Annotated in this window: 46 protein-coding genes and 1 tRNA gene; 22 read left to right on the plus strand and 25 right to left on the minus strand. The window is 69.0% G+C overall.

The annotated features are described in order from the left end of the window. Window positions 1-50 precede the first annotated feature (50 nt). The 10 genes from LZ017_RS21140 to LZ017_RS21190 all read right to left on the minus strand — a co-directional run bounded on the left by LZ017_RS21140 (window position 51) and on the right by LZ017_RS21190 (window position 10,396). On the minus strand, window positions 51-1,370 hold the full coding sequence (locus LZ017_RS21140) for a TRZ/ATZ family hydrolase (RefSeq protein WP_241398914.1): 1,320 nt from the start codon (window positions 1,368-1,370) through the stop codon (window positions 51-53). 11 nt (window positions 1,371-1,381) lie between these two features. Continuing rightward, window positions 1,382-3,340, minus strand: coding sequence for a PfkB family carbohydrate kinase (locus tag LZ017_RS22315; protein WP_308194096.1), 1,959 nt, complete (start codon window positions 3,338-3,340; stop codon window positions 1,382-1,384). After that, the gene (locus LZ017_RS21155) at window positions 3,337-4,350 is read right to left on the minus strand and encodes a LacI family DNA-binding transcriptional regulator (protein WP_241398915.1); all 1,014 of its coding nucleotides are present in this window, start codon (window positions 4,348-4,350) and stop codon (window positions 3,337-3,339) included. The genes LZ017_RS22315 and LZ017_RS21155 overlap by 4 nt, the downstream gene beginning before the upstream one ends. Window positions 4,351-4,513: 163 nt before the next feature. Then, window positions 4,514-5,824: a citrate synthase gene (gltA, locus tag LZ017_RS21160; RefSeq protein ID WP_241398916.1), complete on the minus strand. Its 1,311-nt coding sequence runs from the start codon at window positions 5,822-5,824 to the stop codon at window positions 4,514-4,516. A gap of 30 nt (window positions 5,825-5,854) precedes the next feature. After that, window positions 5,855-6,133, minus strand: coding sequence for a succinate dehydrogenase assembly factor 2 (locus LZ017_RS21165; RefSeq protein WP_241398917.1), 279 nt, complete (start codon window positions 6,131-6,133; stop codon window positions 5,855-5,857). Window positions 6,134-6,152: 19 nt separating this feature from the next. Then, window positions 6,153-6,860 (minus strand): succinate dehydrogenase iron-sulfur subunit, encoded by a 708-nt coding sequence (locus tag LZ017_RS21170; protein WP_241398918.1) that lies wholly within the window; start codon window positions 6,858-6,860, stop codon window positions 6,153-6,155. Window positions 6,861-6,872: 12 nt separating this feature from the next. After that, the gene (gene sdhA / locus LZ017_RS21175; RefSeq protein WP_241398919.1) at window positions 6,873-8,648 is read right to left on the minus strand and encodes a succinate dehydrogenase flavoprotein subunit; all 1,776 of its coding nucleotides are present in this window, start codon (window positions 8,646-8,648) and stop codon (window positions 6,873-6,875) included. A 1-nt stretch (window position 8,649) separates the two neighbouring features. After that, window positions 8,650-9,012 carry a succinate dehydrogenase, hydrophobic membrane anchor protein gene (gene sdhD / locus LZ017_RS21180; protein ID WP_241398920.1) on the minus strand — a complete coding sequence of 121 codons (363 nt, stop codon included), beginning with the start codon at window positions 9,010-9,012 and terminating at the stop codon, window positions 8,650-8,652. 39 nt (window positions 9,013-9,051) lie between these two features. After that, window positions 9,052-9,495 carry a succinate dehydrogenase, cytochrome b556 subunit gene (sdhC, locus tag LZ017_RS21185; RefSeq protein WP_241398921.1) on the minus strand — a complete coding sequence of 148 codons (444 nt, stop codon included), beginning with the start codon at window positions 9,493-9,495 and terminating at the stop codon, window positions 9,052-9,054. Between the two features lie 97 nt (window positions 9,496-9,592). Then, window positions 9,593-10,396: a GntR family transcriptional regulator gene (locus tag LZ017_RS21190; protein WP_241398922.1), complete on the minus strand. Its 804-nt coding sequence runs from the start codon at window positions 10,394-10,396 to the stop codon at window positions 9,593-9,595. Between the two features lie 263 nt (window positions 10,397-10,659). Here LZ017_RS21190 and LZ017_RS21195 point away from each other — a divergent pair, with 263 nt between their 5' ends. The 6 genes from LZ017_RS21195 (at window position 10,660) to acnB (ending at window position 16,914) form a co-directional block, all read left to right on the plus strand. Next, window positions 10,660-11,646 carry a malate dehydrogenase gene (locus LZ017_RS21195; RefSeq protein WP_241398923.1) on the plus strand — a complete coding sequence of 329 codons (987 nt, stop codon included), beginning with the start codon at window positions 10,660-10,662 and terminating at the stop codon, window positions 11,644-11,646. Window positions 11,647-11,746: 100 nt separating this feature from the next. Beyond that, window positions 11,747-12,745, plus strand: a complete 999-nt coding sequence (locus LZ017_RS21200; RefSeq protein WP_241398924.1) for a CoA ester lyase — start codon at window positions 11,747-11,749, stop codon at window positions 12,743-12,745. Between the two features lie 79 nt (window positions 12,746-12,824). After that, a complete protein-coding gene (locus LZ017_RS21205; protein ID WP_241398925.1) occupies window positions 12,825-13,382 on the plus strand; it encodes a hypothetical protein in 558 nt (185 codons plus the stop codon). A gap of 243 nt (window positions 13,383-13,625) precedes the next feature. Continuing rightward, window positions 13,626-13,871, plus strand: coding sequence for an AbrB/MazE/SpoVT family DNA-binding domain-containing protein (locus LZ017_RS21210; RefSeq protein ID WP_241398926.1), 246 nt, complete (start codon window positions 13,626-13,628; stop codon window positions 13,869-13,871). 4 nt (window positions 13,872-13,875) lie between these two features. Continuing rightward, complete coding sequence (locus tag LZ017_RS21215) at window positions 13,876-14,286, plus strand: type II toxin-antitoxin system VapC family toxin (RefSeq protein ID WP_241398927.1); 411 nt, start codon at window positions 13,876-13,878, stop codon at window positions 14,284-14,286. A 36-nt stretch (window positions 14,287-14,322) separates the two neighbouring features. Next, the gene (gene acnB, locus LZ017_RS21220; RefSeq protein WP_241398928.1) at window positions 14,323-16,914 is read left to right on the plus strand and encodes a bifunctional aconitate hydratase 2/2-methylisocitrate dehydratase; all 2,592 of its coding nucleotides are present in this window, start codon (window positions 14,323-14,325) and stop codon (window positions 16,912-16,914) included. 72 nt (window positions 16,915-16,986) lie between these two features. On the opposite strand, the gene LZ017_RS21225 is transcribed toward acnB, so the two are convergent. Then, a complete protein-coding gene (locus LZ017_RS21225) occupies window positions 16,987-18,519 on the minus strand; it encodes a capsule assembly Wzi family protein (protein WP_241398958.1) in 1,533 nt (510 codons plus the stop codon). 354 nt (window positions 18,520-18,873) lie between these two features. On the opposite strand from LZ017_RS21225, the gene LZ017_RS21230 reads away from it, so the two are divergent. Further along, window positions 18,874-20,835, plus strand: a complete 1,962-nt coding sequence (locus LZ017_RS21230) for a DUF3592 domain-containing protein (protein ID WP_241398929.1) — start codon at window positions 18,874-18,876, stop codon at window positions 20,833-20,835. A 16-nt stretch (window positions 20,836-20,851) separates the two neighbouring features. Here the strand turns inward: LZ017_RS21230 and yegQ are convergent, their stop codons facing one another. Continuing rightward, entirely contained in the window at window positions 20,852-22,255 is a 1,404-nt protein-coding gene (yegQ, locus tag LZ017_RS21235; protein ID WP_241398930.1) for a tRNA 5-hydroxyuridine modification protein YegQ, read from the minus strand. Between the two features lie 132 nt (window positions 22,256-22,387). On the opposite strand from yegQ, the gene LZ017_RS21240 reads away from it, so the two are divergent. The 5 genes from LZ017_RS21240 (at window position 22,388) to LZ017_RS21260 (ending at window position 26,777) form a co-directional block, all read left to right on the plus strand. Beyond that, complete coding sequence (locus tag LZ017_RS21240; RefSeq protein WP_241398931.1) at window positions 22,388-22,918, plus strand: MarR family transcriptional regulator; 531 nt, start codon at window positions 22,388-22,390, stop codon at window positions 22,916-22,918. 165 nt (window positions 22,919-23,083) lie between these two features. Beyond that, complete coding sequence (locus LZ017_RS21245; RefSeq protein ID WP_241398932.1) at window positions 23,084-23,953, plus strand: NAD-dependent epimerase/dehydratase family protein; 870 nt, start codon at window positions 23,084-23,086, stop codon at window positions 23,951-23,953. Then, window positions 23,938-24,327, plus strand: a complete 390-nt coding sequence (locus tag LZ017_RS21250) for a DoxX-like family protein (protein WP_241398933.1) — start codon at window positions 23,938-23,940, stop codon at window positions 24,325-24,327. Before LZ017_RS21245 ends, LZ017_RS21250 begins: the two co-directional genes overlap by 16 nt. Next, window positions 24,324-24,797 (plus strand): DUF2269 domain-containing protein, encoded by a 474-nt coding sequence (locus LZ017_RS21255; RefSeq protein WP_241398934.1) that lies wholly within the window; start codon window positions 24,324-24,326, stop codon window positions 24,795-24,797. Before LZ017_RS21250 ends, LZ017_RS21255 begins: the two co-directional genes overlap by 4 nt. Before the next feature lie 45 nt (window positions 24,798-24,842). Then, complete coding sequence (locus LZ017_RS21260) at window positions 24,843-26,777, plus strand: bifunctional 2',3'-cyclic-nucleotide 2'-phosphodiesterase/3'-nucleotidase (RefSeq protein WP_241398935.1); 1,935 nt, start codon at window positions 24,843-24,845, stop codon at window positions 26,775-26,777. Here LZ017_RS21260 and LZ017_RS21265 read toward each other — a convergent pair. The 4 genes from LZ017_RS21265 to sbcB form a co-directional block, all read right to left on the minus strand. After that, window positions 26,774-28,867 carry a bifunctional diguanylate cyclase/phosphodiesterase gene (locus LZ017_RS21265; protein WP_241398936.1) on the minus strand — a complete coding sequence of 698 codons (2,094 nt, stop codon included), beginning with the start codon at window positions 28,865-28,867 and terminating at the stop codon, window positions 26,774-26,776. The genes LZ017_RS21260 and LZ017_RS21265 overlap by 4 nt on opposite strands. Window positions 28,868-29,012: 145 nt before the next feature. Continuing rightward, complete coding sequence (locus tag LZ017_RS21270) at window positions 29,013-29,309, minus strand: flagellar basal body rod protein (RefSeq protein WP_241398937.1); 297 nt, start codon at window positions 29,307-29,309, stop codon at window positions 29,013-29,015. A gap of 124 nt (window positions 29,310-29,433) precedes the next feature. After that, window positions 29,434-30,369: a sensor domain-containing diguanylate cyclase gene (locus LZ017_RS21275; RefSeq protein WP_241398938.1), complete on the minus strand. Its 936-nt coding sequence runs from the start codon at window positions 30,367-30,369 to the stop codon at window positions 29,434-29,436. A gap of 166 nt (window positions 30,370-30,535) precedes the next feature. Continuing rightward, window positions 30,536-31,984 carry an exodeoxyribonuclease I gene (gene sbcB, locus LZ017_RS21280; RefSeq protein ID WP_241398939.1) on the minus strand — a complete coding sequence of 483 codons (1,449 nt, stop codon included), beginning with the start codon at window positions 31,982-31,984 and terminating at the stop codon, window positions 30,536-30,538. Between the two features lie 216 nt (window positions 31,985-32,200). Between sbcB and LZ017_RS21285 the strand changes: the two genes are divergently transcribed. Continuing rightward, window positions 32,201-34,582 carry a PBP1A family penicillin-binding protein gene (locus LZ017_RS21285; protein ID WP_241398940.1) on the plus strand — a complete coding sequence of 794 codons (2,382 nt, stop codon included), beginning with the start codon at window positions 32,201-32,203 and terminating at the stop codon, window positions 34,580-34,582. Between the two features lie 73 nt (window positions 34,583-34,655). Here the strand turns inward: LZ017_RS21285 and LZ017_RS21290 are convergent, their stop codons facing one another. Next, window positions 34,656-35,777 (minus strand): beta-ketoacyl-ACP synthase III, encoded by a 1,122-nt coding sequence (locus LZ017_RS21290; protein ID WP_241398941.1) that lies wholly within the window; start codon window positions 35,775-35,777, stop codon window positions 34,656-34,658. A 226-nt stretch (window positions 35,778-36,003) separates the two neighbouring features. On the opposite strand from LZ017_RS21290, the gene LZ017_RS21295 reads away from it, so the two are divergent. Then, window positions 36,004-36,981 carry a GMP reductase gene (locus tag LZ017_RS21295; RefSeq protein ID WP_241398942.1) on the plus strand — a complete coding sequence of 326 codons (978 nt, stop codon included), beginning with the start codon at window positions 36,004-36,006 and terminating at the stop codon, window positions 36,979-36,981. Window positions 36,982-37,017: 36 nt separating this feature from the next. Here the strand turns inward: LZ017_RS21295 and LZ017_RS21300 are convergent, their stop codons facing one another. From LZ017_RS21300 to LZ017_RS21315, 4 genes are read right to left on the minus strand one after another with little or no spacing between them, the layout of a single operon-like run. After that, window positions 37,018-38,121, minus strand: coding sequence for a cell wall metabolism sensor histidine kinase WalK (locus tag LZ017_RS21300; RefSeq protein WP_241398943.1), 1,104 nt, complete (start codon window positions 38,119-38,121; stop codon window positions 37,018-37,020). Next, the gene (locus LZ017_RS21305) at window positions 38,118-38,819 is read right to left on the minus strand and encodes a response regulator transcription factor (protein ID WP_241398944.1); all 702 of its coding nucleotides are present in this window, start codon (window positions 38,817-38,819) and stop codon (window positions 38,118-38,120) included. The genes LZ017_RS21300 and LZ017_RS21305 overlap by 4 nt, the downstream gene beginning before the upstream one ends. Next, entirely contained in the window at window positions 38,797-39,096 is a 300-nt protein-coding gene (locus tag LZ017_RS21310) for a ferredoxin family protein (protein WP_241398945.1), read from the minus strand. Before LZ017_RS21310 ends, LZ017_RS21305 begins: the two co-directional genes overlap by 23 nt. Further along, window positions 39,093-39,557 (minus strand): Spy/CpxP family protein refolding chaperone, encoded by a 465-nt coding sequence (locus LZ017_RS21315; protein ID WP_241398946.1) that lies wholly within the window; start codon window positions 39,555-39,557, stop codon window positions 39,093-39,095. The genes LZ017_RS21310 and LZ017_RS21315 overlap by 4 nt, the downstream gene beginning before the upstream one ends. Window positions 39,558-39,726: 169 nt before the next feature. Between LZ017_RS21315 and LZ017_RS21320 the strand changes: the two genes are divergently transcribed. Next, on the plus strand, window positions 39,727-42,555 hold the full coding sequence (locus tag LZ017_RS21320) for a valine--tRNA ligase (protein WP_241398947.1): 2,829 nt from the start codon (window positions 39,727-39,729) through the stop codon (window positions 42,553-42,555). On the opposite strand, the gene LZ017_RS21325 is transcribed toward LZ017_RS21320, so the two are convergent. After that, the gene (locus LZ017_RS21325) at window positions 42,542-43,513 is read right to left on the minus strand and encodes a D-isomer specific 2-hydroxyacid dehydrogenase family protein (RefSeq protein ID WP_241398948.1); all 972 of its coding nucleotides are present in this window, start codon (window positions 43,511-43,513) and stop codon (window positions 42,542-42,544) included. The two genes, LZ017_RS21320 and LZ017_RS21325, sit on opposite strands and share 14 nt — an antisense overlap. A 122-nt stretch (window positions 43,514-43,635) precedes the next feature. Here LZ017_RS21325 and galU point away from each other — a divergent pair, with 122 nt between their 5' ends. After that, window positions 43,636-44,502, plus strand: a complete 867-nt coding sequence (gene galU / locus LZ017_RS21330; protein ID WP_241398949.1) for a UTP--glucose-1-phosphate uridylyltransferase GalU — start codon at window positions 43,636-43,638, stop codon at window positions 44,500-44,502. 71 nt (window positions 44,503-44,573) lie between these two features. Here the strand turns inward: galU and LZ017_RS21335 are convergent, their stop codons facing one another. Beyond that, window positions 44,574-44,801, minus strand: coding sequence for a sulfurtransferase TusA family protein (locus tag LZ017_RS21335; protein WP_241398950.1), 228 nt, complete (start codon window positions 44,799-44,801; stop codon window positions 44,574-44,576). A 39-nt stretch (window positions 44,802-44,840) separates the two neighbouring features. After that, entirely contained in the window at window positions 44,841-45,755 is a 915-nt protein-coding gene (gene cysM / locus LZ017_RS21340) for a cysteine synthase CysM (RefSeq protein ID WP_241398951.1), read from the minus strand. Between the two features lie 152 nt (window positions 45,756-45,907). Between cysM and LZ017_RS21345 the strand changes: the two genes are divergently transcribed. The 3 genes from LZ017_RS21345 to LZ017_RS21355 all read left to right on the plus strand — a co-directional run bounded on the left by LZ017_RS21345 (window position 45,908) and on the right by LZ017_RS21355 (window position 48,691). Continuing rightward, window positions 45,908-45,992 (plus strand) — tRNA-Leu (locus LZ017_RS21345). A gap of 400 nt (window positions 45,993-46,392) precedes the next feature. Then, entirely contained in the window at window positions 46,393-47,943 is a 1,551-nt protein-coding gene (locus tag LZ017_RS21350) for a methyl-accepting chemotaxis protein (protein WP_277604840.1), read from the plus strand. Between the two features lie 166 nt (window positions 47,944-48,109). Continuing rightward, a complete protein-coding gene (locus LZ017_RS21355) occupies window positions 48,110-48,691 on the plus strand; it encodes a rhomboid family intramembrane serine protease (protein ID WP_241398952.1) in 582 nt (193 codons plus the stop codon). Here the strand turns inward: LZ017_RS21355 and LZ017_RS21360 are convergent. After that, window positions 48,660-49,583 carry an SDR family oxidoreductase gene (locus LZ017_RS21360; protein ID WP_241398953.1) on the minus strand — a complete coding sequence of 308 codons (924 nt, stop codon included), beginning with the start codon at window positions 49,581-49,583 and terminating at the stop codon, window positions 48,660-48,662. The two genes, LZ017_RS21355 and LZ017_RS21360, sit on opposite strands and share 32 nt — an antisense overlap. A 92-nt stretch (window positions 49,584-49,675) precedes the next feature. Here LZ017_RS21360 and LZ017_RS21365 point away from each other — a divergent pair, with 92 nt between their 5' ends. From LZ017_RS21365 to LZ017_RS21375, 3 genes are all read left to right on the plus strand, one after another. Continuing rightward, window positions 49,676-50,719 carry a CDP-6-deoxy-delta-3,4-glucoseen reductase gene (locus LZ017_RS21365; RefSeq protein ID WP_241398954.1) on the plus strand — a complete coding sequence of 348 codons (1,044 nt, stop codon included), beginning with the start codon at window positions 49,676-49,678 and terminating at the stop codon, window positions 50,717-50,719. A gap of 96 nt (window positions 50,720-50,815) precedes the next feature. Next, the gene (locus tag LZ017_RS21370) at window positions 50,816-51,568 is read left to right on the plus strand and encodes a 2OG-Fe dioxygenase family protein (protein ID WP_241398955.1); all 753 of its coding nucleotides are present in this window, start codon (window positions 50,816-50,818) and stop codon (window positions 51,566-51,568) included. Window positions 51,569-51,748: 180 nt separating this feature from the next. Then, window positions 51,749-52,861 carry a Glu/Leu/Phe/Val dehydrogenase dimerization domain-containing protein gene (locus LZ017_RS21375; RefSeq protein WP_241398956.1) on the plus strand — a complete coding sequence of 371 codons (1,113 nt, stop codon included), beginning with the start codon at window positions 51,749-51,751 and terminating at the stop codon, window positions 52,859-52,861. Window positions 52,862-52,992: the final 131 nt, after the last annotated feature.

A 52,992-nucleotide genomic window follows, 5' to 3' on the forward strand; every position in this document is an offset into this window, starting at 1 on the left:
AGGGTGACCATAGATTTCTCATGGGTGGGCCCGGCGGGCCCGGGTCGGACTCAGCGGCCCGCCTTCATCCGCGCGACGATGTCCTCGACGCGGCCCAGCAGCGCCGGCACGTCCAGCGCGCAGAGTTCGCGCTGCTTGAGCCGCTGGCGGCCGCCGACCCAGACATCGGACACATGCTCGCGGCCGGCCACGTAGACCAGCTGCGCGTCGGCGTGGTAGACGGGACGGCATTCCAGCGCATCCAGCGACACGGCCACGACGTCGGCCAGCTTGCCGGCCTCCAGCGTGCCCAGTTCGTCGCCGCGGCCCATGGCCTTGGCGGCGCGCACGGTGGCCATCTCCAGCGCGGTGCGCGCCGAGACGCTCAGCGGGTCGCCGCTGATGCCCTTGGCCAGCAGCGCCGCGGCGCGGATCTCGGCGAACATGTCCTGGCGGTTGTTGGACGCCGCGCCGTCGGTGCCCAGGATGGTGTTCACGCCCCCCGCCTCCAGCGCCTTCACCGGCGCCACGCCCGAGGCCAGCTTGAGGTTGGAGCTGGGGTTGTGCACCAGGTGCACCCCCTGCTTGGCGATGAGCGCGATCTCCTCGTCGTTCAGATGCACCATGTGCACGGCGATCAGGCGCTCGTCCAGCAGGCCCAGCTTGTGCAGGCGCGCCAGCGGCCGCTCGCCGTATTGCTTCAGGCTGCCGGCGATCTCGTCCTGCGTCTCATGGATGTGGCAGTGGACCTGCATCTCGTACTTGTGTGCCAGCTCGCGCAACTTCACGAAGGTCTCGTCCGACACCGTGTAGGGCGCGTGCGGCGCGCTGGTCCAGTCCAGCAGCTTCTCGCCGCGGAACTGCTCGTAGGCGGCCACGCCCTTGGCGATGTAGTCGTCCGGCCCGGAGGCATAGCCAGTGGGGAAGTCAATCACGTTGATGGACACGCCGGCACGGATGCCCGAGTCGACGGCGGCGCGCGCCATCGCGGTCGGGAAGAAGTACATGTCGTTCAGGTAGGTCACGCCGCCGCGCAGCGCCTCGGCCGCGGACAGCAGCGAGCCCTGGTAGACCCAGTCCTCGCTGACCCACTGGCGCTCCAGCGGCCAGATGTGGTTGTTCAGCCAGTCCATCAGCGCGAGGTCGTCGGCCACGCCGCGCAGCAGCGACATCGCCGAATGCGTGTGGGCGTTGATCAGGCCGGGGATCAGCACATGCTGGGGCAGCTCCACCCGCTCGGCCTGCGCGTAACGGGCCAGCGCCTCGTCGCGCGGCAGCACGGCGGCGATGCGCTCGCCCTCCATCACCAGCGCATGCTGCTCCAGCACCGGACAGCCCGGCGTCATCGGGATCAGCCAACGCGGCAGAAGAACGGTCAAGGGTTGCGACATCATGGGGCTCCTTAGAAAACTTGGTCGAACAGGTCCAGCACCTGCGCGGACTGCACGGCGACGCAGACCTGCTGGGCCGGGGCCTCGCTCCAGGGATTGGGCTGGCGCGACTCGGCGCGCCAGTCCTGCACGGTCTGACCGGTGGCGATGCCGTCCAGCACCACGCGCAGCGCGCCGCGGCGGCGCTCGAACAGCTCCGGCCTGAGCAGGCAGACCGCCGCGCTGGCGTCGTGAGCATAGATGCCGCCGATGCCGTCGCGCCCGTGATAGAAGTCCTGATAGTGGCGGCTGGCCTCCCACAGCAGATCGCCGACGCCGTCGCCACGGCCGCGCAGCGCGGCCAGCCGGGCCTCGGTCATCACGACCTCCTGGGTCACGTCCAGCCCGACGACGGTGAGCGGCCAGGCGGCGGTGAACACCGCGTCGGCGGCCTCGGGGTCGCAGGCGATGTTGGCCTCGGCCACCGGGCTCACGTTGCCGCTGTGGCCGCGCAGGCCGAAGGCACCGCCCATCACGACCACCTCGCGTAGCTTGGCGGCGATGGAGGGATCGTGGCGCAGGGCCAGCGCCAGGTTGGTCAGCGGGCCGACCGCGACCAGGCACAGTTCGCCCGCATGGGCATGCGCCAGCTCGCAGATCAGCTCATGCGCGGGCCGCGCGTGCAGCGGCGCGCGCGGCGCCGGCAGGCGCGCCGCCATGCCGCCCAGGCCGTCGTCGCCGTGCACATGAGCGGCCGCGTCGCGGCGGCGCTTGGCCAGCAGCGGCCCCTCGGCGCCGCGCGCCACCGGGGCGTCGTGGCCCATCAACGCCATCAGGCCCTGGGCATTGCGGCTGGTGAGGTCCACCGGCGCGTTGCCGAAGACCGTGGTCACGGCCAGCAGCTCGATCTCGGGATGGCGCGCCAGCAGCGCCAGCGCGAAGGCGTCGTCGATGCCGGGATCGGTGTCGAAGACCACCTTGAGCCGTTGGCGCGCAGCGCCCGGTGCCGGGGCCGGCGAAGGCCTGGCGGACGGCGCGGCGGTCGCGAAATGCGCGGCCAGCTCGGCACGGCGCGGCATGGCCTGCTGCACGCCGGGTCGGCTCACCGCCAGCGCGGCGGCCGCCTGGCCCAGCTGCACGGCGGCCTGGGCCGACAGCCCCTCGGCCAGGCCGACGATCAGCCCGCCCACCAGCGTGTCGCCGGCACCCACGGTGTCGACGGCGCGCACCGCATGCCCGGCCAGCAGCTCGCCCTGCGGCGCGTCGGCCGTGCCCAGCAGCGCGCCCTGCGCGCCCAGCGTCACCAGCACCTGGCGCGGCCCCAGCGCGAGCAGCCGGGGCAGCGCGGCGCGCGCCAGCGCCTGCGGTTCGCCGCCCGAGGGCAGCCCGGCGAGCTGCGCCGCCTCGGTTTCATTGACCACCAGCCAGTCGGTCAGCGCCAGCAGATCGGCCGGCAGGGCCTGCGCCGGCGCCGCGTTCAGCACCGTGGTCGCGCCGGCCTCCCGCGCGATCGAGAAGGCCTGGGCGATCGCCGGCAGCGGCACCTCCAGCTGCGCCGCGACCACCTGGGCCTGGCGCAACGTCGCCGCGCCGGCCCGCACATCGTCGGCCGTCAGCGCGGCGTTGCTGCCGGGCACGACGACGATGGTGTTCTCGCCATCGGACTGGGCCACGGTGATCAGCGCGACGCCGGGCCAGGCCGCGGCGTCCTGCACCAGCGCCCCCAGGTCCACGCCCTCCGCCTTGAGCGCCTCCAGCAGGTCGCGACCCTGCTGGCGCAGGCCCAGCCGCCCGACCAGCGCCACCTGGGCGCCCAGCCGCGCCGCGGCCACGGCCTGGTTGGCGCCCTTGCCGCCGGGCGTGCCGGCGTAGTGGGCACCGAGAAGCGTCTCGCCGGCCGCGGGCAGGCGCGGCGCCTGGGCGACCAGGTCCATGTTGATGCTGCCGACGACCGCGATGCGGGCGCCCGGGGATGGGACTGAAGAATTCATGCGGAAGCGCGCGGCACGGGCGCGGTGGTTTCGCGCAGCACCAAGCGGGGCTGCATGCGCAGGTCCCGCAACGGGGCCTGGGGTTGTTCGATGCGGCTGATCAGGGCCCGGCCGGCCTCGCGGCCCAGTTCCTTGATCGACACGCCCACGGTGGTCAGCGCCGGGTAGACATAGGCGCCCAGCTCGATCGCGTCGAAGCCGACGATGGAGAGCTGCTCCGGCACCGCCAGCTTGAGTTCGGCCGCGGCGCGCAAGGCGCCCATGGCCATCAAGTCGTTGCTGACGAAGAGCGCGCTGAGCTCGGGCCGGCGCTGCAGCAGGCCCTTGGCGGCCTCGTAGCCGCCCGCGCTGCTGAAGTCGCTCTCCACCAGCCAGGCCTCGGGCGCGTTGATGCCCTGCCCGGCCAGCGCGCGGCGCCATCCGGCCACGCGCTCGCGCGCCACCTCGAACTCGCCGGGGCCGCTGACGCAGCCGATGCGGACATGGCCCAGGCTCAGCAGATGTCGAACGGCCTCGTAGGCGCCCGCCTCGTTGTCCACCGCGACACGGTCGGCGCGCGCGCCCGGCACCAGGCGGTCCACCGTCACCGCGGGCACGCTGGCATGGCGGAACAGCCCGGCCAGCGCCTCGGAGTCGCCGGCGGAGCTCAGCAGCAGGCCGTCGATGCGCTTCTCCAGCAGCGTGCGCATGTACTGCTGCTGGTGCTTGGGGTTGTTGTCAGAGTTGCAGAGAAAGACCGAATAGCCGGCCTGGCGGCAGCACTCCTCGACGCCGCAGACCAGCTCGGCGAAGAAGGGGTTCTCCACATTGGGCACCAGCACGCCGACGATGCGCGTTTCGCTCTTGCGCAGCGAGCGCGCGACCGCGCTGGGCAGATAGCCGATCTCGTCCACCGCCGCGAGCACCCGCGCGCGCGCCTCGGCGCTCACCGGGCGGGTGTTGTTCAGCACATGGGAGACGGTGGTGAAGGAAACACCGGCCAGCGCGGCCACATCCTTGATCGTGCTCATCGGGCGTCAGGGCCGGGGCGACCGGCGCGGGCAGGGTGAATCAGCCAAATCAGCAAACGTTTGCTGATCGGCGAGCATAGCGCAAGATCAAGAAAAAACCCCGTGCCAAAGGCACGGGGTCGTGGGGAGGCGCCGGCCCGGCGGAAGCGGGCCTGGCCGTCGATCAGCGCTGACCGATGGGCTTGACGTCGCGCGCGGTGGCGCCGACGAAGAGCTGGCGCGGACGGCCGATCTTGTACTCGGGATCCGAGATCATTTCGTTCAGCTGGGCGATCCAGCCCACCGTGCGGGCGAGCGCGAAGATCGCGGTGAACAGCGGCACCGGGATGCCGATGGCGCGCTGCACGATGCCGGAGTAAAAGTCCACGTTCGGGTAGAGCTTGCGGGCGACGAAGTATTCGTCTTCCAGCGCAATCTTCTCCAGCTCCATGGCCAGCTTGAACAGCGGGTCGTTCTGCAGGCCCAGCTCGCCCAGCACCTCGTGGCAGGTCTCGCGCATCAGCTTGGCGCGCGGGTCGTAGTTCTTGTAGACCCGGTGACCGAAGCCCATCAGCTTGACGTTGGAGTTCTTGTCCTTGACCTGCTTGATGAAGTCGCCGATGCGCGCCACGCCACCCTGCTTCTGGATGTCGTAGAGCATGTTCAGGCAGGCCTCGTTGGCACCGCCGTGCGCCGGGCCCCACAGGCAGGCCACGCCGGCGGCGATGGCGGCGAAGGGGTTGGTGCCCGACGAGCCGCACAGGCGCACCGTGGAGGTGGACGCGTTCTGCTCGTGGTCGGCGTGCAGCGTGAAGATACGGTCCATCGCGCGCACCAGCACGTCGTTGGGCTTGTACTCCTCGCAGGGCGTGGCGAACATCATGCGCATGAAGTTGCCGGCGTACGAGAGGTCGTTCTTCGGGTACACGTAGGGCTGGCCCACGGTGTACTTGTAGGCCATCGCGACCAGCGTGGGCATCTTGGCGATCAGGCGGATCGCCGCGATCTCGCGGTGCTCGGGGTTGTTGATGTCGGTGCTGTCGTGATAGAAGGCCGACATCGCGCCCACCAGGCCGGTCATCACGGCCATCGGGTGCGCGTCGCGGCGGAAGCCGCGCAGGAAGAACTGCATCTGCTCGTTGACCATGGTGTGGTTGGTCACGCGCGAGACGAATTCGGCCTTCTGCGATTCGTTGGGCAGCTCGCCGTTCAGCAGCAGGTAGCAGACTTCCAGGTAGTCGCACTGCACCGCCAGCTGCTCGATGGGATAGCCGCGGTACAGCAGCTCGCCCTTGTCGCCGTCGATGTAGGTAATGGTGGAGTTGCAGGACGCGGTCGACAGGAAGCCCGGGTCATAGGTGAACTTGCCCGTCTGCGCGTACAGCTTGCGGATGTCGATCACATCCGGGCCGATGCTGCCCTTGTACAGGGGCAGGTCCATGCTGGGGCTGCCGTCCGAGAACGACAGGGTGGCTTTCACGTCAGAGGGTGTCATGGGCATTCCTTCAATGACTTCTGGGGATTCTTAGTGGGGCGTCCTGAGCAGGCCCAGGACCTCGAGGACGTCCGGGCGAGCGAGCTCGCCCTCGGGCTCCTTGCGCGCAAGCAGCAGGTCCAGCAGATCGTTGTCCGCCAGGTCCATCAGCTGACGCAGGCCCTCGGCCTGGAAGAAGGTCAGACGGTCTTCGTACTTGCCGAAGAAGCGCTCGATGAAGAGGTCGTTCTCCAGCAGGCCGCGGCGGCAGCGCCACTTCAGCTTGGACAGAGAACGCTCGTCGATGCGTGCATGTACGTCGGCGGTCATGACCTCTCCTTGGCCGGTTTCAGACGGCGCGACGCACCATCAGTTCCTTGATCTTGCCGATCGCCTTCGTGGGGTTCAAGCCCTTGGGGCAGACGTCCACGCAGTTCATGATGGTGTGGCAACGGAACAGACGGTACGGGTCTTCCAGGTTGTCCAGGCGCTCGGAGGTCGCCTGGTCGCGGCTGTCCGCGATGAAGCGGTAGGCCTGCAGCAGACCGGCGGGACCGACGAACTTGTCGGGGTTCCACCAGAAGCTGGGGCAGCTGGTCGAGCAGCTGGCGCACAGGATGCACTCGTACAGGCCGTCCAGTTCCTCGCGCTCCACCGGCGACTGCAGGCGCTCCTTCTCGGGCGGCGGCGTGTCGTTGACCAGGTAGGGCTTGATCGAGTGGTACTGCTTGAAGAACTGCGTCATGTCCACGATCAGGTCGCGCACGACGGGCAGGCCCGGCAGCGGCTTCAAGACCACGGTCTGCGGCAGCGAGCGCATGTTGGTCAGGCAGGCCAGGCCGTTCTTGCCGTTGATGTTCATCGCGTCCGAACCGCAGACGCCTTCGCGGCAGGAGCGGCGGAAGCTCAGCGTGGGATCCACGGCCTTGAGCTTGACCAGCGCGTCCAGCAGCATGCGTTCATTGCCCTCGAGTTCGATCTCGATGGTCTGCATGTAGGGCTTGGCGTCCTTGTCCGGGTCGTAGCGGTAGATCTGGAAGGTACGTTTCTGACTCATGACTGCAATCCTTTAGAAGGTACGCACCTTGGGCGGCACGGACTCGACGGTCAGCGGCTTGAGGTTGACCGGCTTGTACTCCAGGCGGTTGCCTTCCGAGTACCACAGGGTGTGCTTCATCCAGTTCTCGTCGTCGCGGTTCGGGAAGTCGTTGTGCGCGTGGGCGCCACGGCTTTCCGGACGGGCGGCGGCGGAGACCATCGTGGCCTTCGCGGCCTCGATCAGGTTCTCGACCTCCAGCGCCTCGACGCGGGCGGTGTTGAACACCTTGGACTTGTCCTTCAGGCCGATGCTCTTCACGCGCTCGGCCACTTCCAGGATCTTCTGGACGCCCTCTTCCATGCTCGCCTGGGTGCGGAACACGCCGGCGTGCTTCTGCATCGTGGCGCGGATGTCGTTGGCGACGTCCTGGGCGTACTCGCCGCTGGCGTTGCTCTCCAGACGGGCCAGGCGCGCCAGGGTGCGGTCGGCCGCGTCCTTGGGCAGGGGCTTGTGCTCGCGGTTCTTCAGGTTGAACTCGACGATGTGGTTGCCCGCCGCGCGGCCGAAGACCACCAGGTCCAGCAGCGAGTTCGTGCCCAGGCGGTTCGCGCCATGCACGCTGACGCAGGAGCACTCGCCCACCGCGTACAGGCCGTTGACGATTTCGTTGGGCTTGCCATTCGCCGGCACGACCACCTGGCCATGCACATTGGTCGGGATGCCGCCCATCTGGTAATGGATGGTCGGCACGACCGGGATGGGTTCCTTGGTGATGTCGACGTTGGCGAAGTTGTGGCCGATCTCGAACACCGAGGGCAGGCGCTTCATGATGGTCTCGGCGCCCAGGTGGGTCATGTCCAGCAGGACATAGTCCTTGTTGGGACCGCAGCCGCGACCTTCCTTGATCTCCTGGTCCATGGAGCGCGAGACGAAGTCGCGCGGCGCCAGGTCCTTCAGCGTCGGCGCGTAGCGCTCCATGAAGCGCTCGCCATTGGCGTTGCGCAGGATCGCGCCTTCGCCGCGGCAGCCTTCGGTCAGCAGCACGCCCGCGCCGGCCACGCCGGTGGGGTGGAACTGCCAGAACTCCATGTCCTCCAGCGGGATGCCGGCGCGCGCCGCCATGCCCAGGCCGTCACCGGTGTTGATGAAGGCATTGGTCGACGCGGCGTAGATGCGCCCGGCGCCGCCGGTGGCCATCAGCACGGTCTTGGCCTGCAGGATGTGGACCTCGCCGGTCTCCATTTCCAGCGCGGTCACGCCGACCACGTCGCCATCGGCGTCGCGAATCAGGTCCAGCGCCATCCACTCGACGAAGAACTGCGTGTTGGCCTTGACGTTCTGCTGGTACAGCGTGTGCAACAGCGCGTGGCCGGTGCGGTCGGCCGCGGCGCAGGCGCGCTGCACGGGCTTCTCGCCGTAGTTGGCGGTGTGGCCGCCGAAGGGGCGCTGGTAGATCGAGCCGTCCGGATTGCGGTCGAAGGGCATGCCGAAGTGCTCAAGCTCGTACACGACCTTGGGGGCTTCGCGGCACATGAACTCGATCGCGTCCTGGTCGCCGAGCCAGTCGGAGCCCTTGACGGTGTCGAAGAAGTGATAGTGCCAGTTGTCCTCGGACATGTTGCCCAGCGAGGCTCCGATGCCGCCCTGCGCGGCGACGGTGTGCGAGCGCGTCGGGAAGACCTTGGACAGCACGGCCACGTTCAGGCCGGCGCGGGAGAGCTGCAGCGAGGCGCGCATGCCGGAGCCACCGGCCCCGATGATCACGACATCAAACCTGCGCTTGGGGAGCGACGTTCCAACTTGCATTTCAAAGCCTCCAGAGCACTTGGATCGCCCAACCCGTGCAACCCAGCAACCAAACCAGCGTGAACACGTGCAGCGCCAGGCGCAGGCCCACCGGTTTGACGTAATCCATCCAGATATCCCGCACGCCGACCCAGGCGTGATACGCCAGCGACAGCACCAGCGCGAAGGTCAGGAACTTCATCCACTGCTTGGCGAAGATGCCCGCCCACAGCTCATAGCCCAGGGGCTCGGCGGTCAGCAGCACCTGTGCCAGCAGCACGATGGTGAACAGGGCCATCAGCACGGCCGTGGCGCGCTGCGCCATCCAGTCGCGCAGGCCGTAGTGCGCACCGACGACGATGCGCTTGGAACCGAAAGTACTCATTGTTTGTGTGCCTCTTCTTGAGTGCGAGCCGCCGCGGGCTCAGTACAGGCCGAACAGCTTGGCACCCAGGGCCAGCGTCAGCAGCACGCTCAGGGCCAGCGTGGCCACGGCGCTGCTGTGCCCCTGGGCCTTGCTGACGCTGTGGGTGGCGTCCATCCACAGATGGCGCACGCCGGCGATGAAGTGGTGCAGATAGCCCCAGATCAGGCCCAGCGTCACCAGCTTCACGAACCAGCCGGGCACGAAGCCGATGCCGGCCACGAAGGCGGAACGGAAGGCGTCGAACGAGATTTCCGAGCTGACGCTGGTGTCGAACATCCAGATCACGAAGGGCAGCAGCAGGAACATCAGCAGCCCGCTGATGCGGTGCAGGATGGACACGATGCCCGCCGCCGGCAGGCGATAGGTGGGCAAGTCAGAGAAGAAGTTGACGTTGCGGTAGACCGGTCGCGGCCTTGCCGAGTCTTTGGTGATGTCCGTCATGTCCGACCTTGTAATCAGTGTGAAACCCAGGGATTTTATTGCAACGCAACACCACGAAAGGGGGAGTTGCGCGTCAGTGCCGGCATTGCGCGCCGGGTCAATTCAGTTCGTTGCGGTAGAAATGGTGCGATGTGTTGTAGAGGCCGCGGCGCAGCTCCACCGGCTTGTCGCCATAGGTGAAGGAAAGCCGCTCCACGCTCAGCAGCGGCGTGCCCACGGGCAGCTTCAGCAGCGCGGCCGTCTCTTCGTCGGCCGCCACGGCGCGGATCTTTTCCTGCGCGCGGATCATGTGCACGCCGAATTCGGTTTCGAACAGGCCGTAGAACGGGCCGCGGTGCTCGCGCAGCCTCTCGGTCGTCAGCCCCTTGAACAGCGCGCCGGGCAGCCAGATGTCGTCCAGCACCACCGGCGTGCCTTCGCTGTGCAGGAAACGGCGCACCTCCAGCATCGCGTCGCCGGTGCGCATCTGCAGTTCGCGCGCGATCCAGGCCGGCGCGCGCTGACGGCGGCAATCCAGCAGCTGACGCCCCAGGCCGGCATCCTGGCCCGGGTCCGGCGTGAGGCGCAGGAAGCGGTACTGCTGGCGCTGCTCGGCATGCGTGGCCACGAAGGTGCCTTTGCCCTGGCGGCGCACCAGCAGGTTCTCGGCCGCCATCTCGTCGACCGCCTTGCGCACGGTGCCCTGGCTGACGCCAAAGCGCGCAGCCAGTTCCATCTCGCTGGGGATGGCCTCGCCGGCTCGCCATTCGCCCGCTTGCAGCCCCGCGATGATCAAACCCTTGATCTGGCGGTACAGCGGACTGAAGGCCGGAGCGGTTTCCGCCCCCTGCCCGGCCGTCGTCGCCGCGGGCCGGCCGGCTTCGGGCGCGAGCTTGGGAACGGGGACGGACTGCGACGGCATGATGGCCGCGATTGCATCACAGTCGCCGGGGCGTCGTCCATGGAAAGACCCGTTGATCTTGTATAAGACACAAGACTGTCAGATTTGCGCAAACATGCCGGTTTAATTTCGGCGCGATGCCCCTACGCCCGCAGCAGCCGGGGACATCGCGCTGGCGGCTGGCCTACACTTGCCGCACCGGCGCGGCCGTCGCAGACGGCCTTCGCGCGCAATCCGCACACCTTATTGCGCCAGTTTTTGCACCACTCTTTTCGGAGATCCCAATGAGCAAGAAACCCGTTCGCGTCGCCGTCACCGGCGCCGCCGGCCAGATCGGCTACGCGCTGCTGTTCCGCATCGCTTCCGGTGAAATGCTGGGCAAGGACCAGCCCGTGATCCTGCAGCTGCTGGAGATCCCCGACGAGAAGGCCCAGAACGCGCTGAAGGGCGTGATCATGGAACTGGAAGACTGCGCGTTCCCGCTGCTGGCCGGCATCGAGGCGCACAGCGACCCGATGACCGCGTTCAAGGACACCGACTACGCGCTGCTGGTCGGCGCCCGTCCGCGCGGCCCCGGCATGGAGCGTTCGGACCTGCTGGCCGCCAACGCGCAGATCTTCACCGTGCAGGGCAAGGCGCTGAACGCCGTCGCCTCGCGCAACGTCAAGGTGCTGGTGGTCGGCAACCCCGCCAACACCAACGCCTACATCGCGATGAAGTCGGCGCCGGACCTGCCGGCCAAGAACTTCACCGCCATGCTGCGCCTGGACCACAACCGCGCCGCATCGCAGATCGCCGCGAAGACCGGCAAGGCCGTCGCCGACATCGAGAAGCTGGCCGTGTGGGGCAACCACTCGCCGACGATGTACGCCGACTACCGCTTCGCCACCATCGGCGGCGCGTCGGTCAAGTCCATGATCAACGACGAGGCCTGGAACCGCGAAGTCTTCCTGCCCACCGTGGGCAAGCGCGGCGCCGCCATCATTGCTGCCCGCGGACTGTCCTCGGCCGCCTCGGCCGCCAATGCCGCGATCGACCACATGCGCGATTGGGCCCTGGGCACCAACGGCAAGTGGGTCACGATGGGCATCCCGTCCAACGGCGAATACGGCATTCCCAAGGAAGTCATGTTCGGCTACCCGGTGACCTGCGCCAACGGCGAATACAAGATCGTCGAGGGCCTGGAGATCGACGCTTTCTCGCAGGAGTGCATCAACAAGACGCTGAACGAACTGCTGGAAGAGCAGAACGGCGTCAAGCACCTGCTCTAAGTCGGCCGCTTCGGCGACACTCGAGGGGTCGGCTCTGCCGGCCCCTTTTCATTGGCGGCCTGGCACCGCCACGCTTTGCACCGTCGTTCCGCGCACCGCCATGACCACACCTCTGCACCCCAAGCTGGCCCTGTTCGAAGACGGCGAGGCCGCCGCCCCGCTGCCCGTCGTGGACCATTACTGCGGCGTCGAGGCGCGCATGCGCAAGAGCCTGGAACTGCAGGCCGAGATGGGCCCGCTGTTCGACATCACACTGGATTGCGAGGACGGCGCCCCGGTGGGCGGCGAGGCCGAGCACATGCTGCTGGTGCTGAGCCTGCTCAACAGCGAGCTGAACCGCCACGGCCGCGTCGGCGTGCGTGTCCACCCGGTGGGCCACCCGTCCTTCGAAGCCGACGTGGACGCACTGCTGGCCCAAGGCGGCGAGCGCGTCGCCTACCTGATGCTGCCCAAGCCCGAAAGTCTGGCCGACGTCGAACGAGCAACGGCCTTCATCGACCGCTCGCTGCGCCAGCACGGCGTGAAGAAGCCGCTGCCCATCCACGCGCTGATCGAAACCCACGGCGGGCTGCGCGACGTGCAGGCCATCGCCGCCCATCCGCGCATCGAATCGCTGTCGTTCGGGCTGATGGACTTCGTCTCGGCCCACCGGGGCGCGATCCCGCGCTCGGCGCTCACCGCCGAAGGCCAGTTCCACCACCCGCTGGTGGTGCGCGCCAAGCTCGAAATCGCCGCCGCGGCCCACACCCATGGCAAGACGCCTTCGCACTGCGTGGTGACTGAATTCAAGAGCCAGCGCGCCATCCAGGCCGCCGCCGAGCGCGCCGCCCGCGAGTTCGGCTACACGCGCATGTGGAGCATCCACCCGCAGCAGATCCAGCCCATCATCGATGCCTTCGCGCCCAGCGTCGCGGAGATCGACGAGGCGATCGACATCATCCAGGCGGCGCAGGCCGCGCACTGGGCCCCCATTCAGTTCCGCGACGTGCTGCACGACCGCGCCAGCTACCGCTACTTCTGGCAGGTGCTGGAGCGCGCGCACCGCACCGGTCAGGAACTGCCCGAAGAGGTCACGCTGGCCTACTTTGGCGCGGACTGAGGCCGTCATCACCACAAACCCCCATCCGTCCGGCACCGAACCGGAGCACAATCGCGCATCGCGCCAAACCATCCCGCTCATGAGCCCACATTCTTTCCGCCTGATCGGCCCGCTCGCCCTGGGCCTGTTCGTCGCCGGCTCGGCTCTCGCCGCCGCTCCCGCCACGCCGGCCGCCAAGGCTGCCGCGACGCCGCGCAATGCGCTGGTCAAGAAGGTCAAGCCCACGCCGCCGCCGCCGCCGGTGGAGGAAGACCTGCCGCTGAGCGAGGCCCAGCTGGCCGTCGCGCCGCAGGTCAGCCATGGCGATGTGCACTGCGAGTTCAACCAGAAGGTCCAGATCACGCCCGACGCCGACAAGCCTGGCCGCTTCAAGCTGCAGTTCGGCAAGCAGGTCTTCCACATGGCCCCCGAGCCCACCACCACCGGCGCGGTGCGCCTGGAGGACAAGAAAGCCGGCGTCGTGTGGCTGCAGATTCCGTCCAAGTCCATGCTGATGAACACCAAGGTCGGCCAGCGCATGGTGGACAGCTGCATGCACGAGGATCAGAAGGCCTTCCAGGCCGCCAATGCCGCGCCGCCCGCCGGCGAAGGCCTGGGCATCACCAGCCTGCAGCAGCCCGCGCAGCAGAAGCAGTAAGCCCCGCGGCGGGCCGGCGTTCGCCCGGCCCGCCTTTGCGCCGGCGGGAGCCCCCCCCCTCGCGCTCTTTCCGCCTCTTCAGGCCGCGCCGACGTGCTCCGGCGCCCCACCCTTTCTCGCCCAAAGATCTGCTTGCCGGCAATACCGGGGTGCGACGCTGGGATACCTTCGTCCGCAGGCCAAGTACGTATAATCAATACATACTTTTGACGCCATACCGGCGATCGAGACCGAGGAGCCCGCATGGAAGCCACCGTGGCCGAACGAGGCCAGATCACGCTGCCCAAGGCCGTGCGCGATGCACTGGGGCTGACCAAGGGCACCATCCTCAAGGTCGAGCTGGACGGCGCGCGCATCATCCTGCGCAAGAACGTCGACGACGCCATCTCACGTGCGCGCGGCAAGTTCAAGCTCGACGGCTTCGAGTCCACCGACGACGCGCTGCGTCAGGTACGCGGCCGCGCCCCCGGCGACCCGATGGAGGCCTGACGCCTTGATCGCGATCGATTCCTCCGTGCTGATCGACCTGCTCTCGGGCAACGAGCGGGCCGACATGGCCGAGGCCGCGCTGCGCGAGGCGCTCAGCCGCGGGCCGGTCGTGGTCTGCGATGTGGTCGTCGCCGAAGTCTGCGCCGCGCTGCAGGGCGGCGACCAGGTCATGCAGGTGCTCGAAGAAATGGGCATCCTCTACAGCGCCGTCGAGCAGAAGGCCGCCATCCGCGCCGGCGAGATGCAGCGCCGTTTCCGCAGCCGCGCCGCGCCGCAGGGCCGCGCGCGCAGCCTCCCCGACTTCGTCGTCGGTGCCCACGCGCTGCTGCAGTGCAGCGGCCTGATCACCGCCGACGAAGCCTTCTACCGTGACTATTTCAAGGGGCTCAAGCTCATCCGGCCGTCCGCGGCCTGACGCCCGCCCCGCCCCACCCGCCAACCAGGAGTCGCCATGTTGCAAGCCTATCGCCAACACGCCGCCGAGCGCGCCGCCCTCGGCATCCCGCCGCTGCCGCTGGATGCCAAGCAGGTCGCCGAGCTGATCGAGCTGATCAAGAACCCGCCCGCCGGTGAAGAAGCCTTCCTGCTGGACCTACTGACCCACCGCGTGCCGCCGGGCGTGGACGACGCGGCCAAGGTCAAGGCCAGCTTCCTGGCGGCCGTGGCCCATGGCGACCTGGGCGTGGGCCTGATCTCCAAGGCCAAGGCCACCGAACTGCTGGGCACCATGGTGGGCGGCTACAACGTCAAGCCGCTGATCGACCTGCTGGACGACGCCGAAGTGGCCGGCGTGGCCGCCGAGGGCCTGAAGAAGACCCTGCTGATGTTCGACGCCTTCCATGACGTCGCCGAGAAAGCCACGGCCGGCAACGCCCGCGCCAAGGAAGTGATCCAGAGCTGGGCCGACGCCGAGTGGTTCACCAGCCGCCCCGAGGTCGAGAAGAAGATCACCGTCACCGTCTTCAAGGTGCCCGGCGAGACCAACACCGACGATCTCTCCCCCGCCCCCGACGCCTGGAGCCGCCCGGACATCCCGCTGCACTACCTGGCGATGCTGAAGAACACCCGCCCCGACGCGGCCTTCAAGCCCGAGGAAGACGGCAAGCGCGGCCCCATCCAGTTCATCGAGGACCTGAAGAAGAAGGGCCATCTGGTGGCCTACGTCGGCGATGTGGTGGGCACCGGCTCCAGCCGCAAGTCCGCGACCAACAGCGTCATCTGGGCCACCGGCCAGGACATCCCCTTCGTGCCGAACAAGCGTTTCGGCGGCGTGACGCTGGGCGGCAAGATCGCCCCCATCTTCTTCAACACGCAGGAAGACTCCGGTTCGCTGCCCATCGAGGTGGACGTGAATACGCTGGAGATGGGCGACGTGATCGACGTGCTGCCCTATGACGGCAAGATCCTGAAGAACGGCGCGACGGTGGCCGAGTTCTCGCTGAAGAGCGAGGTGCTGCTGGACGAGGTGCGCGCCGGCGGCCGCATCAACCTGATCATCGGTCGCTCGCTGACCGGCAAGGCACGCGAATTCCTGGGCCTGCCCGCGTCCACCCTCTTCCGCCTGCCCAAGGCCCCGGTGGACACCGGCAAGGGCTTCACGCTGGCGCAGAAGATGGTCGGCCGCGCCTGCGGCCTGCCCGAAGGTCAGGGCATCCGCCCGGGCACCTATTGCGAGCCCAAGATGACCACGGTCGGTTCGCAGGACACCACTGGCCCGATGACGCGCGACGAGCTGAAGGACCTGGCCTGCCTGGGCTTCTCGGCCGACCTGGTGATGCAGTCCTTCTGCCACACCGCCGCCTACCCCAAGGCGGTGGACGTGAAGATGCACCGCGAGCTGCCGCAGTTCATCTCCAGCCGTGGCGGCGTCGCGCTGCGCCCGGGCGACGGCGTGATCCACAGCTGGCTGAACCGCCTGCTGCTGCCCGACACCGTGGGCACCGGCGGCGACTCGCACACCCGCTTCCCGATCGGCATCAGCTTCCCGGCCGGCTCCGGCCTGGTCGCCTTCGGCGCCGCCACCGGCGTGATGCCGCTGGACATGCCCGAATCGGTGCTGGTGCGCTTCAAGGGCCAGATGCAGCCCGGCGTCACGCTGCGTGACCTGGTGCATGCCATCCCGCTGTACGCGATCAAGGCGGGGCTGCTGACTGTCGAGAAGAAGGGCAAGAAGAACATCTTCTCCGGCCGCATCCTGGAGATCGAGGGCCTGCCCGACCTGAAGGTGGAACAGGCCTTCGAGCTGTCCGACGCGTCGGCCGAGCGCTCTGCCGCCGGCTGCACGATCAAGCTGAACCCGGCGCCGATCAAGGAGTACCTGACCTCCAACATCGTGCTGATGAAGAACATGATCGCCGACGGCTACCAGGACAAGCGCACGCTGGAGCGCCGCATCAAGGCCGTCGAGGCCTGGCTGGCCAAGCCCGACCTGCTGGAAGCCGACAAGGACGCCGAGTACGCCGCCGTGATCGAGATCGATCTGGCCGACATCAAGGAGCCCATCGTCTGCTGCCCGAACGACCCGGACGATGCCAAGACCATGTCCGAAGTCTCCGGCACCGCGATCGACGAGGCCTTCATCGGCTCCTGCATGACCAACATCGGTCACTTCCGCGCGGCGGCCAAGCTGCTGGGCGGCGCGCGCGACATCCCGGTCAAGCTGTGGGTGGCGCCGCCGACCAAGATGGACCAGAACGAGCTCATCAAGGAAGGCCACTACGCCACCTTCGGCACCGCCGGCGCGCGCACCGAGATGCCGGGCTGCTCGCTGTGCATGGGCAACCAGGCCCAGGTGCGCGAGGGCGCCACCGTGATGTCCACCTCCACGCGCAACTTCCCCAACCGCCTGGGCAAGAACACCCATGTGTTCCTGGGCTCGGCGGAACTGGCCGCAGTGTGCTCCAAGCTGGGCCGCATCCCGACCCTGGCCGAGTACCACGAGGCCATGGGCATCATCAACAAGGACGCCGCCAGCGTGTACCGCTACATGAACTTCGACCAGATCGAGGAATACGCGGACACCGCGAAGACCGTGACGGTCTGAACCCGGGCCGACTCCCGGCCTCGCACAACCCCGCCCGCGCAAGCCGGCGGGGTTTTTTCCGCCCGCGTGGGATCACTCCAGCGGCGCCGTCAGACTGAGCCCCAGGCGCAGCTCGCGGCGCCGGTTCAGCGCCCGGTCCTGTCCGTCGGACAGGTGGTGCCAGCTCAGTTCCGGCGCCACCCGCCAGCTCAGCCCGGCGGCACGCCAGGTCCAGTGGCGGCTCACACTGAGCCCGCGCAATCGGCCATGCGGCGGCGGGCCGACGCGCGGATCGTAGGCGCCCAGGCTGATGCCGATGCGCCCGGCATGCAGGCGCAGCCGCAGCCCCATTTCGGCATCCATCCAGCCCAGCGTCGTGACGCGGCTGCCGCCGCCCTGCGCGCTGCCGATCCAGCGCGCGCCCTGGGTGTAGTTCTGCAGGTAGACGCCGTTGGTGTAGCCCGGGAACTGCGGCTTGTCGTCCCAGGGCAGGCTGTAGGCATTGGTGTTGCTGTATTCAACGAAGAGACGGTGCCGTCCCTGGCCCAGCGTGGTCTCCAGCCCCCACTGGCTCATGAACTTGTAGGGCAGCGGCAGCACCCGGCCCGCCGAGTCCTCGCCCATCCACTGCGTGTAGAAGGCGCAGGAGCCCCAATGCGACGGACAGGCGAGGCGCAGGTCGAAGCCGGCGATCTGGTTGCTGCTGTCGTGGAAGCCGTCGCCCGCATCCTTGTTGGTCTGGCGCCCCAGCAAGGCCTTCACCAAATTGCTCAGCCCGCCGGGCCGGCCGCGGCCGGCGGTCTGCAAACCGCGGCTCAGGCCCAGCTCGACGCCACGCGCCGGCCGCAGGCTCAATCGCATGCCCGCAAACAGATAGCCCACCGGCTGCGCGGCCACGACCTCGGGGTCCTGCGCCTTCGCGACCACCACATCCAGATTCCACGGCCCCATCCACGCCAGCAGCGGATGTTCCGAGCGCTGCGCCGTGGCGCGCTGCAGCCCCACGCCCTGCCAGGCCGGGCTGTTGGAGCCGGCGATCAGGCTGCTCTGCCAGCCCGGCCCCCACCAGTGGCGCGTCGACAGCAGCTGCAGATTCCAGCCGCCCAGGTTCCACGCCAGGGCCGAGTCCTCGGCGCGCAGCATGCGGCCGGACGCCACGCCCCAGCCCGCCCCCGAGGGCGAGTTCAGCGAGCTGGTGGCTTCGTCCACGCGCAGTCCCAGTCGCCCGGCCCAACTGCCGAATGCGCCCTCGCCGCGCCATTCCGGCGAACGCCAGCTGGCGCTGGAGCCCGGCGTGTAGTCCTCATCAAAGCCGGTGAGGCCTTCGCCGCGCTCGCGCACGCTCAGGCGCAGCCGCGATGCCGTACCCGCCAGCTCCCGCTTCAGCTCGGCACTCACGGGAGCCAGCCAGGCCAGCTCGGTGCCCTCGAGCTCGGGCAGGCGATCCAGCGCCTGCTGTACCGCGGCGCGCGGCAGCGGCCAGTGATTGCCTGGCAATTCCAGCCCGGCATGGTCGACCAGCAGCTGGATGCGATGGCGTGCTGGCCAATCCGGCATATAGGGCACGCTGGCCGGCTCGGCCCCAACCACCCAGGGCAACACCCCCAGGGCCAGGCCCGCGCACACGGACAAACCGGCCCGGCTGCGGCGTCTTCCAGCCGCAGGGCCTCTCTTCAGATCCCGAATCAAATCACCCTCCCTGTCGCCCCGCTATCGCGCGGGGCCTGCTCGCGCCGCCCGGCGGTCGCGATCCTCATGGGGCTGCGCTCGCAGCCGGCTTTCATCGAGCCGGCACGAATGACGCGCCTCCTTGTTTGCGCCCAAGATAGCAGCCGGTCGGCCTTGGCCGACGTCCATGCCAGCGTGGCGCCGAAGGCCGGTGCGAACTGCAGCCGACCCGGGGTGGGCGGGGCAAGCACTGCTCCCGCAAGCGCGATTTCGTTCACACAGCGCCCACACGCTGCTTGCTATGCTGAGCCCATGATTCGAAGAAGAACGAGCCAGGGGGGACAGGCCGGCTGGGGCGCGCGCCTGCTCGTGCTGCTGCTGAGCGGTTTGTTTGCCGGCGTCTTCGGTCTGGTCGGCATCGTGGGCGGGCTCAAGCCCTTGGCGCTGATGCTGCACGGCGCCTGGGACGCGCGGGACTGGCAGCCCGTGCCGGTGGAGATCCTCGGCGCCTCGCTGAACGAGAGCCACCACCGCAAGAGCCGCACTCAGGCCGTCCAGGCCCGCTACCGCTACACCTTCGGGGGCCAGGCTTATGAGGGCTGGCAAGTGGGACTGGACGGCGGCATCGCCAGCGACAACCTCGACGACTGGCACCAGCGCTGGCTGGAGCGGCTGAATGCCGCCCAGGCCGGTGGGCCGCAGTTGTTGGCCTGGGTGGACCCGCGCGACCCCACGCGCGCGCTGCTGGACCGCCAGCTGCGCTGGCGCAAGATCCTCGTGCACCTGCCGTTCGCGCTGGTCTTTTCTGCCGTAAGTCTGGGGGCGGCGCTGATGTTCTGGCGCGCGCTGCGCCTGCGCCGCGAAGCGCCCGACCCCGCAACGGACAAGGCTGAGCCCGTGCGCCCACCGGCGCGCGCGACGCTGCGGCGTTCGGTGCGCGGCGACCACAAGGCGGCCTGGGTCCTCGCCTTCGCCTGGTGCGGCATTGCCTTCCCCCTGTCCACGCTGGCGCTAACCGGCAGCGACTGGTGGTGGGGGCGGCTGCTCGCGCTGGTCTTCATCGCCGCCGGGCTGGCGTTGCTGGCGCTGGCCGTGCATCTGACACGCCAGGTCTGGCGCTATGCCGACTCCACCCTCGCGCTGCGCCCCGACCCGCCGCGGGCCGGCGAGCGCCTGGAGCTGCTACTGACCCTGTCCCCCCGCGCCGCCGCGGCCTGGCAGGACACGCCGCTGCGCCTGCGTCTGGCGCAGTACCGCGTGGACGACAGCCGGTCCGGCGCCCCCGAGCGCCGGGTCGAAGCCTTCGAGCACAGCGGCCCGGGCCTGCCCACGCCCGACGGCGGGCTGACACTGCGCGCGGCCTTCTCACTCCCGCAGGATGCGCCGACCCACGGCGGCCAGCGCTCGGGCGAACGCGTGGACTGGCGGCTGGAGTTGCTGCAGCCCGACGACCAGAGCGCCATGCGCTTCCCGGTGCCGGTACGCGCGGCGCAAGATCAGGCGGCCCGGCGCCAGGAACCGGATCGTTTCGCGCCACGCAGCCCAGGGGCGCATGAAGAACCCGTGCCCCTGCCCGTGCCGGAGCACACGGCTGCCACGGACCGGCCGCCGCGCCTGCCGGCAGGCGTGTTCGCCTCCGAGACCCCCGAGGCCTGGAGCCTGCACTTCCCGCAGAGTGGCCCGCGCTGGACCGCCCTGCTCGCGCTGGTGCCGCTGGGCGTGCTGATCCACTATGCCGTGAGCCTGGTCCGCCAGGGCTTGACCCCCTTGAGCCCCTGGTCCTGGCAATGCCTCGTGATGGCCTTGCTGCTGGCGCTGGTCCTGCACGGCCTCACCTGCCGCTGGGAGCTGCAGGTGCGCGACGACGGGCTGCTGCTCAGGCGCAGTTCCTGGCTTTGGTGGCGCAGCCTGCCCCTGCCGGTCGAGTCCACCCGACAGCTGTTCCACAAGCAGCTGTTCAGCACCCGCAGCGCGCACGAAGAGGAGCAGCCCTACCACGCGCTGCACACGCGCTGGCCCGACGCGGAGGGCACTCGCTTGACACCGGGCTTGCCCGACACCGGGCCCGCGCTGGCCGTGGCCGCCGCGCTGCGCTGGGCCCAGACGCAACGCCGCGCCCGCTTTGCGCCAGGCGCGCAGCGCAGTCCGCTGCGGCGCAGCTCGCATCCGCGCTGGGGCTGGCTGGTCTGGCTGGTGCTGATGACGGCGCTGCTGCAACTGCCGCACAGCCTGGGTCCGGTGCGGGACAGCGCGTTCGCATCCGGCCCGCGCTGATGCCAGAGCCGCCGGCTCAGCCCTGCGCCGGCTCCAGCAGACGGGCGACCAGCCCGCCTTCGGCCGGCAGGCCCAGCGGCACCCACACGCGCACCGGATCACCCGGCGCCACCTGCACCGGCTCGCCGTCCAGGTTCTGCATCTGGGTCAGCTCGACGATGCGGTTGCCCTGCGGATGCAGCAGCTCCACCCGGTCGCCGACCGCGAAGCGGTTCTTGGCCTGGACCTGCACCCAGCCATCCTCGCGCACCGCGGTGACCTCGCCGACGAAGTGGCTGCGGTGCAGCGCGCTGTTGCCGCTGAGGTAGTTCTGGTAGTCCTGCGCCGGGCGCCGCTCCAGCAGGCCGCCGGTATAGCCGCGGTTGGCCAACCCTTCGAGCTCCAGCAGCAGTTCGGGGTTGAAGGGCCGGCCCGCCACCGCGTCGTCGATCGCACGACGGTAGACCTGCGCGGTACGCGCCACGTAGTACAGGCTCTTGGTCCGCCCTTCGATCTTCAGCGAATCCACGCCGATGCGCGCCAGGCGCTCGACATGCTCCACGGCACGCAAGTCCTTGCTGTTCAGGATGTAGGTGCCGTGCTCGTCTTCCATGATGGGCATCAGCTCGCCGGGCCGGCCCTTCTCCTCCAGCAGATAGACGCGGTCCGCCGCCGGATGGCGCGCGCCACCGCCGCAGGTGGACGCAAAGCCCGCCTCAGCCTCGGCCTGCGCCTCCGCGAAGCTGAAGTCGCCCTCCATGCGCGCCACCGGCACGGCTTCGCCGCTGGTCGGGTCCTCGGTGGCGCCCTGGGCACCATATTCCCAGCGGCAGGCGTTGGTGCAGGTCCCCTGGTTGGGGTCGCGGCGGTTGAAATAGCCCGACAGCAGGCAGCGCCCGGAATAGGCGATGCACAACGCCCCGTGCACGAAGACTTCCAGCTCCATGTCGGGGCACTCGTTGCGGATGGCCTCAACCTCGTCCAGGCTCAGCTCGCGCGACAGGATGATGCGTTCCACGCCGGCCTTCTGCCAGAACTTCACCGCCGCCCAGTTGGTGGTATTGGCCTGCACCGAGAGATGGATGGGCACCTTGGGAAAGAGACCGCGTTCCATTTGCTCCAGCACCTGCATGATCAGGCCGGCATCGGCCATGATCAGCGCGTCGGGCTTCAGCTCCACCACGGGCTGGATGTCGCGCAGGTAGGTGCGCACCTTGTCGTTGTGCGCGATCAGGTTGCTGGTGACAAAGAACTTCTTGCCGCGCTGGTGCGCCTCGGCAATGCCCTGGGCGATCTGCTCCAGGCGGAATTCGTTGTTGCGCGCACGCAGGGAGTAGCGCGGCTGGCCGGCATAGACGGCATCGGCGCCAAAGTCGTAGGCGGCGCGCATCTTGGCCAGCGAGCCGGCCGGCAGCAGGAGTTCGGGGGCTTTCAGAGACATGCGGCGATTGTCCCAGCCTTGGCGCGTCCGCGGAAACCACGGCCCTTTCGCCCCAGCCGACAGAAGCCCACGCCGAAGCAACGGCAGAATTTCTCTCTTGACAGAAATTTCTGTCTACCTAAGATGCCGGCCATGGAATTGAGTCCTGTCGCACGCCGGTTCGTGGTCCATTGGGGCGAGATGGGCAGTGCCTGGGGGGTGAACCGCACCGTGGCGCAGATCCACGCGCTGCTCTACTTCCATGGCCGCGCGATGAACGCCGAGGAAATCTCCGACACCCTGGCCGTGGCCCGCTCCAATGTCAGCACCAGCCTGAAGGAACTGCAGAACTGGAACCTGATCCGCGTCACCCACCAGCTGGGCGACCGGCGCGACTACTTCGAGACCTCGCTGGACGTCTGGGAGCTGTTCCGCACCATCGTGCGCGAGCGCAAGGAACGCGAGTTCGACCCCACGGTGCGGGTGCTGGGCGAGCTGGTGCGGGACGCATCCTTCGCCGACGAAACCCCGGACGCCCAGGACCGCGTGCGCGAGGCGCTGCGCTTCATGGACACGCTGGGCAGTTGGTCCGAAGAGATGTTGCGCCTGTCGCCGACCACGCTGGAGCGCGTGCTCAAGCTGGGTGCCAGCGTGCAGAAGTTCGTGCGCGGCGACAGCAGCTGAGACCCTTTTTTTGAGCGTTAATTTCTGTTTTGACTGAAATATCGGATAAATCATGAAATCAACATTGCTACCTCACCTACCCGTCCCGCAGCCTCCTTCGCCCCAAGCGGCCACGGGCCCGCTCCCGGTCCGGCTCCCGCGCTGCGGTGCGTGCGGAGCCGCGCGATGAGCCGCGTTCTGCTCTGCGGCAGCCGCGGCTTCATCGGCCGCCACATCGCGGCGCAGCTGCGCGCCCAGGGTCACGAGGTGCTGGAGAGCCATCGCCTCGGGATCGATTTCAGCCGCGATCTCGCGCCCGCCGACTGGCGGCCCCGCCTCGCGGGCCTGGACGCCGTGGTGAATGCCGTCGGCGTGCTGCGATCCTCGGCCGCGCGCCCGATGGAGGCCGTGCACCACCGCGCACCCGCGGCGCTGTTCGAGGCCTGCGCGGAACAGGGCCTGCGCCGCGTGATCCATATCTCCGCGCTGGGCATCGAAGGCAGCGCAACCGAGTACGCGCGCAGCAAGCGCGCGGGCGACGCGGTGCTGCTGTCGCTGCGCGAGCAGGGTCGTCTGGACGGCTGCGTGCTGCGGCCCAGCATCGTCTTCGGCCGCGGTGGCGCCAGCAGCCGGATGTTCATGCAATTGGCCCGGCTGCCGCTGCTGGTCCTGCCCGCCGCGGCACTGCGTGCCCGCGTCCAGCCCGTAGCGGTGCAAGACCTGGCCCAGGTCTGTGCGCGGCTGCTGGCCGCGCACCCGCCGGGCCCCGCGCTGCTGCATGCGGTGGGTCCGCGCGCGCTGACGCTGGCGGAATTCGTCGCCGTGCTGCGACGCGCCGATGGCGCGGGCCCGGCACGCGTGCTCGCGCTGCCCGATTGGCTCAGCCGCGCCAGCGCCCGCGCCGGCGACCACCTGCCCATGCAGCCCTGGTGCCGCGAGACGCTGGCGCTGCTGCAGCAGGACAACGTGGCGGACGCAGCGCCCTTCCAGGCTTGGCTGGAGCGCCCGCCGATCGCGCCGGAACAGCTCAGGGAGCTCGCATGGGACTCGGTCTGATCCCCTTCCCCTCGCGCCACAGCCGCCCTTGGGCGCGCGCCAGCCTGGTGACGCTGTGGCTGCTCACCGCGGCGGTCAGCCTGTGGGAGCTGCAGGGGCGCGGCCAGGCCCTTCTGGTTGCCGCCGGCACGCCGGCGCCCTGGCAGACGCCGCTGATCGTCGCCGGCAGCCTGCTGGACCTGGCGGTCGGGCTGGCGCTGTGGCGCTGGCACCGGCGCTGGGTCTACCGGCTGGCCCTGTTGGCGCTGCTGGGCCTGAGCCTGACGGCCACGCTGATGCTGCCCACGCTGTGGCTGGATCCGCTGGGCTGCCTCAGCAAGAACCTGCCGATCGCGGCCCTGCTCTTCATCCTCCACCAGGATGCACCCGCATGAACCTCTACCTCTGGCTCAAGACCATGCATGTGATCTCCAGCGTGCTGCTGGTGGGCACCGGCTTTGGCTCGGCCTTCTACCTGTTCTTCGCCAACCGCAGCGACTCGCTGGAGGCACGCGCCGTCGTCGGCCGCCTGGTGGTCCGCGCCGACCTATGGTTCACGACGCCGGCGATGCTGGTGCAGCCGCTGTCCGGCGTCTGGATGGCGCATCTGGCGGGCTGGCCGCTCGCCACGCCCTGGATCGCCGCCGCGTTCGCGCTCTACCTGCTGGCCGGGGCCTGCTGGCTGCCGGTGCTGTGGCTGCAACTGCGCATGGCGGCCATGGCACAGGCAGCGTGGCGCAGCGGCGCCGCGCTGCCCCAGGCCTATGCGCGCTACGCCCGCTGGTGGGAGCGCCTGGGCTACCCGGCCTTTGCCGCGATGCTGGCCGTGTTCTGGCTGATGGTCGCCAAGCCCACCCTGGGTTGAGGGCGCGCTCCAAGACGAAGCGGGCCTCGCCTAACATCGCGGCCCATGAACCCTTCCCGTCTTCGTGCCGCGGCGATCGCGCTGGGCCTTTCGCTGTGCGGCCTGGGCGCCGTGCAGGCCGCCGACCTGCGCCTGCGCCTGATGCAGACCAGCGACGTGCACATGAACCTGCTGGACTACGACTATTACCGCGACCGGCCCACCGCCGAGTTCGGCCTCGCGCGGACCATCACGCGCATCCAGCAGGCCAGGGACGAGGTGCCCAACAGCCTGCTCTTTGACAACGGCGACCTGATCCAGGGCAACCCGCTGGGCGACCAGGTCGCCCGCGCCCCGGCGCGCGAGGGCGCCGTGCATCCGGCGATCCGCGTGCTCAATCTGCTGCGGGTGGATGCGGCCAACATCGGCAACCACGAGTTCAACTACGGCCTGCCCTTTCTGCGCCGGACCCTGGCCGGCGCCAGCTTCCCCTACCTGAACGCCAATGTGCTGAGCGCCGACGGGCGCGCTCCCGCCTTCACGCCGACCGCGCTGCTGGAACGCGAGATGCGCGACGAGGCCGGGCAAATCCATCGGCTGCGCGTCGGCGTGCTGGGGTTGACGCCGCCGCAAATCCTGCAATGGGACCGGCAACAGCTGCAGGGCCAGGTGCAGGTGCGCGACATGGTCGAGACCGCGCGCGACTGGGTGCCGAGGCTGCGCCGCGCCGGTGCCGATGTGGTGGTGGTGATCGCCCATACCGGGCTGGAGAAGCACGAGCTGCCGCGCCTGTCGGAGAACATGGCGGTGCAGCTGGCGCGGGTACCGGGCATCGACGCGCTGCTGCTGGGCCATGCGCATGCCGAGCTGCCGGGCCCGGGCTTCGAAGGCTATCCGGCGGTGGACGCGCGCCAGGGCCGCATCCACGGGGTTCCGGCCGTGATGCCCGGACGCTGGGGCGACCATCTGGGCCTGGTCGACCTGCGCCTGCGCCGCGAGCAGGGGCGCTGGCGCGTGGTGGAGAGCCAGTCCAGCCTTCGGGCCATCTTCGACCGGGCGCGGCAACAGCCGCTGGTGGACGCCGACCCCATGCCCGCGGTGGTCATCGCGCGCGAGCACGAGGCCACGCTGGCCCACATCCGGCGCGCAACGGCGAACACCGACACGCCCATCCACAGCTACTTCGCCCAGGTCAGCGACAGCCTGGCGGTGCGGCTGGTGGCTGGCGCCCAGCTGGCCTACGCCCGGCGCGCGGTACAGGGCACGGCGCTGGAGACGCTGCCGCTGCTGTCCGCCGCCGCGCCGTTCAAGACCGGTGGCCGCCAAGGCTGGACGCAGTACACCGACATTCCCGCCGGCCCCATCGCGATCAAGCATGTGGCCGATCTCTATGTCTACGCGAACACCATCAAGGTGCTGAAGCTGCGCGGCGCCGAAGTGCGCGACTGGCTGGAGATGTCCGCCGGCCAGTTCCGCCGCGCGGACCCGCGAGGCCCGGCCGAGCAACCGCTGCTGGACCCGGACTTTCCTGGCTTCAACTTCGACATGCTCTATGGCGCCCCGGGCGAACTGAGCTATGAGTTGGACCTGACCCAGCCCGCGCGCTTCGACCGCGAGGGCCGCCGCATCAGCGACGGCCAACGCGTGCAGGCGCTGCGTTGGCGCGGCCAGCCGCTGGACGACGCAGCAGAGTTCCTCGTCGTGACCAACAGCTACCGCGCGGCCGGGGGCGGCCACTTCCCGCACCTCGGCGCGGACCGGCTGGTGATCGACGCCCCCGACGAGACGCGCGAGGCACTGGCCGCCTTCTTGGCCGAAGGCGGCGTGGCGCCATGGGCCCAGGCAGCGCCGGGCTGGCGCCTGCGCCCGGTGCCGGGGCTGAGCCTGCAGTTGCGCACCGGCGCGGGCGCGCTGGCCCACGATGCCGCTGCAGCCGGGCTGCGCCTGGTGCGCGAACTGGGCGACGGCTCGGCGCTGTTCGCGCTCGAGGCCGATCGCTAGGGGCGCGCGGGGCGCTCCGCCAGCCAGCGCGGCAGATCGGCGGCCTCCAACGGGCGCGCGAACAGAAAGCCCTGGCCCATGTCGCAGCCCATCGCGCGCAGCAACTCCAGCTGCTCGGGCGTTTCCACGCCCTCGGCGATCACCTCCATGCCCAGCTCGTGGGCCAGGCTCACAATGGTGCGGCACAGCGCCAGCGCGCGGCTGTGTGGCGCCAGTTCATGGACGAAGCTGCGGTCGATCTTGATCGCGTCGATGCGGTGGCGCTGCAGATAGGCCAGCGAGGAATAGCCGGTGCCGAAATCGTCCAGCGCGAGCTTGATCCCGGCCTCGCGCAGCGCGTTCAGCTGCGCGCTGACGGCCTCGCCGCCTTCCAGCAGCAGGCCCTCGGTGATCTCCAGCGTGAGCGCCTGCGGCGGCAGCCCGTGTTCGGCCAGCCGGGCCAGCCAGCGCTGCGGCCCATCCCCCGCGCCGAGGAACTGCAGCGGGGATTTGTTGAGACTCAGCCGCAGATCCGACAGCCCCTTGCGGCGCCAGTGCACCAGGGTGCGCAGCGCCTCGTCGAACAGCCATTCGCCGATCTCCAGGATCAGGCCGCTGGTCTCGGCGATGGGGATGAACTCCGCGGGCGAGACCTCGCCCCGTTCGGGATGGGCCCAGCGCAGCAGCGCCTCCGCCTTGCGCAACGCGCCGCTGCGCAGGTCAACGATGGGCTGGTAGACCAGGCGCAGCTGGCGCCGCTGCAGCGCCTCGCGCAGGTCCATGCCCAGCCGCACCCGGTGCAGCGCCGCCCGGTGCAGCTCGGGCGTGAAATAGGCGAAGCGGTTGCGCCCCGCGTCCTTCGCGACGTAGAGGGCCTGGTCCGCATGCTTGAACAAGGTCTCGATGTGCTCGCCGTCGTCCGGATACAGGCTGATGCCCAGACTGGCGGACACGAAGGCGCGCTCGCGCTCGAGCAGATAGACCTCGCTGACCCGCGCCAGCAGCCGGCGCACGGTCTGCTCGACCGCGGCCCGGTCGGGCCGGTGCTGCAGGACCACGGTGAACTCATCGCCCCCCATGCGGGCCACGATGTCATGCGGCTGCAGGCAGTCCTGGATGCGCTGCGCGGCCTGTTGCAGCAGCAGGTCGCCCTTGCCGTGGCCCAGCGTGTCGTTGACTTCCTTGAAGTGATCCAGGTCGATGAACAGCACCGCCAGCGGCCGATGCTGGTTCAGGGCCTGGGACAGCCGCTCGCGCAGCAGGCGCCGATTGGGCAGGCCGGTCAGCGGGTCCATGTGGGCGTGCTGCCAGATCAGCGCCTCGGCCTGCTTGCGCTCGGTGATGTCGGTGTGCGTGCCCACCATGCGCAGCGGCCGGCCCTGGGCGTCGCGGCTGATCACCATGCCGCGGCTGAGCACCCATTTCCACCGTCCGTCCTTGCAGCGCACCCGGTGCTCGTTGCGGTAGATGGGCGTGCGTCCCTCGAAATGCGCCTGCCGATCGCGCTCCATCTGTTCGACGTCGTCGGGATGCGTCAGCGCATCGAAGGTCTCCGGCCGCTGCTCGATCTCATCCGGGTCATAGCCGTAGATCTCCAGGTAGCGCCGCGAGAAGGTCTCCACGCCGCGGTCCAGGCGCCAGTCCCAGACGCCGTCGCCGGTGCTTTCCAGCGCCAGCTTCCAGGTTTCATCGGCCTCCTCCCAGCGCGCCTGCGCGCGATGGCTGGCATCGATGTCGTGCAGCGTGCCCAGCCACAGAGGCTCGCCGTCCAGCAACAGGGGCGAGGCGCGGCAGGACTGCCAGCGCAAGTGTCCATCGGTGGCACGCAGGCGCAATTCCAGCGCCAAGGCCTCGCGTCCGGCACAGGCCTGACGCAGCAACTCGGCATCGCCGTCGGGCAGCCAGTCGGACAACCGACGCTTGCGCAGGGCCTCGGAGGGCTGCCCCAGCAGCCGGCACAGCGCCGCGTTGAAGCTCAGCAGCTCCAGGTCCGAGCGGGCCAGCCAGACCGGCTGCGGCAAGGCGTCCAGCCAGTGCTGCAGTTCGCCGGACCAGGGGCCGGACGCGGGGTCCACCGCGATGGGACGGGGAAGAGAAGGCGGCGATCGCAAGATGGTCTTGAGGCTGGGGGCCGCGGGCAGGACGTTGGGCGGCCTTGAGGCCATTGTGGGCGCATTCCGCGCCGACGAGGCGCAGGTTCAGGCTCGGCGTGACGAATACGCACGCCCCGCGGCCCGGGGTGCCGGCGTGCCGGGCTCAGGCCTGGATGTCCAGCAACGCCCCTTCGGCCCGGACCTGGGTCTGCAGCACGCGCAGGTTCGCCACGTAGGCGTAGGTGGCGGAACGCTGCTCGATCAGCTGGGTCTCCAGGTCGGTGCCGGGTGCCGGCACGCGTTGGCGCGCGGGCTGAGCGTCCTGGCTGGCGGACGGATCCTGCGTGGGCTCGCGGCGGGCCCCTTCGGTGGCGACGTCGGCCATCTTCTGAGCCGACGCGCGCATCCGCTCGTTCGCGGCCGACAGGCCGGACAGGGCGGTGGACAGGCTGATGCTCATGGCGGAACTCCGGGCTCGAGAAAGAGAGACTCTCCCCGATCTCATCGGCCGCCCGCCGGGAAACTTTAGAAAAAGATGGGGTTTCCCGCCCAATTCTCTTTTTGCGCCCCGCCGCCCCGTGGGGTCAGGCGCCTGCCAGCTCGCTGAACGCGCCGTTGGAAACGAACACGCGCACGCAATCCCCGCCGGCTGCCTTGGCTTCCGTGCAGGCCAGCATGGCGGCCGACAGCGCGGCATCCACCGTTTCCAGCGCCGGCTGCAGCTGGACCACGCCGACGCTGGCCTTGACCCGCGCCCGGTGCAGACCCCAGCGCAGCCGGTAGGCGGCGATCGCCGCGCGTATCTTCTCGGCCACGATCTCGGCGTAGTGCTGGTCGCAGTCAGGCAGCAGCACCGCGAAATGGTCTTTCTCCAGCCGCGCCACCAGGTCGGACGCGCGCACCTTGGTGACCAGCATGCGACCGAGCCCGGCGAGGAAATGGTCGGCCACCTCCGGCCCCATGCCCTGGATGATCTCGCCGAAGCGGTCCACGTCCAGGAACAGCAGGGACACCGGCTCATGGCGCCGGCTGCCCACATGGTCGGAGAGCCGGCGGTCGAACTCACGGCGGTTGGCCAGTTCGGTCAGCAGGTCGTGCTTGGCCACCCAGGTCGGCTGCTGGCGCAGCGCGCGCGCCGCCGTCACGTCTTCAACCACCCACATGGCCTCGCCAGCCGGCTGCTCCCAGTGCACCGGCGTGGCGGTCAGGCGGCCCCAGAAGCGGCTGCCGTCGCGGCGCACATATTCCTGTTCCTCGTCCAGCGGCCGACCGGCCGCGAAGGCCTGGCCCATGCGCTCCTGCAGCGCGGCATGGGTGGCGTCGTTGACCTGCACCTGGCGCACGGGGGCGCCGCTCAAGTCGGTTTCGTCGCCATGGCCAAACAAGTGGTTGAAATGCTCGCTGACGATTTCGAAACGGTCGCCATCGACGAAGGCCACCGCCAGCGGCGCACGCACCAGCAGCGCGCGCATGCGGGCGGCAACCTGTTCGTGGACTTCGGGCTGGGGGGCGTGCTGCATGAGGCGTTCTCCTGCCAAGAAAACAAGGGCCGATCGGCCATCGTGCACCCCGAGGCGCACGGTGGCCACCACTATTGCAGGTGTAACCGGTTTGACGCCTAACGAAAACCCCAATCGGGCAAGACGGCGCCGGAACGCCACGCCGCGAGGCCCGCTCCCCCCGGCCTCAGGGGGGCGGCGGCGCGATCTGTTCGGCCCAGTCGTACAGCGCGCCGAGGATGTCCTGGCTGCGCTCATCCTCGGCCGATTCGCCGAGCTGGTCGATGCGCTCGAAGAACTGCTGCAGGGTCTGCGCGCCCCCCTGCCCCAGGTGCAGGCGTTCGGCGCAATGCTGCTGCCAGCGCGCCTGTTCGGCGCCGTCCAGCAGCTGCGGCCAGTTGCGCGCGCGGTAGCGGAACAGCAGCTCGTCCAGCCGGGCGTCCTCGAAGGCGACCTTGCGCTCGGCGACCCGGCGCGCCAGCGCCTCGGGCGCCAGCGCGCGCAGCCGCTCCAGCGCGCGCCGGTCCTCGTTGGACAGGAAGCCGCCGTACAGGTCCTCGTCCACATCCACGCTGGCGTCGCCGCCGGGGCGCTGGAAGACCTGGGGCCACAGCCCGCGCAGCTCGCCGCCCAGACGCTGCAGCTGCTCTGCGTGGCGCAGCCCCTGCGCGAGGTCCAGACCCCAGCGCTGCGCCATCTCGGGCGCCAGCGTCTTCAGATTGCCGATCACGATGGGTGACTTGTTGACGTGGATGGTCTTGATCGGCAGCCGGGTGACGCCCTCGGGCAACTCCTCCTGGCGGGTGAACATGCGCTGGCGCGCGGTCTCAGCGTCCAGGCCCACCAGGCCGGCCGGGTCCTCGGCCAGGTCCCAGACGATGAGTTCGTTCTTGTTGGTCGGATGCGCGGCCAGCGGCCAGACCAGCGCGATGCAGCCACGCTCCACGCCGTACATGCCCGAGACATGCAGGAAAGGCCGCTCGGTGCCGATCTCGGCCCACACGGCGTCTTTTTTGCGCAGCTTCAGGCAGAACTCCCACAGCCGCGGCTGCCGCTCGCGCAGCAGCCGGGCCAGCGCGATGGTGGCGCGCACGTCGGACAGCGCGTCGTGCGCCGCCTCGTGAAGCAGCCCGTTGGCGGCGCTCAGGTGTTCCAGCTTGAACGAGGGCCGGCCATCCTCGTGCCGGGGCCAGGTGATGCCGTCGGGCCGCAGCGCGTAGGCGCAGCGCAGCACGTCCAGCAGGTCCCAGCGGCCGCAATCGTTCTGCCATTCCCGCCCATAGGGGTCGATCAGGTTGCGCCAGAACAGGAAGCGCGTGACCTCGTCGTCAAAGCGGATGCTGTTGTAGCCCAGGCCCACGGTGCCAGGCCGCGCCAGTTCGGCATGGATGGCGGCGGCAAAGGCGTGCTCAGGCAACCCCTGCTCGGCGCAGGTCTGCGGCAGGATGCCGGTAAGCAGGCAGGACTCCGGGTCGGGCAGGCTGTCCAGGGGGGGCTGGCAGTAGATCATCAGCGGATCGCCGATCTCGTTCAGCTCGGCGTCGGTGCGCAGCCCGGCGAACTGGGCGGGGCGGTCGCGGCGCGGCACGCGCCCGAAGGTCTCGTAGTCGTGCCAATAGAAACTCAGGTCTTGCATGGGTCGGCACGATACCCCATGCACGGCGCCCCGCCTTCGGCAGGCACCGCCAACCGGGAGGATGAGGCGATGCTCGGCCTGCCGCTGTTCGCGGATGTGACCGAGCGTCGCTTTCCTGTATGCACTGTGTGACGCTGCGGCATGGCCTGCGGCGGCGGGCGGCAGGATGCGGATAATCCGCCGATTCGAGACTGAAGCCTCACGCGCCGCCTCCGCATGCCATTGCCCCGACTCCAGCCCGCCGCCCTGCTCCAGCGCCTGCGGACCCTGCCCTGGCGGCGCATCGCGCTGTGGAGCGGTCTGGCGATCGCCGCGTTGGTGCTGGTGCTGGCCGCCGCCGCCGCCGTGGTCTATCCCGGGCTGCCTTCGCTGGACAAGCTGACCGACTACAACCCCAAGCAGCCGTTGCGGGTGTATTCGGCCGACGGCGAATTGATCGGCGAGTACGGCGCCGAGCGCCGCACCTATGTGCCGCTGGCGCAAATCCCGCAGCGCATGCGCGACGCGCTTCTCGCGGTGGAGGACGCCAACTTCTACGAGCACCAGGGCATCTACCTGCCGGGCATCGCGCGCGCGGCACTGGCCAATCTGTTCTCGTCGCGCAGCCAGGGTGCCTCCACCATCACCCAGCAGCTCGCGCGCGACCTCTACCTGACGAAACGCAAGCTCTATACGCGCAAGTTCATCGAGGTGCTGCTGGCGCTGAAGATCGAGAGCCAGCTGAGCAAGGATCAGATCCTCGAGGTGTACATGAACCAGATTTATCTGGGTCAGCGCGCCTATGGCTTCGAGGCGGCCGCGCATGCCTATTTCGGCAAGACGCTGAAGGAGTTGTCCATCGCCGAGACCGCGATGCTGGCCGGCCTGCCGCAGAACCCCTATTACGCCAACCCCATCACCAACCTGCAGCGCGCCAAGAAGCGCCAGCTGGTGGTGCTGGCACGCATGCGCGAAACCGGCGTGATCGACGACACGCAATTGGAGCAGGCGCGCAACGAGACCCTGCACCTGCGCCGCCCGCAGGACCAGCGCCTGCATGCCGAATACGCCGCCGAGATGGCGCGCCAGGTGGTGTACGCCCAGTACGGCGATGAGGCCTACACGCGCGGCATCAAGGTCTGGACCACCTTGCAGTCCGAAGCGCAGATCGCCGCCTACCGGGGACTGCGCCGCACCCTGCTGGATTTCGAGCGCCGCAAGGCCTGGCGTGGTCCCGAGGGCCAGGTGGACCTGCCCGAGGACGAGGCGGAGCAGGACAGCGCCATCGCCCACGCGCTGGCCGACCACCCCGACAACGACGAACTGCGCGCCGCGGTCGTGACCTCGGTCGACAAGGGTGTGCTCCGCGCCAGCCTGCAGAGCGGCGAGGACATCGAGGTCCGCGGCGACGGCCTGCGCGCCGCGCTGAGCGGGCTGTCGGACAAGGCCAAGCCGGGGCTGCGCGTGCAGCGCGGCTCCATCATCCGCGTGCTGCAGGGCCCGCCGCAGCGCGACGCCAAGGGCGCGAGCCGGCCGGGCGCCTGGATCATCACCCAGTCGCCCGAGGCCGAGGGCGCGCTGGTGGCGCTGGAGCCGCGCACCGGCAGCGTGCTCGCGCTGGTGGGCGGCTTCGACTTCGCGCGCAACCAGTTCAACCACGCCACTCAGGCCTGGCGCCAGCCGGGCTCCAGCTTCAAGCCCCTGCTCTACTCGGCGGCGCTGGAACAGGGCGCCGGCCCCGGGACCGTGGTGGACGACGCGCCGATCAGCATCGGCGACTGGTCGCCGAAGAACTCCGACGGCCAGTACGACGGCCCGATCACGCTACGCCAGGCGCTGGCGCGCTCCAAGAACATGGTGAGCATCCGCATCGCCGAGCAGTTGAGCCCGGCGCGCGCGCGCGCCTGGGCCGGGCGCTTCGGCCTGGAGGTCGACAAGCAGCCGGACAACCTGACGCTGGCACTGGGCTCCGGCGCCGCCACGCCGCTGCAGATGGCCGGGGCCTATGCGGTGTTCGCCAATGGCGGCTATCTGATGAAGCCGCTGCTGATCAGCCGCATCACCGATGCCCAGGGCCAAGTGCTGTTCCAGGCCGACATCCCCATGCCCGCCGAGGAGCAGCGCGCGATCAGCGAGCGCAACGCCTTCGTGACCAGCAGCCTGCTGCAGGAAGTGGTGCGCAGCGGCACCGCGGCACGCGCCGGCGCGGCGCTGCGGCGTGGCGACCTGTACGGCAAGACCGGCACCACCAACGACGCGGTGGACGCCTGGTTCGTCGGCTTCCAGAAGCAGGTGGCCGCGGCGGTCTGGATAGGCTACGACCAGCCGCGCTCGCTGGGCGACCGCGAATCGGGTGGCGGCATCGCGCTGCCGGCCTGGGTGGAGTTCATGACCACCGCGCTGCGCGGCAAGGCGGTCGAAGAGATCGCCCCGCCTGCCGAGGGCCTGGTGATGCAGGAGGGCCCGCACGGACCGGACTGGGTCTTCGAGGAGTTCGCCGGCGACAACGGCTTGCGCCAGATCGGCCCCGTGCCGCCCCCGCCCGCCGCGTCCGCCGCCCCGGGGCTGTTCGAGACCCTGTTCGGCGGCTCACCCGCCAGCAGCGCTCCCGGCCGCTGAACCCGCCGAGCCCCGGCGAGGAACGGCCGGCGGCCCGGTGCCGCCCGCCGTTCTCTTGGACAACGAAGCCGCCTCAGCGCTTGCGAACGATCACGCTGCCCACCGAGTAGCCCGCGCCGAAGGAGCAGATCACCCCCACATCGCCGGCCGCCAGATCCGCCTTGTGGCGGTGGAAGGCGATGATGGAGCCGGCCGACGCGGTGTTGGCGAACTCGTCCAGGATCAGCGGCGCCTGGTCCGAGCCGGCCTCGCCACCGACCAGCTTCTTGATGATCAGCTGGTTCATGCCCAGATTGGCCTGGTGCAGCCAATACCGACGCACCTGGCTGGGCTGCAGATCCTGCGCGCCCAGATGGCTCTCGATGTGGGCGGCCGCGATGGGCACCACCTCCTTGAACACCTTGCGGCCTTCCTGGCGGAAGGTCTTGTCGCGCGCCAGCGGATCGCTGTCCTCGGAGCGGTTCATGAAACCGAAGTTGTTGCGGATGTTGTTGGAGAACTGGGTCGCCAGCCGCGTGCCCAGGATCTCCCACTGTTCCGCGGACGTCGCCGTTTCGGCGCGCTCCACGACGATGGCGGTGCAGACATCGCCAAAGATGAAGTGGCAGTCGCGGTCCTTCCATTCCAGGTGGGCGGAGGTGATCTCGGGATTGACCACCAGCACACAGCGGGACGCGCCGGAACGCACCGCGTTGTAGGCCTGCTCCAGCGCGAAGGTGGCCGACGAGCAGGCCACGTTCATGTCGAAGCCATAGCCGCCCGCGCCCAGCGCCTGCTGGATCTCGATCGCCATGGCCGGATAGGCGCGCTGCATGTTGGCCGCGGAGCACAGCACCGCGTCCACGTCGGAGCCCTTCTTGCCCGCGGCGGCCAGCGCCTTGTGGGCCGCGTCCACCGCGATCTCGGCCATCAGCGAGAGCTGGTCGTCGCCGCGCTCCTGGAAGCGCGGGTACATGCGCCGCGGGTCCAGCACGCCGTCCTTCTCGATCACATAGCGTTGCTTGATGCCCGAGGCCTTCTCGATGAACTCGACACTGGAATGGGCCAGCGGCTCGCGCTCGCCGCGCGCAATCGCGTCGGCGTGCTGCGCGTTCTGCAGGTCCACATAGCGGTTGAAGGACTCCACCAGCTCGGCGTTGGTGATGGTGTGCGGCGGCTGGTAGAGGCCGGTGCCGCTGATGACGACGGAATGCATGCTGTTCGGTTCCTGTTCCCGGCGGAAGGCGGGCGGGCGAAAAGGCGAAAGTTTAGCGATTCGCCCGCGCACCGGCTTGTCGCAGCACAGGGCCGAAGCGAAGTGCGTAGAATGAGTCACCGGGCCCAAATTTTGGTGTCCGGGTCACCGGACGTCCAAGTCAAGTGCTCGCAGCCCAGGTGGTGCACTGCAGGCAACGCACCCCACTATTGCGAACTTGGACATCATGGAAATCTTCGACTACGACAACATCCTGCTCCTGCCGCGCAAGTGCCGCGTCGAGAGCCGGGCCGAATGCGACACCTCGATCGACTTCGGCCCGCGCCGCTTCAAGCTGCCGGTGGTCCCGGCCAACATGAAGACGGTGGTGGATGAATCCATCACGCAATGGCTGGCCGCCAACGGCTACTTTTACGTGATGCACCGCTTCGACCTGGACAGCGTGGCCTATGCCCGGTCCATGCGCGACAAGGGCTTGTTCGTGTCCATTAGCTCAGGCGTCAAGCCGGCGGACTATGCCGTCATCGACCGCCTGGCCGCCGACGGCGTGGGCGCCGACTACATCACGATCGACATCGCGCACGGCCATGCCGACAGCGTGCAGCGCATGATCGCCCACATCAAGCACAAGCTGCCCGACAGCTTCGTGATCGCCGGCAACGTGGGCACGCCAGAGGGCGTGATCGACCTGGAGAACTGGGGCGCCGATGCCACCAAGGTGGGCATCGGCCCGGGCAAGGTCTGCATCACGCGGCTGAAGACCGGCTTTGGCACGGGCGGCTGGCAGCTGTCGGCGCTGAAGTGGTGCGCCCGCGTGGCGACCAAGCCCATCATCGCCGACGGCGGCATCCGCCACCACGGCGACATCGCCAAGAGCGTGCGCTTCGGCGCCTCCATGGTGATGGTCGGCTCGCTGTTCGCCGGCCACGAGGAGTCGCCCGGCAACACCGTGGAGGTCGACGGCAAGCTCTACAAGGAGTACTACGGCTCGGCCTCGGACTTCAACAAGGGCGAATACAAGCACGTCGAGGGCAAGCGCATCCTGGAGCCGGTCAAGGGCAAGTTCGCCGACACGGTGCGCGAGATGCGCGAGGACCTGCAGAGCTCCATCAGCTATGCCGGCGGCCGCGAACTGAAGGACCTGAAGAAGGTGAATTACGTGATCCTCGGCGGAGAGAACGCCGGCGAGCACCTGTTCATGTGATCGCCCGCCCGGGGGCAAGACCTGCCCCCGGATACCTCAGGCCAGCGTCAGCGCGGCCTCGAAACCCGGCTCGACGTTGCGCAGCTCCAGCCGGCTGCCATGGGCCTCGGCCACCAGCCGGCACAGGCACAGGCCCAGTCCCACGCCGCCGTCATTGCGGCTGCGCGCCGCATCGGGGCGGAAGAAGGGCTGGCCCAACGAGACCAGCGCCTCGGCCGGCACACCGGGCCCATGGTCGCGCACCCACAGCCGCTGGCCCGCGCCGTCGCGGCACACGCCCAGCACCACCGGGCCGCGCGCGGCGTCGTTGTGGCGCAGCGCGTTGTGCAGCAGATTGCGCAACAGCAGCTGCATGCGCAGTCGATCCAGCGGCAGCGGTGGCAGGCCGGACTCCAGGTCCAGCATCACCCCAGGAAGGGCCTGCTCGCGCAGCAGCGCCGCCAGATCGCAGTCCTCGCGCTGCAGCGCGCGGTGGCCATCGCCCAGACGCTCGCTTTCCAGCAGCGCGCTGATCAGGTCGCGCATCTGGCCAAGCTCATGCAACAGCGCGTCGCGCGACGCGCCCTCCCCCACCAGCTCCGCATGCAGCCGTGCCCGCGTCAGCGGACTGCGCAGCTCGTGGCTGATCGCCAGCAAGAGCGCGCGCTTGCCGTCCAGCATGGCCTGGATGTCCGCCGCCATCTGGTTGAAGCGGTGCGCCAGATCGCCGATCTCGTCGCGATGACGTATGGGCACACGATGCTGCAGATCGCCGCGTCCGAAGGCCTCGGCCCCGGCGGCCAGCTCGCGCAGCGGACGCACCATGTGGCGGATGCCGCCATAGGCCAGCGCAGTTACCAGCAACAGCGCCGGCGCGGCCCACAGCGGATCGAAGCGGGCCGTCAGCGCGCCGACCAGGATCAGGCTGCTCAGCAGTGCCAGCACGAGAAAGATCGCGATCAGCCGCGCGCCCAGCGAATGCTTGAACTGGGCATGGTGGCGATGCCAGCGCTGGTGCCAGCGGTGGCGCGCACGCCAGTGCCAGTGCCAGTCCCGCCCACGGCTGCGCGCATGGAGGGCGTGCTGTTGGACGGCAAGGCGCCTCAGCGCGCGGCGCCGCGTCTCGCGGTCGCCGTGCAAACGGCATGGCGACCCCTTCATCGCGCACGCTCCGGCAACGCGAAGCAGTAGCCGGCATTGCGCAGGGTGCGCACCGCCTCCAGCGGCTCCAGCTTGCGCCGCAGCCGGCTGACCAGGATGTCCACCGCGCGCGTGTACAGATCGGCCTCCTGGCCGCGCAGGCGGTTGAGGATCTCGTCGCGCGAAAACACACGGCCGGGCTCGCGCGCCAGCATCAGCAGCAGCTCGTACTCGGTGCCGGTGAGCTCCAGCGGACCGTCGCCGCCCTCCACACGCCGCCGCGCGGTATCGATCTCCAGCCCCTCGAAGCGCAGCAGCGTCGCCGACCCATGGGCCGCCGGCACGGCCCGCGCGCGGCGCAGGATGGTCTGCAGCCGCGCCGCCAGTTCACGCGGCTCGAAGGGCTTGGGCAGGTAGTCGTCCGCGCCCAGCTCTAGGCCGACCACGCGGTCGGTCAGGTCGCCACGGGCGCTCAGCATCAGGATGGGCATGTCCTGCCAGGACTCGCCGCAGGCACGCACGCGCTTGCAGAAGTCGAAACCATCCATCTCCGGCAGCATGCCGTCCAGGATCAGCGCGTCGAAGCGCTCGCCGGCCAGGCGCCGCAAGGCCTCGCTGGGCCGAGTCACGGCGACCAGCTCGAAGTCGAAGCGGCCCAGGTACTGGGCCAGCGGCGCGGCCAGCGCCTCGTCGTCGTCAATCAGCAGCAGTCGGTGCATCGTGGCTTCCATTGTGCCGCTGGGGCTGCAGGCTGATCGCCCGCTCCGGACAGACGCCGACGCAGAGCCCACAGCCGCTGCAGGCCTCCGCGCGCACCAGCAGGGCCTGGCGCCAGCCATGGGCATAGCCCTTGAGCAGGCCGCCTATCTTCAGGCCCTGGCGCTGCGCCACGGGCAGCACGCCCAGCTCGAACACCTGCTGAGGACAGACCGCGACGCAATCGCCCTTGCCCTCGCAGCGGTTGCGGTTGATGCGCGGCGCCACCCGGGGCTTCATGCGGCCTCGCGACGCTGGCGCAGGCGGCGCAGCATGAAGCGCAACGCCTGCTGCTGCTCGAAGTCCAGCGCGTCGAAGAAATCCCCCAGCGCCGCGACCAGCGCGGGGCCGGCGGCGCGCAGCGCGTCCAGCCGCGCGTCGAACAGACGCTGGGCCTCGTCGCGGGCGAAGCTGTCACCGGCCAGCAGGGCCGGGATTTCGGGGCCGCCGGCCAGGGACTTCAGCGCCCGGCGCTGGCGCTGGAGCTGGTCGAGCAGTTCGGCCAGGCGTTCGCGCTGGCCGGCATCGAGGTCCAGCGCGGCGCCGACGCGCTCCAGCAGGCGCTCGCCATGTCCATGGCGACCATGCCCGGGGAAGCCGAAGCGCTCAGCACGGCCGCAGAAACCATGGCCAGCACGCTGACGGCCATGAACGTGATGGAACTCCTGGTGGTGGTGGTACCAGCGGCGAAAGGGATTCATTGAAGGTCTCGATGGGAAGTGAACGATGGGCTCATGATTCCCGGCCACCAGCCACGGCGCATCTCGCTGCGGTATCGCTGGGTTTCGTTTTGTATCGGGTGCGCCTCTACAATCGCCCTCCCGATTCCCAGCTTTGACGACGCCGCCGATCACAGCGGACCGCGCCCCCATGACCGAACTCGCGAAGTCCTTCGAACCCGCCGCCCTGGAAGCCCATTGGGGTCCCCTGTGGGAAGCCCAGGGCCTGTACAAGCCCACGCTGGACCGGCAACGCGAGTCCTTCTGCATCCAGCTGCCACCACCCAACGTGACCGGTACGCTGCACATGGGTCATGCCTTCAACCAGACCATCATGGACTCGTTGACGCGCTACCACCGCATGCGCGGCTTCAACACGCTGTGGGTGCCGGGCACCGACCACGCCGGCATCGCCACGCAGATCGTCGTGGAGCGCCAGTTGCAGGGCCAGGGACTGAGCCGCCATGACCTGGGCCGCAAGAATTTCGTCGCCCGCGTCTGGGAATGGAAGCAACAGAGCGGCAGCACCATCACCCAGCAGATGCGCCGCATGGGCGACTCGGTCTCGTGGGCCCATGAGTACTTCACGATGGACGAGAAGCTGTCCCGCGTCGTGACCGACACCTTCGTCCGCCTCTACGAGGAAGGCTTGATCTACCGCGGCAAACGCCTGGTGAGCTGGGACCCCATCCTGAAGTCCGCGGTGTCGGATCTGGAGGTGGAAAGCGAGGAAGAAGACGGCTCGCTGTGGCACATCCGTTACCCGCTCGCCACCGGCAACGAGACGCTGGTGGTCGCGACCACGCGTCCGGAAACCATGCTGGGCGACACCGCCGTGATGGTCCATCCCGAGGACCAGCGCTACAAGCACCTGATCGGCCAGCAGGTCCGCCTGCCCATCACCGGCCGTCTGGTGCCTGTGATCGCCGATGAGTACGTGGACAAGGACTTTGGCACCGGCGTCGTCAAGGTCACGCCGGCGCACGACACCAACGACTACCAGGTCGGTCTGCGCCACGGCCTGCCCATGCTGACCATCTTCGACCTGGAGGCCAAGGTCAGTAATGCCGAAGCCGGCGAGATCCCGACCGATTACGTGGGGCTGGACCGCTTCGTCGCGCGCAAGAAGATCGTCGCGCAGCTGGAGGCCGAAGGCCTGCTGGTCGAGGTCAAGAAGCACAAGCTGATGGTGCCGCGCTGCGCCCGCACCGGGCAGGTGATCGAGCCCATGCTGACCGACCAATGGTTCGTCTCCATGAGCAAGCCCGGCGCTAATGGCAAGACCATCGCGGAAGAAGCGATGGCGGTCGTCGAGTCCGGCGAGGTCAAGTTCGTTCCCGAGAACTGGGTCAACACCTACAACCAGTGGATGAAGAACATCCAGGACTGGTGCATCTCTCGCCAGCTCTGGTGGGGCCACCAGATCCCGGCCTGGTACGACGAGGACGGCCGCGTCTATGTCGCGCGCAACGAAGCCGACGCCCAGGCCCAGGCCCCCGGCAAGACGCTCCGGCGCGACGAGGACGTGCTGGACACGTGGTACTCCGCGGCCCTGGTGCCCTTCTCCACGCTGGGCTGGCCCGAGGCCACGCTGGAGCAGGACCTCTTCCTGCCCAGCTCGGTGCTGGTGACCGGCTACGACATCATCTTCTTCTGGGTCGCCCGGATGATCATGATGAGCAAGCACTTCACCGACAAGGTGCCCTTCCGCCACGTGTACATCCACGGCCTGGTGCTGGACGCGCAGGGCAAGAAGATGAGCAAGTCCGAGGGCAATGTGCTGGACCCGGTGGACCTGATCGACGGCATCGCGCTGCCTGAGCTGCTGGACAAGCGCACCCAGGGCCTGCGCAAGCCCGAGACCGCGCCCAAGGTGCGCAAGGCCACTGAGAAAGAGTTCCCCGACGGCATTCCCGGCTATGGCGCCGACGCGCTGCGTTTCACCTTCGCCGCGATGGCGACGCTGGGCCGTTCGGTGAATTTCGACTCCAAGCGCTGCGAGGGCTACCGCAATTTCTGCAACAAGCTCTGGAACGCGACCCGCTTCGTGCTGATGAACACCGAGGGGCAGGACTGCGGCCTGATGGAGCACAGCCCCGAGCAATGCGCACCGGGCGGCGCCGCGCACGGCTATCTGCGCTTCAGCCAGGCCGACCGCTGGATCGTCAGCGAGCTGCAGCGCGTGGAGCAGCAGGTTGCCCAGGGCTTTGCGGACTACCGGCTGGACAACGTGGCCAACGCGATCTACGGCTTTGTCTGGGACGAGTACTGCGACTGGTACCTGGAGATCGCCAAGGTGCAGATCCAGACCGGCGACGAGGCACAGCAGCGCGCCACCCGCCGCACGCTGATCCGCGTGCTGGAGACCATCCTGCGCCTGCTGCATCCGATCACGCCCTTCATCACCGAAGAGCTGTGGCAGACCGTGGCGCCCATCGCCGGGCGCAAGCAGAGCGACTACCTGGTCACGGCCGCCTACCCGGTGGCCCAGCCCGAGCGCATCGACGACGCGGCCTGCGCCTGGGTGGCCCGGCTCAAGGAGGTGGTGGGCACCTGCCGCAGCCTGCGCAGCGAGATGAACCTTTCGCCCGCCGAACGCGTACCGCTGCTGGTCGGCGGCGACCAGGGCTTCATCGCCGAGGCCGCACCGCTGCTGAAGACGCTGGCCAAGCTCGCCGAGGTGCAGTTGATCGCCGACGAGGCGGCCTTCCAGCAGGCCAGCGCCAACCTGCCCGTGCTGGTGCATGGGCAGGCGCGCCTGGCGCTGAAGGTGGAGGTCGACGTTGAGGCCGAGCGCGCCCGCCTGGCCAAGGAGATTGCCCGACTGGAGGGTGAGATCGCCAAGGCCAACGCCAAGCTCTCCAACGAGAGCTTCGTGGCCCGCGCGCCAGAAGCCGTGGTGGCCCAGGAACGTCAGCGCGTGGCCGAGTTCGGTGCCACGCTGGAACGGCTGGTGGCCCAGGCGGCTAGGCTGGGCTGAGAGGCTGGGCCAGCACGGAGGCCGGCTGAGCGGCCAGGGCCTCCTGCGGCGCCGGCAGCGTCGGCGCCAACAGCTCGGCCATGCGCCGCGCCACGCCCCAGGCGGCGCGCGTGCGCGACTCGCGCGTTGTGCCGGCCAGCCGCGGCGTGACCTGTAGCCCCGGCGCCGAGGCCAACGGGCGCCCGGCCTCCATCAGCTCGGGTTCCACGATGTCCAGCCAGGCGGCCAGCAGGCGCCCGCCCTGCAGGGCCTGGGCCAAGGCCGCCGCGTCGAACAGGGCCGAGTGAGCGATGCTGACCAGGACCTGCCCGGGCCGCGCATAGCCCAGCACGCGTTCCCCCAACAAGCCTCGGTAGCGCGGAAAGTAAGGCAGCTGCACGCTGACGGCGTCGCTGAGCTCCATCAGCTCCTTCAGCGGCTGAGGTTCTATGCCCCAGCGCGCCCACAAGGGATCATTCACATGCAGCGTGGGGTCGTAGCCCAGCACCCGCGCGCCCATCACCGGCAGCAGCTGAGCCAGCACGCGGGTCATCGGCGTCATGCCGATCAGCCCCACGGTGGAACACCCCAGCTCTCGCCCCACCCACATGCCGTCTTCCATCTGCACCGGCACGCGGCGCAACAGGGACAGCAGCGCGCCGAGCACGAACTCGGCCTCCGCAGCCGCCGTCGCTTCGGGATGGCGGATCAATTCCACGCCGGCGGCGCGACAGGCGTCCTGATCCACGTTTTCGGTACCGGCGCTGATGCGCCCCAGCACGCGCAGCTTCGGCGCGGCGCGCAGCAGCGAGGCGTCCATCGCGACCGCCGCCGGCAGGATCAGCGCGCGCGCCTGCGCCAGCGCGGCGCGCAGGCCTTGCGGGTCGTCGGCCAGGTCCGGGTCATAGACCACGACATGGCGTTCAGCCAGCCATTGGACGATGTCGGCATCGACCGGTTCAAGGATCAGTACGCTCATGCGACGGAGTTTGCGGGCACGACAAATGCTCACTCACTGTAAGGCGCCGCACCGGGGTCTCTCGACAGAGGCACGAAACCTGCGTGACACAATACCCTTTCAAGCACAACGAGTTTACGTAAATGCAGATCACCAAGGCGATCTTTCCGGTAGCCGGCTTGGGCACGCGCTTCCTGCCCGCCACCAAGGCCCAGCCCAAGGAGATGCTGCCGGTGGTCGACAAGCCGCTGATCCAGTACGCGGTCGAGGAGGCCTATGCCGCCGGCGTGCGCGAAATGATCTTCGTGACCGGCCGCCACAAGCGCCCCATCGAGGACCACTTCGACATGAGCTTCGAACTGGAGGTCGCGCTGGAACAGGCCGGCAAGCAAGAGCTGCTGGACGTGGTGCGCAGCGTCAAACCGGACGACATGGAGTGCATCTATGTGCGCCAGGCCCAGGCCCTGGGACTGGGGCATGCCGTGCTCTGCGCGCAGCGCCTGATCGGCAACGAGCCCTTCGCGGTGCTGCTGGCCGACGACCTGATGGTCGGCCGCCCCCCGGTGCTGAAGCAGATGGTGGAGCAGTTCGCCGAATGGCGCGCCTCCATCCTCGCCGTGCAGGAGGTGCCCCCCGAGCACACGCGCCGCTACGGCATCGTCGCCGGCACCCAGGTCAACGAGCAATTGATGGACGTCAGCCGGATCGTCGAGAAGCCCGCACCCGAGGCTGCCCCCTCGCGCCTGGGCGTGGCCGGCCGCTATTTGCTGACGCCCGGGGTCTTCCATGAGATCGCCAACCAGCCGCGCGGCGTTGGCGGCGAAATCCAGCTGACCGACGGCATCGCCGGCCTGCTGCGCCGCGAGAAGGTGTTCGCCTACCGCTACGACGGCAAGCGCTACGACTGCGGCAGCAAGGAAGGCTTCCTGCAGGCCAACGTGGAGTTGGCTCTGGCCCACCCGGAGCTGGGCCCGGGCTTCCGCGACTACCTGCGCGCGCTGGAGTTCTGAACCTCGCCGACCTCCACAGCAAAAAGGCCACGCACTGCGTGGCCTTTGCCTGCGCGCCGAGGACAAGGGCCTCAGCGTCTCTTGAGCACGTGGACGAACGTGTCGCCTTCGTTGCCCTGCTCCACCAGCTCATTGCCGGTCTGGCGCGCAAAGGCCTGGAAGTCGCGCGTGGAGCCGGGGTCGGTGGAGATCACCTTGAGCAACTGGCCGCTCTCCATCTCCGCCAGCGCCTTCTTGGCCTTCAGGATGGGCAGCGGGCAGTTGAGGCCGCGGGTGTCGAGTTCCTTGTGAGCGTCCATCGTCGTCATCCTTGATCTGCGCCGATTCTAGGCCCCGCCTCAGGCGGGAAACACGCCGGTGGACAGATAACGATCGCCACGGTCGCAGACCACGAAAACCAGCGTGGCATTGGACAGCTGGCGTGCCATCTGCAGCGCGACCCAGCAGGCCCCGGCGGCCGAAATGCCGGCGAACAGCCCTTCCTCGCGCGCCAGGCGGCGCGCCATGTCCTCGGCATCGGACTGAGCGACCAGCACCAGTTCATCCACCGCGGCCGGGTTGTAGATCTTGGGCAGATAGGCCTCGGGCCAGCGGCGTATGCCGGGGATGCGCGAGCCCTCGGCCGGTTGCGCGCCGATGATGCGCACGTCGGGGTTGCGCTCCTTCAGGAAGCGGGAGGTACCGGTGATGGTGCCGGTCGTCCCCATCGCACTGACGAAATGGGTGATGCGCCCGCCGGTATCGCGCCAGATCTCGGGGCCGGTGGTCTCATAGTGGACGCGCGGGTTGTCGGCATTGGCGAACTGGTCCAGCACCTTGCCCTTGCCCTCGCTTTGCATCTTCTCGGCCAGGTCGCGCGCGTATTCCATGCCGCCCGAGCGCGGCGTCAGGATCAACTCGGCGCCGAAGGCCTTCATGGTCTGCGCCCGCTCGATCGACAGGTCCTCGGGCATGATCAGCAGCATGCGGTAGCCGCGTATCGCCGCGGCCATCGCCAGCGCGATGCCGGTGTTGCCCGAAGTGGCTTCGATCAAGGTGTCGCCGGGGCGGATCTCGCCGCGCTCCTCGGCACGCCGGATCATGCTGATCGCCGGACGGTCCTTCACCGAACCGGCCGGGTTGTTGCCCTCCAGCTTGGCCAGCAGCACATTGCCGCGCGCCGCCAGCTCCGGCGGCAGCACCCGCTGCAAGCGCACCAGCGGCGTGTTGCCGATCACATCCTCCAGCGTGGGGTAGCGAATTGCGTCAGTCATCGGCGCATTGTCCACCAAGGGCCAGCGGCCCGTCGGCTGGGGGCCGATGACCTCGCCTGGCGCCAGCGGGCCCGGACTGCCTCAGCAAGGTCCGCGGCCATGGCATAATCCGCGCCTTCGCCGCCCCCACACCGGGCGCGGCGAGCTGACGAGCCCGGGTGGCGAAATCGGTAGACGCAGGGGACTCAAAATCCCCCGCCGCAAGGTGTGCCGGTTCGAGTCCGGCCCCGGGCACCACAGACTTAGCATCGTCAGCTTCAAGAACGTTCCGCATCTGTTCCGCGAGTCGTTCCGCAAATGCCCCGCAAGACGGGGCTTTTGTTTGCCCAAGACACCGTGCAAACAAGCAGTTCTCCCGGCTTCGCAATCCACCTGCCCCACCGGAACCGGTGACTCCGGAACCAAGCTCGTCCGCGCCGAGGGATGTGGGCCTGGTCAGTCTGCCCTTCACGGACAAAACGGGCATTAATGCGCTATTCGCACAAACATCAGGCAGGGAACAGAAGAAGGGATGGCTACGATGGGTCATCGCCCTCGGCCCAGTCTCGATTCTGAATGGTGTGCGAGGAGCTCGAATCCCCGCGCGCGAACCTTCTTGCCCGCGCCCGAAGACTCTCCTCGCAGAAAGGCTTGCGTGATGATCAGCAATTTGAAGGTCGGCACCCGGCTTTGGATCGCATTCCTCGCCATGGTGTTTCTCATTGCCCTGGTCGGCGGATTGGGCATGGTCCAGATCACGCGGGTGAACAACGGCGCCGATCAGCTCGCCAACAGCTGGATGCCTTCCATCCGGGTCCTGGGTGACATACGTGCCAGCGCCAACGCGATACGCCGCGCGAACCTGCGCCACGTGCTGGAAACCACCCAGGAAGGCAAGAACACGCAAAAGGCCATCGGCGACAAGGCCAGGGCCGAGCTCGAAAAGAGTTGGAAAGAGTACTACCCTGCCCTGCTCTCTTCTGAAGAGGAGCGGCAACTGGCGGACGATATCCGCAGGCGACTCGATCAATGGCTGGCCACCGACGCCCAATTGCTCGCACTGTCCGACGAAGGCGCGGCCAAGTTTGAAGACGCGCGCGCGCTCGCGGTCGGAAAGAGCGCCACCGACTTCGCCGCGGCGGCGGAGAAAGTGGCTCAGGATGTCACGCTCAACGAAAAGGGCGGCATCGCCGAAGGCGAGCACGCCAAGACCGTCTACGGATCGGCCATCATGGTCGCGGGCAGTTTCATTGCCATCGCCACGGCCATCGGTTTCTTTTTTGCCTGGAGCATCACGCGTTCGATCGTCGCGCCATTGAAGGTGGCCGTCGATGCGGCCAATGCCGTGTCCTCCGGCGATCTGACCACGGCGATCGACGCGCAGGGCAAGGATGAACCGGCGCAGTTGCTCCGGGCCCTGCAAAGCATGCAGGAGAGCCTCTCGCGCGTGGTCTCCCATGTGCGCCACAACTCCGACAGCGTGGCCACGGCCAGCGTCCAGATTGCGCAAGGCAATGCCGATCTGAGCCAGCGCACCGAAGAACAGGCCAGCGCATTGGAGCAAACCGCGGCGACCATGACAGAGCTGGGGACCACGGTCCGCAACAATGCCGAGAACGCCAAGCAGGCCCATCACCTTGCCCAGGGTGCCTCCGGCGTAGCGGCCCAGGGAGGCGAGGCCGTGGGCCGGGTGGTCTCGACCATGCAAGGCATCAGCGACAGCAGCCGCAAGATCGGCGACATCATCGGCGTCATCGACGGCATCGCCTTCCAGACCAACATCCTGGCGTTGAATGCCGCGGTCGAAGCCGCCCGCGCCGGCGAACAGGGGCGGGGATTCGCCGTGGTGGCCGGCGAGGTCCGGGTCCTGGCCCAGCGCAGCGCGGAGGCCGCCAAGGAAATCAAGACGCTCATCGGTCGAAGCATTGAACAGGTCGAGCAAGGCGCCCAGCAGGTCGAGCAGGCCGGCAAGACCATGGGTGAGATCGTCAGCGCCATCAGCCGCGTCAATGACGTCGTGGCCGAGATCACCACTGCAACGGTCGAACAAAGCACCGGTATCCAGCAGGTCGGCGAAGCGGTCAGCCAGATGGACCAGGTCACGCAGCAGAATGCCGCGTTGGTGGAGGAAAGCGCCGCGGCCGCGGAGAGCCTGAAAATGCAGGCCCAGCAGCTGGTGCAGGCGGTGGCGACCTTCAAGCTGAGCTGAAGACACGATCTGCCCGTTAACGGCCCCGGCGCCTGTGCGCCGAGGCCCCTGTCAAGTCCTACAGCCGAGCCAATGCGCTTGCCATCGGCGCCCCGGCACTCGACATACACTCACCCGGTCCGCGACGACAACAGGTAACGACAACCTGCGCGGCCTCGTCCGAGCCATGCCACCCATCCCCCCCGTCACCAAGGCCTTCATCCTCGCCTGCGTCGGCCTGTTCTGCGCCTTCATCCTGCTGCCGCCCGGCATCGCGATGCTGTTCCAGCTGTGGCCCCTGCAGTCGGGCCGCTTCCTGCCCTGGCAGCCGCTGACCTACGCCTTCCTGCACGGCGATGTGCTGCACCTGTTCTTCAACATGTTCGGGCTGTGGATGTTCGGCTCCGAGCTGGAGCGCATCTGGGGTGGCAAGCGCTACATGCAGCTGCTGGCCGCTGGCGCGCTCAGCGGCGCCGCGGCACAGCTGGTGTTCACACTGCTGATCGGGTCCTACACGCCCACCGTCGGAGCGTCCGGCGCGCTGTACGGGCTGCTGCTGGCCTTCGGCATGATGTTCCCGGACCGCATCATCATGCCGCTGTTCCCGCCCATCCCGATGAAGGCCAAGTACTTCGTCGCGCTGTTCGGCGGGCTGGAGCTGCTGATGGGCATCAGCGGCGGCAGCGGCATCGCGCATTTCGCCCACCTGGGCGGCATGCTCGGCGCCTGGCTGCTGATCAGCTACTGGCGCGGGGCGCGGCGTCGCTGAACGAGCCGGCCAGCAGGCCGGTGCTCGGGTCGGGATGGCGCAGCGCCAGCCCGAGTTCCTGCTTCATGCGCGCATTGCGCAAACGCCGCGACTCACTCAGGAAACTCAGGCGCAGCGGCGACAACTGCTGCAAGGCCTCTTCGCGCGAGATGCGCGGCGGTCGCGGCAGTCCGCACAGGTCGGCCGCCAGATCGAAGTAGTCGCCCATCTTCAGCTCGCTGTCGTCGCAGACATTGCAGACCCGCTGCGGCAGCCCACGGCACAGCGCCAGCAGGCAGGCGAGCGCCAGGTCGTCGGCATGGATGCGGTTGGTGTAGACATCGTCCTGCGCGCGCAGCACCGGCGTGCCCTGTACCAGGCGCTCGCGCGGATGCCCACCGTCGCGGTCCCATGCATAAATGCCGGGAATGCGCAGCACGGTCACCGCCGCCCCACAGCGCGCGCCCCAGCGGCGCAGCTGCCGTTCGGCATCCACGCGCCGGTGCGCGCGTTCGTTGCTCGGCGCCAGCGGGCGCGACTCCTCCACCCAGGCGCCCGCGCAATCGCCATAGACCCCGGTGGTGCTGGCATAGACCAGCCGGCTGGGTGGCCGCGACCGCGACAGCGCCTCCAGCAGGTGGCGCGTGCGCGGGTCGCGGCGCCCCTGCGCCGGCGGCGGCGCCAGGTGCAGCACGCGGTCGGCCAGTCCGGCCAGGCGACCCAGCGTCGAGGGGTCGTCCAGATTGCCCAGCAAGGGAATCGCCCCCGCGGCTCGCAGCGCGTCGATGCGCCGCGCCGAACTGGTCAGCGCGAACACCGTCCAGCGCCCCCCCAGCAGCCGCAACACCCGCAGCCCCACGTCGCCGCAACCGATGATCAACAGACGTGGCTTGGCATGGCGGGCGGCATTCATGATCGGGGGCTCAGGCAAAATAGCGGTCAAGGAATCCAGTTTAGGTTCACGGCCCGCTCGACGGGCCGTGTTCGTGTCAGCCCAACCGCATCATGAGCTTCCAGGTCACCGTCCAACCCAGCGAACGCGTCTACGCCGTCGAGGCCGACGAAACCCTTCTGGCCGCCGCCATCCGCGAAGGCATCGGCCTGCCCTATGGCTGCAAGGACGGGGCCTGCGGCTCCTGCAAGTGCCGCCTGCTCGAAGGCCAGGTCCAGCTCGGGCCGCACCAGCCCAAGGCGCTCAGCGAAGAGGAGCGCGCGCAGGGCCTGATCCTGACCTGCTGCGCCCGGCCGCAGAGCGATGTCGTGCTGGAGGCCCGCACCGTGCCCGGCGCCGGCCAGTTCCCGGTGCTCAAGCTGCCCAGCCGCGTGATCTCCATCACCCGGCCCACGGCCGACGTCGCCGTGCTGCGCCTGCAGCTGCCGGCCAATCAGAATTTCCAGTTCCATGCCGGCCAGTACGTCGAGTTCATTCTGCGCGACGGCTCGCGCCGCAGCTACTCCATGGCCAACGCGCCCAGCCACCTGGGCACGCCGGCCGCGATCGAGCTGCACATCCGCCACATGCCCGGCGGCAAGTTCACCGACCACGTCTTCGGGGCGATGAAGGAGAAAGACATCCTGCGCATGGAAGGCCCGTTCGGCAGCTTCTTCCTGCGCGAGGATTCGGCGCGTCCCATCGTGCTGCTGGCCTCCGGCACCGGATTCGCGCCGATCAAGGCCATGCTGGAGCACATCCAGGCCAAGGGCCTGAGGCGCCCCATCCATCTCTACTGGGGCTGCCGCAGCAAGGCGGACCTCTACCTGGATGACTGGGCCCACCAGACCGCCGCCACGATGGGCGCCCAGCTGCGCTACATCCCGGTGCTGTCCGAGCCCAAGCCGGAAGACGGCTGGACCGGCCGCACCGGCTTCGTCCACCAGGCCGTGATGGCCGACCTGCCCGACCTGAGCGGCCACGAGATCTATGCCTGCGGCGCGCCGGCCATGGTGAACGCCGCGCAGGCCGACTTCGTCGCCCGCTGCGGCCTGCCCGAGGACGCCTTCTACGCCGACGCCTTCACCTCCGAGGCCGACAAGCAGAACCCGGTCTGACCGTTCGCGGGCCGCGGCGGGCCCATGCCGCCGCGCCTCGCACGTGTCCCCAGGCCCATGCAGCCTGACGCGACGCCGCAGCGGCATACTCGGGTCATGCAGCAGTTTCCCCCGCCCTACTCCAGCGCCGCGCAGTTCCAGGCCCAGCTCCAGGAACTGGGGCATACCGTCATCGCACCCGAGAGCCTGACGCACTGGCTGGGCATCGCGCCCGAGGCTCTGAAAGCCCTCGAGCCCTACTGGGACGATCTGCCGCCGGACACCTATCTGCGCGACGGAGGCCGCTACCGCTTCCGCCGCCATGCCAGCCTCATCATCGACCGCGCCGCGGCGGCAGGGCAAGACCTGACCCTGGCGCCGCACCGCCCGCACTGGCAACCGCTGGACTACAACGCACTGCACGGCGGCATTGAGCGCCACTTCCAGCCCGTCCATGCGTCCCTGCTCGGGCTGCCGGCCTGGCATGCGCTGCTGCTGGGGCTGGCCGAGGTGGCCGACCGGCTGCGCGGCGCCCGGCGCTGGTATGCCGAGGCGCACCAGTTCCGCATCGACACCACGGACGGCATCGGCCGCCCCACGCCAGAGGGCGCGCACCGCGACGGCGTGGATCTGGTCGCCGTCTTCATGATCGCCCGCGTCGGGATCAAGGGCGGCGAGTCGCGCGTCTTCGAGGCCAGCGGCCCGCGCGGCCAGCGCTTCACGATGACCGAGCCCTGGACCCTGCTGCTGCTGGACGACCTGCGCGTGATCCACGAAACCACACCCATCCAGCCTGCGGACAACGCCCACCCGGGCCACCGCGACACGCTGGTGGTCACGCTGCGCAGCGGGGGCTTTCTGGGGCCATGACCCCTCGTCGGAGGGGGGCCGCGTTGCGGGCAATGCAAAGCTTGCATGAGTCCCCGGGGCGGCTCGCGCACTCGGACCTGCGCGCGGCCCTACACTGAGGCACCCGGCGCCACAAGCGCGCGGGCCGCGACCGGCGTGCCCCGCGCCGCCGGTTTCCATCGCATCACAAGTGCCGCTCCCATGAACGCTCTCACCGACATCGTCCGCGCCCTTTCCGCTGGCGCCTCCGCCGACTCCCTGCCCACCTCGCTGTTCGGCCTGCCCGACCAAGCCCCGCACGAGCGCGTGCTGCTGGCCGCCGATCCGCAGACCGGGCTGAAGGCCATCCTGGCCGTGCACAGCACCGCCCGCGGCCCGGCCTTCGGGGGCTGCCGTTTCTGGAGCTATGACAACGAGCTGGCCGCGCTGAACGACGCGCTGCGCCTGTCGCAGGGCATGAGCCTGAAGAACGCGCTGGCCCAGCTGCCCTTCGGCGGCGGCAAGGCCGTGATCATCAAGCCGGCCGGCTCCTTCGACCGTCCCGCGCTGTTCGCCGCCTTCGGCCGCGCCGTGCAGTCGCTCGACGGCGCCTACATCACTGCCGAGGACGTGGGCACCACCACCGCCGACATGCTGGGCATGCAGGCGCACACCCGGTTCGTGTCCGGCATCCCGCGCGAGGGCGCGTTCGGCGGCGACCCCAGCCCCAAGACCGCCTATGGCGTGTTCGTTTCCATCGACGAAGGCGTGAAGCGCGTGCTGGGCCGCCAGTCGCTGGATGGCGTGCGTGTCGCGCTGCAGGGCCTGGGCGCGGTGGGCTGGCACCTGGCTGAATTCCTGCACAAAGCCGGCGCCCAGCTGGTCGTGGCCGACGTCAACGCCGAGAAGGTGCAGCGCGCCCAGGCCGAACTGGGTGCCACCGCGGTGGGGGTGAACGAGATCCTGGCGGTCCAGGCCGACGTGCTCGCGCCCTGCGCGCTGGGCGCGGTGCTGAACGGCAGCAGCATCCCCGCGATCCAGGCCAAGCTGATCGCGGGCGCGGCGAACAACCAGCTGGCCACCGTGGCCGACGGCGACGCGCTGCAGGCCCGTGGCATCACCTACCTGCCCGACTACCTGGTCAATGCCGGCGGCATCATCAGCGTGGCCCGCGAGTACCGCAACGAAGGCGAAGAGTCCCAGGTGATGGCCGAGGTGGGCCAGATCCGCGGCCGCGTCGCCGAGCTGCTGGAGCGCGTGCGCATCGGTGGCCTGACTCCCGCCCGCGAAGCCGACACCTGGGCCCGCTCGCTGCTGGTCAAGCCGGCCGCCTGAGCACCATTTCGCTCAGCAAGACAAAGGCAGCCCGCGGGCTGCCTTTTTTTGTCGCGGTGCCAGGTCTTGCGCTCCGGAGCGCCAAGCCCGGGCCTTACTCGCCCAGATAGGCGGCGCGCACCTTGGGGTCG

Origin of the sequence: Pelomonas sp. CA6, from assembly GCF_022549225.1 — a bacterium.
Taxonomy (GTDB): Bacteria; Pseudomonadota; Gammaproteobacteria; order Burkholderiales; family Burkholderiaceae_C; genus Roseateles.

What these genes read in the sequence shown, in the direction of transcription:
- LZ017_RS21245 (WP_241398932.1), top strand. Translation starts at nt 23,084, where the DNA reads ATGAGCCGCGTTCTGCTCTGCGGCAGCCGCGGCTTCATCGGCCGCCAC.
- LZ017_RS21140 (WP_241398914.1), bottom strand. Translation starts at nt 1,370, where the DNA reads ATGTCGCAACCCTTGACCGTTCTTCTGCCGCGTTGGCTGATCCCGATG.
- LZ017_RS21165 (WP_241398917.1), bottom strand. Translation starts at nt 6,133, where the DNA reads ATGACCGCCGACGTACATGCACGCATCGACGAGCGTTCTCTGTCCAAG.
- LZ017_RS21250 (WP_241398933.1), top strand. Translation starts at nt 23,938, where the DNA reads ATGGGACTCGGTCTGATCCCCTTCCCCTCGCGCCACAGCCGCCCTTGG.
- LZ017_RS21205 (WP_241398925.1), top strand. Translation starts at nt 12,825, where the DNA reads ATGAGCCCACATTCTTTCCGCCTGATCGGCCCGCTCGCCCTGGGCCTG.
- LZ017_RS21190 (WP_241398922.1), bottom strand. Translation starts at nt 10,396, where the DNA reads ATGCCGTCGCAGTCCGTCCCCGTTCCCAAGCTCGCGCCCGAAGCCGGC.
- LZ017_RS21370 (WP_241398955.1), top strand. Translation starts at nt 50,816, where the DNA reads ATGCAGCAGTTTCCCCCGCCCTACTCCAGCGCCGCGCAGTTCCAGGCC.
- LZ017_RS21355 (WP_241398952.1), top strand. Translation starts at nt 48,110, where the DNA reads ATGCCACCCATCCCCCCCGTCACCAAGGCCTTCATCCTCGCCTGCGTC.
- cysM (WP_241398951.1), bottom strand. Translation starts at nt 45,755, where the DNA reads ATGACTGACGCAATTCGCTACCCCACGCTGGAGGATGTGATCGGCAAC.
- LZ017_RS21295 (WP_241398942.1), top strand. Translation starts at nt 36,004, where the DNA reads ATGGAAATCTTCGACTACGACAACATCCTGCTCCTGCCGCGCAAGTGC.
- sdhD (WP_241398920.1), bottom strand. Translation starts at nt 9,012, where the DNA reads ATGAGTACTTTCGGTTCCAAGCGCATCGTCGTCGGTGCGCACTACGGC.
- LZ017_RS21300 (WP_241398943.1), bottom strand. Translation starts at nt 38,121, where the DNA reads ATGAAGGGGTCGCCATGCCGTTTGCACGGCGACCGCGAGACGCGGCGC.
- LZ017_RS21210 (WP_241398926.1), top strand. Translation starts at nt 13,626, where the DNA reads ATGGAAGCCACCGTGGCCGAACGAGGCCAGATCACGCTGCCCAAGGCC.
- LZ017_RS21325 (WP_241398948.1), bottom strand. Translation starts at nt 43,513, where the DNA reads ATGAGCGTACTGATCCTTGAACCGGTCGATGCCGACATCGTCCAATGG.
- acnB (WP_241398928.1), top strand. Translation starts at nt 14,323, where the DNA reads ATGTTGCAAGCCTATCGCCAACACGCCGCCGAGCGCGCCGCCCTCGGC.
- gltA (WP_241398916.1), bottom strand. Translation starts at nt 5,824, where the DNA reads ATGACACCCTCTGACGTGAAAGCCACCCTGTCGTTCTCGGACGGCAGC.
- LZ017_RS21240 (WP_241398931.1), top strand. Translation starts at nt 22,388, where the DNA reads ATGGAATTGAGTCCTGTCGCACGCCGGTTCGTGGTCCATTGGGGCGAG.
- LZ017_RS21195 (WP_241398923.1), top strand. Translation starts at nt 10,660, where the DNA reads ATGAGCAAGAAACCCGTTCGCGTCGCCGTCACCGGCGCCGCCGGCCAG.
- sbcB (WP_241398939.1), bottom strand. Translation starts at nt 31,984, where the DNA reads ATGCAAGACCTGAGTTTCTATTGGCACGACTACGAGACCTTCGGGCGC.
- LZ017_RS21315 (WP_241398946.1), bottom strand. Translation starts at nt 39,557, where the DNA reads ATGAATCCCTTTCGCCGCTGGTACCACCACCACCAGGAGTTCCATCAC.
- LZ017_RS21310 (WP_241398945.1), bottom strand. Translation starts at nt 39,096, where the DNA reads ATGAAGCCCCGGGTGGCGCCGCGCATCAACCGCAACCGCTGCGAGGGC.
- LZ017_RS21285 (WP_241398940.1), top strand. Translation starts at nt 32,201, where the DNA reads ATGCCATTGCCCCGACTCCAGCCCGCCGCCCTGCTCCAGCGCCTGCGG.
- LZ017_RS21290 (WP_241398941.1), bottom strand. Translation starts at nt 35,777, where the DNA reads ATGCATTCCGTCGTCATCAGCGGCACCGGCCTCTACCAGCCGCCGCAC.
- LZ017_RS21200 (WP_241398924.1), top strand. Translation starts at nt 11,747, where the DNA reads ATGACCACACCTCTGCACCCCAAGCTGGCCCTGTTCGAAGACGGCGAG.
- LZ017_RS21275 (WP_241398938.1), bottom strand. Translation starts at nt 30,369, where the DNA reads ATGCAGCACGCCCCCCAGCCCGAAGTCCACGAACAGGTTGCCGCCCGC.
- galU (WP_241398949.1), top strand. Translation starts at nt 43,636, where the DNA reads ATGCAGATCACCAAGGCGATCTTTCCGGTAGCCGGCTTGGGCACGCGC.
- LZ017_RS21270 (WP_241398937.1), bottom strand. Translation starts at nt 29,309, where the DNA reads ATGAGCATCAGCCTGTCCACCGCCCTGTCCGGCCTGTCGGCCGCGAAC.
- LZ017_RS21350 (WP_277604840.1), top strand. Translation starts at nt 46,393, where the DNA reads ATGATCAGCAATTTGAAGGTCGGCACCCGGCTTTGGATCGCATTCCTC.
- LZ017_RS21260 (WP_241398935.1), top strand. Translation starts at nt 24,843, where the DNA reads ATGAACCCTTCCCGTCTTCGTGCCGCGGCGATCGCGCTGGGCCTTTCG.
- LZ017_RS21255 (WP_241398934.1), top strand. Translation starts at nt 24,324, where the DNA reads ATGAACCTCTACCTCTGGCTCAAGACCATGCATGTGATCTCCAGCGTG.
- LZ017_RS21305 (WP_241398944.1), bottom strand. Translation starts at nt 38,819, where the DNA reads ATGCACCGACTGCTGCTGATTGACGACGACGAGGCGCTGGCCGCGCCG.
- LZ017_RS21365 (WP_241398954.1), top strand. Translation starts at nt 49,676, where the DNA reads ATGAGCTTCCAGGTCACCGTCCAACCCAGCGAACGCGTCTACGCCGTC.
- LZ017_RS21375 (WP_241398956.1), top strand. Translation starts at nt 51,749, where the DNA reads ATGAACGCTCTCACCGACATCGTCCGCGCCCTTTCCGCTGGCGCCTCC.
- sdhA (WP_241398919.1), bottom strand. Translation starts at nt 8,648, where the DNA reads ATGCAAGTTGGAACGTCGCTCCCCAAGCGCAGGTTTGATGTCGTGATC.
- LZ017_RS21155 (WP_241398915.1), bottom strand. Translation starts at nt 4,350, where the DNA reads ATGAGCACGATCAAGGATGTGGCCGCGCTGGCCGGTGTTTCCTTCACC.
- LZ017_RS21230 (WP_241398929.1), top strand. Translation starts at nt 18,874, where the DNA reads ATGATTCGAAGAAGAACGAGCCAGGGGGGACAGGCCGGCTGGGGCGCG.
- LZ017_RS21335 (WP_241398950.1), bottom strand. Translation starts at nt 44,801, where the DNA reads ATGGACGCTCACAAGGAACTCGACACCCGCGGCCTCAACTGCCCGCTG.
- LZ017_RS22315 (WP_308194096.1), bottom strand. Translation starts at nt 3,340, where the DNA reads ATGAATTCTTCAGTCCCATCCCCGGGCGCCCGCATCGCGGTCGTCGGC.
- LZ017_RS21320 (WP_241398947.1), top strand. Translation starts at nt 39,727, where the DNA reads ATGACCGAACTCGCGAAGTCCTTCGAACCCGCCGCCCTGGAAGCCCAT.
- sdhC (WP_241398921.1), bottom strand. Translation starts at nt 9,495, where the DNA reads ATGACGGACATCACCAAAGACTCGGCAAGGCCGCGACCGGTCTACCGC.
- yegQ (WP_241398930.1), bottom strand. Translation starts at nt 22,255, where the DNA reads ATGTCTCTGAAAGCCCCCGAACTCCTGCTGCCGGCCGGCTCGCTGGCC.
- LZ017_RS21360 (WP_241398953.1), bottom strand. Translation starts at nt 49,583, where the DNA reads ATGAATGCCGCCCGCCATGCCAAGCCACGTCTGTTGATCATCGGTTGC.
- LZ017_RS21170 (WP_241398918.1), bottom strand. Translation starts at nt 6,860, where the DNA reads ATGAGTCAGAAACGTACCTTCCAGATCTACCGCTACGACCCGGACAAG.